The following is a 54,480-nucleotide window of genomic DNA, read 5'->3' on the forward strand; positions in this document are numbered from 1 at the left end:
AACCCGTCAAGCCTGATGACCATAGCGAGCTGGTCCCACCCCTTCCCATCCCGAACAGGACCGTGAAACAGCTCCACGCCGATGATAGTGCGGATTGCCCGTGTGAAAGTAGGTAATCGTCAGGCTCTTCTACAAGCGAGACCCCGGCCCTAAAAAGCCGGGGTTTTTGCTTTTCCGCTCTCCCTATAAGTGAGAGCGTTGTGGGTTCTGCTCCGAACAAAGTGCTTGACACTTATCGGATGTTCCCCCATAATCATCAGTTCTCTGCGGAGGGGTGCCCGAGTGGCTAAAGGGGGCAGACTGTAAATCTGTTGGCTTACGCCTACGTTGGTTCGAATCCAACCTCCTCCACCAGAATTCAGCTGTAGCAGTTAGTGTTGGGTCGGCAGTAGCCGGCGAACCTCGCGGGTGTAGCTCAATGGTAGAGCAGAAGCCTTCCAAGCTTACGACGAGGGTTCGATTCCCTTCACCCGCTCCAGCGAAGCATTAAAGCGGTTCAGAGCAGTTTTCGCCCATGTGGCTCAGTGGTAGAGCACTCCCTTGGTAAGGGAGAGGTCGGCAGTTCGATCCTGCCCATGGGCACCAGCCGGTATCTAGCGGGCCTCAGAAGCCTCGCATCGAGCAGGCAGCAGCAAGCCAGTGATTGTTTGCGCGCCCCGCGCAACGTACGGAAAAATCCTCTTAGGAGTCGAAAATGGCCAAGGGTAAGTTTGAGCGGACCAAGCCGCACGTGAACGTGGGCACGATCGGTCACGTTGACCACGGCAAGACCACGCTGACGGCAGCGATCACGACGGTTCTGACCGCCAAGTTCGGCGGCGAAGCGAAGGCGTACGACCAGATCGACGCAGCGCCGGAAGAAAAGGCGCGTGGCATTACCATCAACACCGCGCACGTCGAGTACGAAACGGCTAACCGCCACTACGCACACGTCGACTGCCCGGGCCACGCTGACTACGTGAAGAACATGATCACGGGCGCGGCACAGATGGACGGCGCGATCCTGGTGTGCTCGGCCGCTGACGGCCCGATGCCGCAAACGCGTGAGCACATCCTGCTCGCCCGTCAGGTTGGCGTGCCTTACATCATCGTGTTCCTGAACAAGTGCGACATGGTCGACGACGCCGAGCTGCTCGAGCTGGTCGAAATGGAAGTGCGCGAGCTCCTGTCGAAGTACGACTTCCCGGGCGACGACACGCCGATCATCAAGGGTTCGGCCAAGCTGGCGCTGGAAGGCGACAAGGGCGAACTGGGTGAAGTGGCGATCATGAACCTGGCCGACGCACTGGACACGTACATCCCGACGCCGGAGCGTGCCGTTGACGGCGCGTTCCTGATGCCGGTGGAAGACGTGTTCTCGATCTCGGGTCGCGGCACGGTGGTGACGGGTCGCGTCGAGCGCGGCATCGTCAAGGTCGGCGAGGAAATCGAAATCGTCGGTATCAAGCCGACGGTGAAGACGACCTGCACGGGCGTGGAAATGTTCCGCAAGCTGCTCGACCAGGGTCAGGCAGGCGACAACGTGGGTATCCTGCTGCGCGGCACGAAGCGTGAAGACGTGGAGCGTGGCCAGGTGCTGGCCAAGCCGGGCTCGATCACGCCGCACACGCACTTCACGGCTGAAGTGTACGTGCTGAGCAAGGACGAAGGCGGCCGTCACACGCCGTTCTTCAACAACTACCGTCCGCAGTTCTACTTCCGTACGACGGACGTGACGGGCTCGATCGAGCTGCCGAAGGACAAGGAAATGGTCATGCCGGGCGACAACGTGTCGATCACGGTGAAGCTGATCGCTCCGATCGCGATGGAAGAAGGTCTGCGCTTCGCAATCCGCGAAGGTGGCCGTACCGTCGGCGCCGGCGTGGTTGCAAAGATCATCGAGTAAGTTTTTGCCAGTCTCGTTGATCGACTAAGTGGTTTCGGGGTTGGCGATGCCGTCAACCCCAAAATGGTTTAGGGGTATAGCTCAACTGGCAGAGCGTCGGTCTCCAAAACCGAAGGTTGGGGGTTCGATTCCCTCTGCCCCTGCCAACTTCTCGCGCCTCGGCGTGTTGTTCTTTAAGGTGTTATGGCGAATCCTTCCGTCGAAACTGTTAATACTTCCAGCGACAAGCTGATGCTTGCGGCGGGCGTATTGTTGGTTGTGGCCGGGTTCGTAGGGTTCTACTGGCTCGGTAGCCAGGAGTGGTATGTCCGCGGTGCAGCGCTCGCAGTGGGCGTGATCGCGGGGGTGGTAGTCGGTCTTCTCTCGGCGCCCGGCAAGAGCTTCATCGCGTTTGCCAAAGACTCGTACAAGGAAGTTCGCAAGGTCGTCTGGCCGACTCGCAAAGAGGCCACGCAAACGACCCTGGTGGTCTTCGGTTTTGTGCTGGCCATGGCCATCATTCTGTGGGTTTGCGACAAATCCATCGAGTGGGTGATTTTCTCGGCGATTCTGGGTTGGAAATGATATGAGCGATACACCGGCATCCCCGAGCGGAAAACGTTGGTATGTGGTGCACGCCTACTCCGGCATGGAGAAGAGCGTGCAACGTGCGCTTCAAGAGCGTATCGAACGTGCTGGCATGCAGGACAAGTTTGGCCAGATCCTCGTTCCGACTGAAGAAGTCGTCGAGGTGAAGGGGGGTCACAAATCGGTGACCGAACGTCGTTTCTTCCCGGGCTACGTCCTGGTTGAGATGGAAATGACGGACGAAACGTGGCACCTCGTGAAGAACACGGCAAAGGTGACCGGTTTCGTCGGCGGGGCGCGTAATCGCCCGAGCCCGATTTCGCCGCGCGAAGTCGAAAAGATCATGTCGCAGATGCAGGAAGGCGTTGAGAAGCCGCGCCCCAAGACCCTGTTCGAAGTCGGCGAGATGGTCCGCGTGAAGGAAGGTCCGTTCACGGACTTCAACGGCAGCGTCGAAGAAGTCAACTACGAAAAGTCGCGCGTCCGGGTCTCCGTCACCATTTTCGGTCGCGCCACACCGGTCGAACTCGAATTCGGCCAGGTCGAAAAGCTGTAAATCGAATACTACGGATCGCGCCTCGAGTGCGATCCGTTTTTCCGCGCTTACGGTCCGCGTTATGGCCGTAGAGGAGCGCCAGTAGTCCAGTCGGCTGTAGATGTCGCCAAAGCAGTTGGCACAGCGAAGATTGTGGTGAACGCGCGCTACCACTCACCAGAACGCTCACGCGTTCCAAAGAGGTTTTCAACATGGCAAAGAAAATCATCGGCTTTATCAAGCTGCAGATTCCTGCAGGTAAAGCCAATCCGTCGCCGCCGGTCGGCCCGGCACTGGGTCAGCGCGGCCTGAACATCATGGAGTTCTGCAAGGCGTTCAACGCGCAGACTCAAGCCATGGAACCGGGTCTGCCGGTTCCGGTCGTGATCACGGCATTCGCGGACAAGAGCTTCACGTTCATCCTGAAGACGCCGCCGGCTACGGTTCTGATCAAGAAGGCAGCGAAGGTCGACAAGGGTTCGGCCAAGCCGCACACCGACAAGGTCGCTACGATCACCCGCGCGCAAGCCGAGGAAATCGCCAAGACCAAGATGCCGGACCTCACGGCAGCCGATATGGACGCAGCGGTCCGCACGATCGCTGGCAGCGCCCGCTCGATGGGCATTATCGTGGAGGGCGTGTAAATGGCTAAGGTTTCGAAGCGTCAAAAGGCACTGGCTGCCAAGATCGACCGCCAAAAACAGTACCCGATCGGCGATGCACTGTCGCTCGTGAAGGAATGCGCCACGGCGAAGTTCGACGAGTCGATCGACGTTGCAGTGCAGCTCGGCATCGATGCGAAGAAGTCGGACCAGGTCGTTCGCGGCTCGGTCGTTCTGCCCGCTGGTACCGGCAAGTCGGTCCGCGTCGCAGTGTTCGCGCAAGGTGAAAAGGCTGAACAAGCCAAGGCAGCAGGCGCAGAGATCGTCGGTATGGAAGACCTCGCCGAGCAGATCAAGGGCGGCAACCTGAACTTCGACATCGTGATCGCTTCGCCGGACACGATGCGCGTCGTCGGTACGCTCGGTCAGATCCTCGGCCCGCGCGGCCTCATGCCGAACCCGAAGGTCGGCACCGTGACGCCGGACGTGGCGACCGCGGTCAAGAACGCGAAGGCTGGTCAGGTGCAATTCCGTGTCGACAAGGCCGGTATCATCCATGCCACGATCGGCCGTGCATCGTTCGAGCCGACCGCGCTGCGCACCAACCTGGACGCGCTCCTCGACGCGCTGACCAAGGCGAAGCCGGCAACGAGCAAGGGCGTGTACCTGCGCAAGATCGCTGTCTCGAGCACGATGGGTGTTGGCGTTCGCGTCGACCAGACGTCGCTCGCAGCGTAATGGTTTTGCCGCGCTGAGGCTCGAAAGGGCGGCAGCGCGGATTTAAAGGGCTTTGGGCGGTTGTGCAGCGGCAGTAAGCGCGGTGCAACCGGTTGTCAAAGACCGTTGGCGGAAGTGCAGCAGTTGGGTGCTTCCTTAATGCAAAGCCAACGCAGATGGCGAACCCGAAAAGGTTTTGAAGTGCTGATGTGAGCGGATGCAGGCGGTAACGCCTGACGATGCAAACTGATTTACTCCGGACTGGTCGGTCGCCGTTGTTGAACGCGGCACATGATGCGAAAGCGAAGTGTGTCGAATCTGGAGGTTAACCGTGCCACTGAACAAAGAAGGTAAGCAGGCCGTCGTGGCTGAAGTCTCCGCGCAAGTCGCGAAGGCTCAGACCATGGTGCTGGCCGAGTATCGTGGAATCGCGGTTGGCGATCTGACCAAGCTGCGCGCGAAAGCGCGTGAGCAGCAGGTGTACCTCCGCGTGTTGAAGAACACGCTGGCGCGTCGCGCTGTCGAAGGTACCCCGTTTGCTCCGCTGGCAGAGCAGATGACTGGCCCCCTGATCTACGGCATCTCGGAAGATGCAATTGCTGCTGCGAAGGTCGTCAATGACTTCGCGAAGGGCAATGACAAGTTGGTCATCAAGGCTGGTTCCTACGAAGGCAAGGTGATGGACGTGGCAGGCGTGCAAGCGCTGGCCAACATCCCGAGCCGCGAAGAACTGCTCTCGAAGCTGCTGTTCGTTATGCAAGCTCCTGTTTCCGGCTTCGCGCGTGCTCTGGCCGCGCTGGCGGAGAAGAAGCAAGCAGAAGCTGCCTGATTTCAGGCAGACGAACGAGCAAGAGCAAGCGAGAAAGATCGCTAGCTGTTTCCGAATTCAAATCTGGAGTAATTTCAAATGGCAATCGCAAAAGAAGACATCCTCGAAGCCGTTGGCTCGATGTCGGTTCTTGAACTGAACGAACTGGTCAAGGCGTTCGAAGAGAAGTTTGGCGTGTCGGCAGCTGCTGTGGCAGTCGCTGGCCCGGCAGGCGGCGGCGCTGCTGCTGCTGCTGAAGAGCAGACCGAATTCACGGTCAACCTGCTCGAAGCCGGCGCAAACAAGGTTTCGGTCATTAAGGCCGTTCGTGAACTGACGGGTCTCGGCCTGAAGGAAGCGAAGGACCTGGTCGACGGTGCACCGAAGCCCGTGAAGGAAGCGGTGCCCAAGGCTGCTGCTGAAGAAGCGAAGAAGAAGCTGGAAGAAGCCGGCGCGAAGGCTGAAATCAAGTAAGTTTCAGCGCGCTGTGCGAAGGCTGGCGGTTTTTACACCGCCGGCCTTTTTGTGCTTTGTGGGTTCTGCGTTTTTGTGTTCGATTTTTTAGAAGTCGGAGGCGGGATGCGGGACCCAGAAGCCAAAGAAAAACGTCTTTCGCCGGGTGAGTGCCTCAAGGGCACGATCCTTGCGCACGATGCTTCTCTTTGTCTTCTGAAGCGACTGCAGAAGGCAAGTTTGGTCGGGCAGCGGGCACGTTATGACAAGCCGAAATCCGTTGCCGTCAGCCAGCGGTTGGTAGAGGCCAACCACCAAGCTTCCAGGGCTCGCGAAGCCATCGGGTCTCAGTCGGTGAACACTCGGGTCGTCCTACCCGCCGTGATTCGGAGATCGTATGCACTATTCCTTCACCGAGAAGAAGCGTATTCGCAAGAGTTTCGCGAAACGCCCCATCGTTCACCAGGTTCCTTTCCTGCTGGCTACCCAGCTTGAATCATTCAGCACATTCCTGCAAGCAGAAACGGCGACCGCACAACGCAAACCGGAAGGTCTGCAGGCAGCGTTTTCGTCCGTTTTTCCTATTGTTTCCCATAACGGCTTTGCTCGTCTAGAGTTCGTCAGCTACATGCTGTCGTCGCCGGCATTCAACATCAAGGAATGCCAGCAACGCGGCTTGACGTACTGCTCGGCGCTGCGCGCCAAGGTCCGTCTCGTCCTGCTCGACAAGGAATCGCCGAGCAAGCCGGTCGTGAAGGAAGTGAAGGAGCAGGAAGTGTACATGGGCGAAATTCCGCTCATGACGCCGACTGGTTCGTTCGTCATCAACGGCACCGAGCGTGTCATCGTCTCGCAGCTGCATCGCTCGCCTGGCGTGTTCTTCGAACACGACAAGGGCAAGACGCACAGCTCGGGCAAGCTGCTCTTCTCGGCCCGTATCATTCCTTACCGCGGTTCGTGGCTCGACTTCGAGTTCGACCCGAAGGACGTGCTGTACTTCCGCGTCGACCGTCGCCGCAAGATGCCGGTCACGATCCTGCTGAAGGCCATCGGCCTCACGCCGGAACAGATCCTCGCGAACTTCTTCGTGTTCGACAACTTCACGCTGATGCCGGAAGGCGCGCAGATGGAGTTCGTGCCGGAGCGTCTGCGCGGTGAAGTCGCGCGCTTCGACATCAGCGATCGCGAAGGCAAGGTCATTGTCCAGAAGGACAAGCGGATCAACGCGAAGCACATTCGCGATCTCGAAAGCGCGAAGACGACGTACATTTCGGTCCCCGAAGATTATCTGCTCGGCCGCGTTCTCGCGAAGAACGTCGTCGACGGCGACACGGGCGAAGTGATCGCGAACGCGAACGACGAGATCACCGAAAGCGTGCTCGAGAAGCTGCGCGAAGCGAAGATCAAGGACATCCAGACGCTCTACACGAACGATCTGGACCAGGGTCCGTACATCTCGTCGACGCTGCGTATCGACGAAACCGCCGACAAGATGGCCGCGCGCATCGCGATCTACCGCATGATGCGTCCGGGCGAGCCGCCGACCGAAGAAGCGGTCGAGGCGCTGTTCAACCGCCTGTTCTACAGCGAAGAAGCGTACGACCTCTCGAAGGTGGGTCGTATGAAGTTCAATCGCCGCGTCGGCCGTGACGAAATCGTCGGCCCGATGACGCTGCAGGACGACGACATCCTCGCGACCATCAAGATCCTCGTCGAGCTGCGCAACGGCAAGGGCGAAGTGGACGACATCGACCACCTCGGCAACCGTCGCGTGCGTTGCGTGGGCGAACTCGCGGAAAACCAGTTCCGCGCGGGTCTCGTGCGCGTCGAGCGTGCAGTGAAGGAACGCCTCGGCCAGGCCGAAAGCGAAAACCTGATGCCGCACGACCTGATCAACTCGAAGCCGATTTCGTCGGCGATTCGCGAGTTCTTCGGTTCGTCGCAGCTGTCGCAGTTCATGGACCAGACCAACCCCCTCTCGGAAATCACGCACAAGCGTCGTGTTTCCGCACTGGGCCCGGGCGGTCTGACGCGTGAGCGCGCAGGCTTCGAAGTCCGCGACGTGCACCCGACCCACTACGGCCGCGTGTGTCCGATCGAGACGCCGGAAGGTCCGAACATTGGTCTGATCAACTCGCTCGCACTGTACGCGCACCTGAACGAATACGGCTTCCTCGAAACGCCGTATCGCAAGGTTGCAGACGGCAAGGTGACCGACCAGATCGACTACCTGTCGGCGATCGAAGAAGGCCGTTACGTGATCGCTCAGGCGAACGCGGCAGTGGCGGAAGACGGCACGCTGACCGACGAACTGGTTTCGTCGCGTGAAGCGGGCGAAACGCTGATGGTCACGCCGGACCGCATCCAGTACATGGACGTGGCGCCGTCGCAGATCGTCTCGGTTGCAGCCTCGCTGATCCCGTTCCTCGAGCACGACGACGCGAACCGTGCACTGATGGGCTCGAACATGCAGCGTCAGGCCGTGCCTTGCCTGCGTCCGGAAAAGCCGGTCGTCGGTACGGGTATCGAGCGCACGGTTGCGGTCGACTCGGGTACGACGGTTCAGGCGCTGCGTGGCGGCGTGGTCGACTACGTCGACGCAGGCCGTATCGTGATTCGTGTGAACGACGACGAAGCGGTTGCCGGTGAAGTTGGCGTGGACATCTACAACCTCATCAAGTACACGCGTTCGAACCAGAACACGAACATCAACCAGCGTCCGATCGTGAAGATGGGCGACAAGGTTGCGCGCGGCGACGTGCTGGCTGACGGCGCATCGACCGATCTGGGCGAGCTCGCGCTCGGCCAGAACATGCTGATCGCGTTCATGCCGTGGAACGGCTACAACTTCGAAGACTCGATCCTGATCTCGGAGAAGGTGGTTGCGGACGACCGTTACACGTCGATCCACATCGAAGAACTGAATGTCGTTGCACGCGACACGAAGCTCGGGCCGGAAGAAATCACGCGCGACATTTCGAACCTCGCGGAAGTGCAGCTTGGCCGTCTCGACGAGTCGGGCATCGTGTACATCGGCGCGGAAGTCGAAGCGGGCGACGTGCTCGTGGGCAAGGTCACGCCGAAGGGCGAAACCCAGCTCACGCCGGAAGAAAAGCTGCTGCGCGCGATCTTCGGCGAGAAGGCTTCGGACGTGAAGGATACGTCGCTGCGCGTGCCCTCGGGCATGAGCGGTACGGTCATCGACGTGCAGGTGTTCACGCGTGAAGGCATCCAGCGCGACAAGCGCGCACAACAGATCATCGACGATGAACTGAAGCGCTATCGCCTCGACCTGAACGACCAGCTGCGCATCGTGGAAGGCGACGCGTTCCAGCGTCTCGCACGCATGCTCGAAGGCAAGGTCGCGAACGGCGGTCCGAAGAAGCTCGCGAAGGGCACGAAGATCGAGCGCGCGTACCTCGAAGATCTGGATCACTACCACTGGTTCGACATCCGCCTCGCGGACGAAGAAGCAGCGGCGCAGCTCGAAGCGATCAAGAACTCGATCGAAGAGAAGCGTCACCAGTTCGATCTGGCCTTCGAAGAGAAGCGCAAGAAGCTCACGCAAGGCGACGAACTGCCGCCGGGCGTGCTGAAGATGGTCAAGGTGTACCTCGCGGTGAAGCGCCGTCTGCAGCCTGGCGACAAGATGGCAGGCCGTCACGGTAACAAGGGTGTGGTGTCGAAGATCGTTCCGATCGAAGACATGCCGTACATGGCCGATGGCCGTCCGGCAGACGTCGTGCTGAACCCGCTCGGCGTGCCGTCACGGATGAACGTGGGTCAGGTTCTCGAAGTGCACCTGGGCTGGGCCGCGAAGGGTCTGGGCTGGCGTATCGGCGAGATGCTTGCGCGTCAGACGAAGGTTGCAGAGCTGCGTGAATTCCTCACGAAGATCTACAACGAATCGGGCCACAAGGAAGACCTCGACAGCTTCAGCGACGACGAGATCCTCGAACTCGCGAAGAACCTGCGCGAAGGCGTGCCGTTCGCAACGCCGGTGTTCGACGGTGCGACCGAAGAGGAAATGGGCAAGATGCTCGATCTGGCATTCCCGGACGACGTCGCCCAGAACCTCGGCATGACGCCGTCGAAGAACCAGGTGCGTCTGTACGACGGCCGCACGGGCGAGATGTTCGAACGTACGGTCACCGTGGGCTACATGCACTACCTGAAGCTGCATCACCTTGTCGACGACAAGATGCACGCGCGTTCGACGGGTCCGTACTCGCTCGTTACGCAGCAGCCGCTGGGTGGTAAGGCGCAATTCGGTGGTCAGCGCTTCGGTGAAATGGAAGTGTGGGCGCTCGAAGCGTATGGCGCTTCGTATGTGCTGCAGGAAATGTTGACGGTGAAGTCCGATGACGTGACGGGCCGGACGAAGGTGTACGAAAACCTCGTCAAGGGCGACCACGTGATCGACGCGGGCATGCCGGAATCCTTCAATGTGCTGGTGAAGGAAATCCGCTCGCTCGGCATCGACATCGACCTCGACCGCAACTAATCGGACTACGGAGAGAAGGCAATGAAAGCTCTGCTCGATCTATTCAAGCAAGTCCAACAAGAAGAAGTTTTTGACGCGATCAAGATCGGTCTGGCCTCGCCGGACAAGATCCGCTCGTGGTCGTTCGGCGAAGTGAAGAAGCCGGAGACGATCAACTACCGTACCTTCAAGCCGGAACGGGATGGTCTGTTCTGCGCGAAGATCTTCGGGCCGATCAAGGACTACGAGTGCCTGTGCGGCAAGTACAAGCGCCTGAAGCACCGTGGCGTGATCTGCGAGAAGTGCGGCGTTGAAGTCACGCTGGCGAAGGTGCGTCGCGAACGCATGGGCCACATCGAGCTGGCCTCGCCGGTCGCGCACATCTGGTTCCTGAAGTCGCTGCCGTCGCGTCTGGGCATGGTGCTCGACATGACGCTGCGCGACATCGAGCGCGTGCTGTACTTCGAGGCATACGTGGTGATCGAACCGGGCATGACGCCGCTGAAGGCGCGTCAGATCATGACCGAAGAGGATTACTACAACAAGGTCGAGGAATACGGCGACGAATTCCGTGCCGAAATGGGCGCGGAAGGCGTGCGTGAACTCCTGCGCGCGATCAACATCGACGAGCAGGTCGAAACGCTGCGCACCGAGCTGAAGAACACCGGCTCGGAAGCGAAGATCAAGAAGTACGCGAAGCGCCTGAAGGTGCTCGAGGCCTTCCAGCGTTCGGGCATCAAGCCCGAATGGATGGTGCTCGAAGTGCTGCCGGTGCTGCCGCCCGAACTGCGTCCGCTGGTGCCGCTGGACGGTGGCCGTTTCGCGACTTCGGACCTGAACGATCTGTATCGCCGCGTCATCAACCGTAACAACCGTCTGAAGCGTCTGCTCGAGCTCAAGGCGCCAGAGATCATCGTCCGCAACGAAAAGCGGATGCTCCAGGAAGCGGTTGACTCGCTGCTCGACAACGGTCGTCGCGGCAAGGCGATGACGGGCGCGAACAAGCGTCCGCTGAAGTCGCTCGCCGACATGATCAAGGGTAAGGGCGGCCGCTTCCGTCAGAACCTGCTGGGCAAGCGCGTGGACTACTCGGGCCGTTCGGTCATCGTGGTGGGTCCGACGCTCAAGCTGCACCAGTGCGGTCTGCCGAAGCTGATGGCGCTCGAACTCTTCAAGCCGTTTATCTTCAACAAGCTGGAAACGATGGGCGTTGCCACGACCATCAAGGCTGCGAAGAAGGAAGTCGAGAACCAGACGCCGGTGGTGTGGGACATCCTCGAAGAGGTGATCCGCGAGCACCCGGTGATGCTCAACCGTGCGCCGACGCTGCACCGTCTTGGCATTCAGGCTTTCGAGCCGGTGCTGATCGAAGGTAAGGCAATCCAGCTGCACCCGCTCGTTTGCGCGGCGTTCAACGCCGACTTCGACGGTGACCAGATGGCCGTTCACGTTCCGCTGTCGCTCGAAGCGCAGATGGAAGCGCGTACGCTCATGCTCGCGTCGAACAACGTCCTGTTCCCGGCCAACGGCGATCCGTCGATCGTGCCGTCGCAGGATATCGTGCTGGGCCTGTACTACGCCACGCGTGAAGCGATCAACGGCAAGGGCGAAGGCATGACGTTCACGGGCGTGTCGGAAGTGCTCCGCGCGTACGAGAACAAGGAAGTCGAACTGGCTTCGCGCGTGAACGTGCGTATTACCGAAATGGTCCACAACGAGGACAAGTCGGAAGGCGCACCGGCATTCGTGCCGAAGATCTCGCTGTACGCAACGACCGTTGGCCGCTCGATCCTGTCGGAAATTCTGCCGCCGGGTCTGCCGTTCTCGGTGCTGAACAAGCCGCTGAAGAAGAAGGAAATTTCGCGTCTGATCAACACCGCGTTCCGCAAGTGCGGTCTGCGCGAAACGGTGATCTTCGCTGACCAGCTGATGCAGTCGGGCTTCCGCCTGGCAACGCGCGCCGGTATTTCGATCTGCGTGGACGACATGCTCGTCCCGCCGCAGAAGGAAACCATCGTGGGCGAAGCCGCGAAGAAGGTGAAGGAGTACGACCGTCAGTACATGTCGGGTCTCGTCACCGCGCAGGAACGCTACAACAACGTGGTCGACATCTGGTCGAACACGTCGGAAGCGGTCGGCAAGGCGATGATGGAGCAGCTCGCGACGGAACCGGTCATCGACCGCGACGGCAAGGAAACGCGTCAGGAATCGTTCAACTCGATCTACATGATGGCCGACTCGGGCGCGCGGGGTTCCGCAACGCAGATTCGCCAGCTCGCGGGTATGCGCGGCCTGATGGCGAAGCCGGACGGCTCGATTATCGAAACGCCGATTACCGCGAACTTCCGCGAAGGTCTGAACGTGTTGCAGTACTTCATCTCGACCCACGGTGCACGTAAGGGTCTGGCTGATACGGCACTGAAGACCGCGAACTCGGGTTACCTGACGCGTCGTCTCGTCGACGTGACCCAGGATCTCGTGGTCGTCGAGGACGATTGCGGCACGTCGAACGGCGTGGCGATGAAGGCCCTCGTGGAAGGCGGTGAAGTCGTCGAAGCGCTGCGCGACCGCATTCTCGGCCGTGTTGCGGTGGCGGACGTCGTCAATCCGGAAACGCAGGAAACGATCTACGCTTCGGGCGACCTGCTCGACGAAGACGCGGTCGAAACGATCGAAAGCCTCGGCATCGACGAAGTGCGCGTGCGCACGCCGCTCACCTGCGAAACGCGTTATGGCCTGTGCGCAGCCTGCTATGGCCGCGACCTCGGCCGCGGCTCGCGCGTGAACGTCGGCGAAGCCGTCGGCGTGATCGCGGCACAGTCGATCGGCGAACCGGGCACGCAGCTCACGATGCGTACGTTCCACATCGGTGGTGCGGCGTCGCGTGCGGCGGTGGCCTCGTCGGTGGAAGCCAAGTCGAACGGTACCGTGCGCTTCACGGCGACGATGCGTTACGTCACGAATGCGAAGGGCGAGCAAGTCGTCATCTCGCGTTCGGGCGAAGCCATCATTGCCGACGATCACGGCCGCGAGCGCGAGCGTCACAAGGTGCCGTACGGCGCGACGCTGCTGCAGCTCGATGGCGCAGCGATCAAGGCCGGCACGCAGCTCGCAACGTGGGATCCGCTCACGCGTCCGATCATCACCGAGTACGGCGGTACGGTGAAGTTCGAGAACGTCGAGGAAGGCGTGACCGTGGCCAAGCAGATCGACGACGTCACGGGTCTGTCGACCCTCGTCGTGATCGACGTGAAGCGCCGCGGTTCGCAGGCGGCGAAGAGCGTGCGTCCGCAGGTCAAGCTGCTCGACGCGAACGGCGACGAAGTGAAGATCCCGGGCACGGAGCATTCGGTGCAGATCGGCTTCCAGGTCGGCGCACTGATCACCGTGAAGGACGGTCAGCAGGTGCAGGTCGGTGAAGTGCTCGCACGTATCCCGACCGAAGCCCAGAAGACGCGTGACATTACCGGTGGTCTGCCGCGTGTGGCGGAACTGTTCGAAGCACGTTCGCCGAAGGACGCAGGTATCCTGGCGGAAGTCACGGGTACGACGTCGTTCGGTAAGGACACGAAGGGCAAGCAGCGTCTCGTTATTACGGACCTCGAAGGCAATCAGCACGAGTTCCTGATCGCGAAGGAAAAGCAGGTGCTGGTCCACGACGGTCAGGTCGTCAACAAGGGCGAAATGATCGTGGACGGCCCGGCCGATCCGCACGACATCCTGCGTCTGCAGGGTATCGAAGCGCTGTCGCGTTACATCGTGGACGAAGTGCAGGACGTGTACCGTCTGCAGGGCGTGAAGATCAACGACAAGCACATCGAAGTGATCGTGCGTCAGATGCTGCGTCGTGTGCAGATCACCGACAACGGTGATACGCGCTTCATCCCGGGCGAGCAGGTCGAGCGTTCGGACATGCTGGACGAAAACGACAAGATGAACGCCGAGGACAAGCGCCCGGCAACGTACGAGAACGTGCTGCTCGGTATTACGAAGGCATCGCTCTCGACCGATTCGTTCATCTCGGCGGCATCGTTCCAGGAAACGACCCGCGTGCTGACCGAAGCGGCGATCATGGGCAAGCGCGACGATCTGCGTGGCCTGAAGGAAAATGTGATCGTCGGTCGTCTGATTCCGGCTGGTACGGGTCTCGCCTTCCACAAGGCGCGCCGTGCGAAGGAATCGTCGGATCGCGAGCGTTTCGACCAGATCGCAGCGGAAGAAGCGTTCGAGTTCGGTACGCCGGAAACCCCGGCCGCCGAGCCGCAGCCGCAACAGCCGCATACGACGGACGAGTAAGCGCGGGGCGGCGCAAGCCGCCTTTCGCTGCGGGCTCCCATGCCCTCGCAAAAGCCGCCTGGTTTTCACCGGGCGGCTTTTTTATTGGCGCGCGCGTTTCTCGCTTACGCCTGCGGCCTCGTGCCGCAGTGCCGGCCCGCTCGCTGCGCACATCGGTGAGGCGTGCTAACGTAGCGCGCCAAGTCCGCCTGTATGGGTCTTTTCTTACGACGCTGGCGGCGTTTATATGAATCTGGAGGCGGTAATCATGTGGGTGGTCGGGGTCGGTCTCATCCTGAATCTGGTGGCATGTGTCGCCAGCTTTTCGCAGCTGCTGCATCACGTCAGCAATCAGTCCGCGGCGAACTTCTTCGCGACCTTCCTCGTGATGTGGGCCTTCCTGATCATCGGTTTCATCATGCTGCTGGCGGGCAGGGTCAAGGGCGGCGCCGCGCTGCTCACGATCGGCTCACTCATGTTCGTCGGCGCCAACGTCGTGCTCTTCGGGGCGAGCGCATTCACGATCGCCGCCGCGGTCGTGGCCGTCGTGACGATCGTCGGTGCGTTTCGGTTCGTGCGCCGGCGCCTCGCTGCCTGACGAGCCCGCTTCATCCTGGTTGTTCGCGTTCGCAATCTGCGCGCGATTTCCGCGGTTTCTCCTGGCCGAATGGCCAATCTTCACGGTAGCGGCGGTCAAGGCGCGTCCGGGTTGGTAAAATCCGGCCCACCGCCTTTGCTCCGCACGCTCACCGCCTTCATGTCCCGTTCCCTCGAAATCCTCAACGAAGTCTTCGGCTATCCCGCGTTTAGAGGGCAGCAAGCCGAAATCGTCGAGCACGTCGCAGGGGGCGGCGATTCGCTGGTGCTCATGCCGACCGGCGGCGGCAAATCGCTCTGCTATCAGATTCCCGCACTCGTGCGGCACGAAGCCGGGCTCGGTGCCGGCATCGTCGTGTCGCCGCTCATCGCACTCATGCAGGACCAGGTGGCCGCACTCACGGAAGTGGGCGTGCGCGCCGCGTATCTCAACTCGACGCTGAGCGGCGCCGAAGCGGCGGCGACCGAGCGGGCGCTGCGCGAGGGCGATCTCGACCTGCTTTACGTCGCGCCCGAGCGCCTCATGACGTCGCGCTTCCTCGACCTGCTCGAGCGCACGCGCATCGGCCTCTTTGCCATCGACGAAGCGCACTGCGTCTCGCAATGGGGCCACGACTTCCGGCCCGAATACATCCAGCTCTCGGTGCTGCACGAGCGCTTTCCGAACGTGCCGCGCATCGCGCTCACGGCAACCGCGGACGCCATCACGCGCGACGAGATCGCGCACCGTCTCGCGCTCGACGACGCCCGTGTGTTCGTTTCGAGCTTCGACCGGCCGAATATCCGCTACCGCATCGTCGAGAAGGACAACGCGCGCTCGCAGCTGCTCGACTTCATCCGCGCGGAGCATACGCGCGCCGACGGCACCACGGATGCCGGCGTCGTGTATTGCCTCTCGCGCCGCAAGGTCGAGGAAACGGCCGAGTGGCTGAAAGGGCAGGGCTTGCGCGCGCTGCCGTACCACGCCGGCATGGAATTCGAGGTACGCCAGAAGCACCAGGAGCTGTTCCAGCGCGAAGAAGGCGTGGTGATGTGCGCCACCATCGCATTCGGCATGGGCATCGACAAGCCGGACGTGCGTTTCGTCGCGCATCTGGATTTGCCCAAGAGCGTGGAAGGCTACTACCAGGAAACCGGCCGCGCGGGGCGCGACGGGCTGGCGGCCAACGCATGGATGGCCTACGGTCTGGGCGACGTGGTACAGCAGCGCAAGATGATCGACGAGTCCGAAGCCGACGAGCAGCACAAGCGCGTGCAAACAGGCAAGCTCGACGCACTGCTCGGCCTGTGCGAAGCGGCCACATGCCGGCGCGTGCGCCTGCTCGCGTACTTTGGCGAAGAGAGCAAGCCGTGCGGCAACTGCGATACCTGTCTCGAGCCGCCCGCCACGTGGGACGCCACGCGTGAGGCGCAAATGGCGCTTTCGTGTGTGTTCCGTGCGCAGCGCGCGAGCGGCTTCAATTTCGGCGCCGGCCACCTGATCGACATCCTGCGCGGCAACCGCAACGAGAAGATCCTGCAGCGCGGGCACGAGAAAATCTCTACCTTCGGCATCGGCTCCGCGCTTTCCGAGCCGGAATGGCGCGCGATCTTCCGGCAACTGGTGGCATTCGGCTATCTCACCGTCGACCACGACGGCTACGGCTCGCTCGTGCTCACCGAGGCGAGCAAGGCGGTGCTCAAGGGCGAGCAGAGTGTCACGATGCGTCGTTACGTGAAACCCACGCGTACGCGGACTTCGTCAAGCCGCACCAGCGAGCGGGCCGATCCGACCCTTGGCATGAGCCCGCGTCAGCGCTCGCGCTGGGAGCGCCTGCGCCTGTGGCGCACCGAAACCGCGAAGAGCGAGGGCGTGCCGGCCTACGTCATCTTCCACGACGCTACGCTGGCGGAAATCGCGCGCAACGGCCCGGAGTCGGTGGACGAACTGCGTGATATCCCCGGCATCGGCGCGCGCAAGCTCGAGCGCTTCGGCGAGGAGCTCGTCGAGGTCGTCGGCGACGAATAAGGCGCGCTGTTCCCCCACCGGGTACTCCGGACGCCGCCGGATTGTCACGGCGCTGTCACTTCCTCCGTCGTCCGAAATGTCGCAAGCCATTGACTCGCTTGGTCTTTTCGGAATATCATGCTGGGTTCCGGACTTTGGGATGTCTGTGCTCGTCGATTGATTTGACGAAAACTAACGTCAAATACCCAGTCCGGAGTTCGATACGTATGGTTTTCCGCTTTGCCCGGAAAAAATGCGTCGATTTTGTTCAATTTCAGGAATAAACAATGCCAACCATCAATCAACTGGTTCGCAAAGGCCGCGCTTCGGAAGCTACGAAGAGCAAGTCGCCGGCCCTGCAGGACTGCCCGCAGCGTCGCGGCGTGTGCACCCGTGTGTACACGACGACGCCGAAGAAGCCGAACTCGGCACTCCGTAAAGTCGCCAAGGTGCGCCTGACGAACGGCTTCGAAGTCATTTCGTACATCGGTGGTGAAGGCCACAACCTGCAGGAACACTCGGTCGTGCTGATCCGCGGCGGCCGTGTGAAGGACTTGCCGGGTGTGCGTTACCACATGGTTCGTGGCTCGCTGGATACCCAGGGCGTCAAGGATCGTAAGCAGGCTCGTTCGAAGTACGGCGCAAAGCGCGCGAAGGCTGCGAAGTAAGAGTCAGGTGTCGTCGTGCTCGCAAGAGTGCCGGCGATAAAAGCGACAGGTGCCGGATTGGCCGGTGCTGTCGAGTAAGTGGTCACCCGACCAGGCTGGTAAGTCGTAATGGATGAATCGGGTTAGTTGGTGGCCGCGGAGCGCAAGGTGTGAACCCGCGCTTCAACTGAAAAGTTAAAGGAAGAAACATGCCGCGTCGTCGCGAAGTCCCCAAGCGGGAAGTGTTGCCGGATCCGAAGTTCGGCAACGTTGATGTAGCCAAGTTCATGAACGTGCTGATGCTCTCCGGCAAGAAGTCGGTTGCCGAGCGTATCGTGTACGGCGCTTTCGAACAGATCCAGACCAAGGGTGGCAAGGACCCGCTGGAAGTGTTCACTGTCGCGCTCAACAACGTGAAGCCGGTGGTGGAAGTGAAGAGCCGCCGCGTTGGTGGTGCGAACTATCAGGTTCCGGTCGAAGTGCGCCCCTCGCGTCGTATGGCATTGGCGATGCGTTGGCTGCGTGAAGCCGCGAAGAAGCGCAGCGAGAAGTCGATGGCCCTGCGTCTGGCAGGTGAACTCTCCGAAGCGGCCGAAGGCCGTGGCGGCGCGATGAAGAAGCGCGACGAAGTTCACCGGATGGCAGAAGCGAACAAGGCGTTCTCGCACTTCCGCTTCTAAGAGAAAGCCCCTACCGGGGTTTGCTCAAAAAACGGAAAAAATTCCGGGCGGGTGCGCTTATCGAGCGCCTCGCCCGTTTGTGTTCAGGCGCGTTGGGATCAACCCGGTCGGGATCGATCCGGCGCGCACCTCCCGATAGAGGATCAAAGTGGCTCGCAAGACTCCTATCGAGCGCTACCGTAACATCGGTATTAGCGCTCACATCGACGCCGGCAAGACGACGACGACCGAGCGCATTCTGTTTTACACCGGCGTGAACCACAAGATTGGTGAAGTTCACGACGGCGCCGCGACCATGGACTGGATGGAGCAGGAACAGGAGCGTGGCATCACGATCACGTCCGCTGCTACGACCGCGTTCTGGAAGGGCATGGGCGGCAACTACCCCGAGCACCGCATCAACATCATCGACACCCCGGGCCACGTCGACTTCACGATTGAAGTCGAGCGCTCGATGCGCGTGCTCGACGGCGCGTGCATGGTCTACTGCGCAGTGGGCGGCGTGCAGCCGCAGTCGGAAACGGTGTGGCGTCAGGCGAACAAGTACAAGGTTCCCCGTCTCGCGTTCGTCAACAAGATGGACCGTACCGGCGCGAACTTCTTCAAGGTCTACGACCAGCTGAAGAACCGCCTGAAGGCAAACCCGGTTCCGGTCGTGGTGCCGATCGGCGCTGAAGAAAACTTCAAGGGCGTCGTCGACCTCCTGAAGATGAAGGCGATCATTTGGGACGAGGCCTCGCAAGGCACGAAGTTCGACTACGTCGACATCCCGGCCGAACTCGTTGACACGTGCAATGAGTGGCGCGAAAAGATGATCGAGTCGGCTGCTGAAGCCAGCGAAGAGCTGATGGAAAAGTACCTCGGCGGCGAAGAGCTGACCGAAGCGGAAATCGTCAAGGCGATCCGCGACCGGACCATCGCTTGCGAAATCCAGCCGATGCTGTGCGGCACCGCGTTCAAGAACAAGGGCGTGCAGCGTATGCTCGACGCCGTGATCGACTTCCTGCCGTCGCCGGTGGACATTCCCCCGGTCACGGGCGAACTCGAAAACGGCGAGAAGGCAGAGCGCCGCGCATCCGACGACGAGAAGTTCTCGGCACTCGCGTTCAAGATCATGACCGACCCGTTCGTCGGCCAGCTGATCTTCTTCCGCGCGTACTCGGGCGTCGTCAACTCGGGTGACACCGTGCTGAACTCGACCAAGGGCAAGAAGGAACGCCTCGGCCGTATTCTGCAGATGCACGCGAACAACCGCGAAGAAATCAAGGAAGTTCGTGCAGGCGACATCGCTGCAGCCGTTGGCCTGAAGGAAGCAACCACGGGCGACACGCTGTGCGACCCGGCGAACCCGATCATCCTGGAGCGCATGGTGTTCCCGGAGCCGGTGATTTCGCAGGCCGTCGAGCCGAAGACCAAGGCTGACCAGGAAAAGATGGGCCTCGCCCTGAACCGCCTGGCGCAGGAAGACCCGTCGTTCCGCGTCCAGACGGACGAGGAATCGGGCCAGACCATCATTTCGGGTATGGGCGAGCTCCACCTCGAAATTCTGGTCGATCGCATGAAGCGCGAATTCAACGTGGAAGCGACCGTCGGCAAGCCGCAGGTTGCATACCGCGAAACGATCCGCGCTACGGCGAAGGACGTCGAAGGCAAGTTCGTCAAGCAGTCGGGCGGTCGCGGCCAGTTCGGTCACGCTGTCATCACGCTTGAGCCGAACGAGCAGGGCAAGGGCTACGAGTTCCTGGACGAGATCAAGGGCGGTGTGATTCCGCGCGAATTCATCCCGGCGGTGGACAAGGGTATCCAGGAAACGCTGAAGGCTGGCGTGCTGGCGGGCTTCCCGGTCGTCGACGTGAAGGTTCACCTGACGTTCGGTTCGTACCACGACGTTGACTCGAACGAAAACGCGTTCCGCATGGCCGGCTCGATGGCCTTCAAGGAAGCAATGCGCAAGGCAAGCCCGGTCATCCTCGAACCGATGATGGCTGTGGAAGTCGAAACGCCGGAAGACTACATGGGCAACGTGATGGGCGACCTGTCGAGCCGTCGCGGTATCGTCCAGGGCATGGAAGACATGGTTGGCGGCGGCAAGATCGTTCGCGCCGAAGTGCCGCTGTCGGAAATGTTCGGCTATTCGACGTCGCTGCGCTCGCTGTCGCAAGGCCGCGCAACGTACACGATGGAATTCAAGCACTACGCAGAAGCACCGCGTAACGTGGCCGACGCGATCATCAGCGCGAAGGCGAAGTAAGCATCGGCATTCAGTTGACCATGCGGCGAACCAGGCATGGGTCTGGTTCGCATCGCTCAGTCACCGATTCACCACTTTTTTGAAAGAAGAGAAACATGGCAAAAGGTAAATTCGAACGGACCAAGCCGCACGTGAACGTGGGCACGATCGGTCACGTTGACCACGGCAAGACCACGCTGACGGCAGCGATCACGACGGTTCTGACCGCCAAGTTCGGCGGCGAAGCGAAGGCGTACGACCAGATCGACGCAGCGCCGGAAGAAAAGGCGCGTGGTATTACCATCAACACCGCGCACGTCGAGTACGAAACGGCTAACCGCCACTACGCACACGTCGACTGCCCGGGCCACGCTGACTACGTGAAGAACATGATCACGGGCGCGGCACAGATGGACGGCGCGATCCTGGTGTGCTCGGCCGCTGACGGCCCGATGCCGCAAACGCGTGAGCACATCCTGCTCGCCCGTCAGGTTGGCGTGCCTTACATCATCGTGTTCCTGAACAAGTGCGACATGGTCGACGACGCCGAGCTGCTCGAGCTGGTCGAAATGGAAGTGCGCGAGCTCCTGTCGAAGTACGACTTCCCGGGCGACGACACGCCGATCATCAAGGGTTCGGCCAAGCTGGCGCTGGAAGGCGACAAGGGCGAACTGGGTGAAGTGGCGATCATGAACCTGGCCGACGCGCTGGACACGTACATCCCGACGCCGGAGCGTGCCGTTGACGGCGCGTTCCTGATGCCGGTGGAAGACGTGTTCTCGATCTCGGGTCGCGGCACGGTGGTGACGGGTCGCGTCGAGCGCGGCATCGTCAAGGTCGGCGAGGAAATCGAAATCGTCGGTATCAAGCCGACGGTGAAGACGACCTGCACGGGCGTGGAAATGTTCCGCAAGCTGCTCGACCAGGGTCAGGCAGGCGACAACGTGGGTATCCTGCTGCGCGGCACGAAGCGTGAAGACGTGGAGCGCGGCCAGGTGCTGGCCAAGCCGGGTTCGATCACGCCGCACACGCACTTCACGGCTGAAGTGTACGTGCTGAGCAAGGACGAAGGCGGCCGTCACACGCCGTTCTTCAACAACTACCGTCCGCAGTTCTACTTCCGTACGACGGACGTGACGGGCTCGATCGAGCTGCCGAAGGACAAGGAAATGGTCATGCCGGGCGACAACGTGTCGATCACGGTGAAGCTGATCGCTCCGATCGCGATGGAAGAAGGTCTGCGCTTCGCAATCCGCGAAGGTGGCCGTACCGTCGGCGCCGGCGTGGTTGCAAAGATCATCGAGTAAATCGGGTAGAATACCCGGCTTGCTGTAGAAGTTGATGTACCCAGGGACCACCTCGCGGCGCCTTGCCGCGGGGTGGTCCTGCGCTCTTTATATCGTCTGGCGGCGCAAGTCCGCCTCGCTCTTTTCAAGGAATCATCATGCAGAACCAAAAAATCCGTATCCGCCTGAAGGCTTTCGACTACCGCCTGATCGACCAGTCGGCTGCTGAAATCGTCGACACGGCGAAGCGTACGGGTGCAATCGTTCGTGGCCCGGTGCCGCTGCCCACGCGTATCCAGCGTTTCGACATCCTGCGTTCGCCGCACGTCAACAAGACGTCGCGCGATCAGCTCGAAATCCGCACGCACCTGCGCCTGATGGACATCGTCGACCCGACGGACAAGACCGTTGACGCGCTGATGAAGCTGGACCTCCCGGCTGGCGTGGACGTCGAAATCAAGCTGCAGTAAGAGCCTCCAGCGTCGCCAGAATCTTCGGGGGGCGCTAAGTCTTTGATTGCTTGCGGAAAACGAGAAAGGACGTTATACTTGACGTCTTTTCGCGCGTTTGCGCAAAAAATCGGTGTGTCCCCTTCGAGCCTTTACCTCGAAAACATGCCGGTACTTTGTAAATTAGCCCCGACCAATCGCAGTCGGGAATGGAGAAAACGATGAGCCTTGGACTCGTAGGTCGCAAGGTTGGCATGACCCGTATCTTCACGGCCGAAGGGGATTCGATTCCCGTGACCGTGCTGGACGTGTCCGACAACCGCGTGACGCAGATCAAGACTGTTGAAACCGACGGCTACACGGCCGTGCAGGTTGCTTTCGGTACTCGCCGCGCATCGCGCGTGACGAAGCCGCTCGCAGGTCATCTCGCCAAAGCTGGCGTTCAAGCCGGTGAAATCCTCAAGGAATTCCAGATCGACGCCGCTAAGGCCGCCGAACTGTCCGCTGGCGCCGTGATCGGTGTGGAACTCTTCGAAGAAGGCCAGAAGATCGACGTGCAAGGCACCTCGATCGGTAAGGGCTACGCCGGTACCATCAAGCGTTACAACTTCGCTTCGGGTCGTGCTTCGCACGGTAACTCGCGCTCGCACAATGTGCCGGGCTCGATCGGTATGGCGCAGGATCCGGGTCGCGTGTTCCCGGGTAAGCGCATGACCGGTCACATGGGTGACGAAACCGTGACGGTGCAAAACCTCGAAATCGCCCGTATCGACGCAGAGCGCAAGCTGCTGCTGGTCAAGGGTGCCGTGCCGGGTGCAAAGGGCGGCAAGGTTTTCGTGACGCCCGCCGTCAAGGCGCGCGCCAAGAAAGGAGCGCAATAATGGAACTGAAGCTCCTGAACGCTAATGGTCAGGAAGGCGCAGCTGTCAACGCGTCGGACGTCGTGTTCGGCCGTGACTACAACGAAGCGCTGATCCACCAGATCGTTATCGCCTACCAGGCGAACGCGCGCAGCGGCAACCGCGCGCAGAAGGACCGCGAACAGGTCAAGCACACCACCAAGAAGCCGTGGCGTCAGAAGGGTACGGGCCGCGCTCGTGCCGGTATGTCGTCGAGCCCGCTGTGGCGTGGCGGTGGTCGCATCTTCCCGAATTCGCCGGAAGAAAACTTCTCGCACAAGGTCAACAAGAAGATGCATCGCGCAGGCCTCTGCTCGATCTTCTCGCAGCTGGCCCGCGAAGGCCGCATCTCGGTCGTCGAAGAGCTCTCGCTCGAAGCGCCGAAGACGAAGCTGCTGGCCGAAAAGTTCAAGGCCATGGGTCTCGAATCCGTGCTGGTCATCACCGACACGGTCGACGAGAACCTGTATCTCGCGTCGCGCAACCTGCCCCACGTGGCAGTCGTTGAGCCGCGTTTTGCCGACCCGCTCTCGCTGATCTACTTCAAGAAGATCCTGATCACGAAGGCAGCGGTCGCCCAGATCGAGGAGTTGCTGTCATGAGCGAGATTCGCAAGAACGATCATCGTTTGATGCAGGTCCTGCTCGCACCGGTGATCTCCGAAAAGGCGACGCTGGTTGCGGAGAAGAACGAACAAGTCGTCTTCGAAGTCGCGCCGGACGCGAACAAGCAGGAAGTCAAGGCTGCTGTCGAGCTGCTGTTCAAGGTGGAAGTCGAGTCCGTCAACGTGCTGGTCCAGAAGGGCAAAGCCAAGCGCTTTGGCCGCTTCAACGGCAAGCGCAAGGACGTGAAGAAGGCGTATGTCTGCCTGAAGCCCGGCCAGGAAATCAACTTTGAAGCGGAGGCCAAGTAATCATGGCAATCGTGAAAGTTAAGCCGACCTCGCCGGGTCGCCGCGCGATGGTCAAGATCGTCAACAAGGACCTCCATAAGGGCGCGCCGTTCGCGGCACTGCTCGAAAAGAAGTCCTCGACGGCCGGCCGTAACAACAACGGTCGCATCACGACGCGTCACCAGGGTGGCGGTCACAAGCAGCACTACCGTGTGATCGATTTCCGTCGTACGAAGGATGGCATCCCCGCGAAGGTGGAGCGTCTCGAGTATGACCCGAACCGTAGCGCGAACATTGCGCTGGTTCTTTACGCAGACGGCGAGCGCCGCTACATCATCGCGCCGAAGGGCGTGACGGTTGGCACGCAGCTGATGTCGGGTTCGGAAGCGCCGATCCGCGCAGGCAACACGCTGCCGATCCGCAACATTCCGGTCGGTACGACGATCCACTGCATCGAAATGCTGCCGGGCAAGGGCGCGCAAATGGCGCGTTCGGCTGGCACGTCGGCAATGCTGCTGGCACGTGAAGGCGTCTACGCGCAGGTTCGTCTGCGTTCGGGCGAAATCCGTCGCGTGCACGTTGAATGCCGCGCAACGATCGGTGAAGTCGGCAACGAAGAGCACAGCCTCCGTCAAATCGGTAAGGCTGGCGCGAACCGCTGGCGCGGTATCCGCCCGACGGTCCGTGGCGTTGCAATGAACCCGGTCGACCACCCGCACGGTGGTGGCGAAGGCAAGACTGCGGCTGGTCGCGACCCGGTGAGCCCGTGGGGCACGCCGACGAAGGGCTATCGCACCCGCAGCAACAAGCGCACGACGAGCATGATCGTCCAGCGCCGTCACAAGCGTTAAGGAGTAGGCAATGGCACGTTCTATTAAGAAAGGTCCGTTCTGCGACGCCCATTTGCTGAAGAAGGTTGAGGCGGCTGCAGCTACGCGCGACAAGAAACCGATCAAGACCTGGTCGCGTCGTTCGACGATCCTGCCGGACTTCATCGGTCTGACGATTGCCGTGCACAACGGCCGTCAACACGTTCCGGTGTATGTCACGGAAAACATGGTCGGCCACAAGCTTGGCGAGTTCGCATTGACCCGTACGTTCAAGGGTCACGCGGCCGACAAGAAGGCCAAGAAATAAGGGGCAATCAAGATGGAAGTGAAGGCAATTCATCGCGGTGCCCGCATCTCGGCGCAGAAGACGCGCCTTGTGGCTGACCAGATCCGCGGTCTGCCGGTCGACAAGGCACTGAACGTTCTGACGTTCTCGCCGAAGAAAGCGGCTGGCATCGTGAAAAAGGTTGTGCTCTCGGCGATCGCAAACGCGGAACACAACGAAGGTGCTGACATCGACGAGCTCAAGATCAAGAGCATTTACGTCGACAAGGCAGCTTCGCTGAAGCGTTTCACCGCGCGCGCCAAGGGCCGCGGCAACCGCATCGAGAAGCAATCCTGTCACATCACTGTGACGGTCGGGAATTAAGGAGCCATACGATGGGACAGAAAATTCATCCGACTGGCTTCCGTTTGGCCGTCAGCCGCAATTGGGCTTCGCGTTGGTACGCGAACAACAACAATTTCGCGGCGATGTTGAAGGAAGACATCGGTGTTCGTGAATACCTGAAGAAGAAGCTGAAGAACGCTTCGGTGGGCCGTGTTGTGATCGAGCGTCCGGCAAAGAACGCTCGCATCACGATTTACAGCTCGCGTCCGGGTGTGGTGATCGGCAAGAAGGGCGAGGACATCGAACTCCTCAAGGCCGAACTCCAGAAGCGCATGGGCGTTCCGGTTCACGTGAACATCGAAGAAATCCGCAAGCCGGAAACCGATGCTCAACTGATCGCCGATTCGATCACGCAGCAGCTCGAGCGCCGCATCATGTTCCGTCGCGCAATGAAGCGCGCGATGCAGAACGCGATGCGTCTGGGTGCCCAGGGCATCAAGATCATGAGCGCCGGCCGTCTGAACGGTATCGAAATCGCACGTACCGAGTGGTACCGCGAAGGTCGAGTGCCGCTTCACACGCTGCGTGCTGACATCGACTACGCAACCTCGGAAGCGAAGACGACGTACGGCATCATCGGCGTGAAGGTTTGGGTCTACAAGGGCGACACGCTCGGCCGCAACGACGCACCGGTGGTGGAAGAAGTCGCCGAAGAAAAGCGTCCGCGCCGCAACGCGCGTCCGGGCGATCGTCGTCCGCGCCGTGATGGCGAAGGCGCACCGGGTGCCCGTCGTGGCGCACCGCGCCGTGGCGCCGGCGGTGACGGCAAGAGTGGAGAATAACGATGCTGCAACCGAAACGCAGGAAGTATCGCAAAGAGCAGAAGGGTCGTAACACCGGCGTCGCAACGCGCGGCAACGCAGTTTCGTTCGGTGAATACGGTCTGAAGGCTATCGGTCGTGGTCGCCTGACCGCGCGTCAGATTGAAGCAGCGCGTCGTGCAATGACGCGTCACATCAAGCGTGGCGGCCGCATCTGGATCCGTATCTTCCCGGACAAGCCGATCTCGCAAAAGCCGGCGGAAGTGCGTATGGGTAACGGTAAGGGTAACCCTGAGTACTACGTCGCCGAGATTCAGCCGGGCAAGATGCTGTATGAAATGGATGGTGTGTCCGAAGAACTGGCCCGTGAAGCCTTCCGTCTGGCTGCAGCCAAGCTGCCGCTGAAGACGGTCTTCATGGTTCGCCAGCTCGGCGCCTAAGGAGTGATTGATGAAGGCATCTGAACTTCTTCAGAAAGACAAGGCCGCGCTCGACAAAGAGCTGTCGGACCTCTTGAAGGCGCAATTCGGCCTGCGCATGCAACTCGCGACCCAGCAGCTCACCAACACGAGCCAGCTGAAGAAGGTTCGTCGCGACATCGCACGTGTGCGGACCGTCCTGACTCAGAAGGCGAACCAGAAATGAACGAAAGCGTGAAAACCTCGCTTAAGCGGACGCTGGTCGGCAAAGTCGTCAGCAACAAGATGGACAAGACGGTCACCGTCCTGGTCGAGCGCCGCGTCAAGCACCCGATCTACGGCAAGTACGTTGTGCAGTCGAAGAAGTACCACGCGCACGACGAAGCGAACACGTACAACGAGGGTGACCTCGTTGAAATCCAGGAGACCCGTCCTCTCTCGAAGACGAAGGCCTGGACCGTGTCGAAGCTGATCGAAGCAGCACGCGTCATCTAAAAGTGACGCAACACCCCGGGGAGCCATTTCCCGGGGTGTAGAAGTAATTGAAATCGCTGAAGATTTCGCTTGCTAGGCCAAGATTATCGAGTTATAGTCTTGGTCTTCCCTGCTTATGGGTTTGCTGTTGGCAAAGCAGCAGGCGGATGTAGGTGGGGAAGCAGATTCGGGCGCCAGTCCGGGTTAGCAAGATTCACCGGAATGCGATGGCCGGTTTCGTTTGCCGTCGCTGCTGTTCTTACCCAAGCAGCTGAGCGGTCGTTCTAGTGGCGGCGCGGCTGACGGGACCAAGACTGACCGGATGTGCCATGGTGGCGCGACCGGATTAAGTTGGGAAAGATAAACCATGATCCAGACCGAAACTCGGCTTGAAGTAGCCGACAACACGGGTGCACGCGAAGTTCTGTGCATCAAGGTGCTCGGCGGCTCGAAGCGTCGTTATGCCAGCATTGGCGACATCATCAAGGTGAGCGTCAAGGAAGCAACGCCGCGCGGGCGCGTGAAAAAGGGCGAAATCTACAACGCTGTTGTGGTTCGCACTGCGAAGGGCGTGCGCCGTCAAGACGGCTCGCTGATCAAGTTCGATGGCAACGCCGCCGTGCTTTTGAATACCAAGCTTGAGCCGATCGGCACCCGTATCTTCGGGCCGGTTACGCGTGAGCTGCGTAGCGAACGATTCATGAAGATCGTTTCGCTGGCGCCGGAAGTGCTGTAAGGAGCCGCGATGAACAAGATTCGCAAGGGTGACGAAGTTATCGTCGTTACCGGCAAAGACAAGGGCAAGCGCGGCGTCGTGCTGGCCATCGGCGAAGAGCGCGTCACTGTCGAAGGCATCAACATCGCGAAGAAGCATGTGAAGCCGAACCCCATGAAGGGTACGACGGGTGGCGTGGAAGCCAAGGCAATGCCGCTGGCTATCTCGAACGTCGCACTGGTCGACGCGAACGGTAAGCCGTCGCGCGTGGGCATCAAGGTCGAAGGGGACAAGAAGGTTCGTTTCCTGAAGACGACCGGTGCTGTTCTGAGCGCCTGACGCTGCGGAGTAAAAAATGGCACGTTTGCAAGAATTTTATAAAGAGAAGGTCGTTCCTGGCCTGATCGAGAAGTTCGGTTACAAGTCGGTCATGGAAGTGCCGCGCCTCACCAAGATCACCCTGAACATGGGTGTTGGTGAAGCCGTCGCTGACAAGAAGGTCCTCGAGCACGCCGTTGGCGACCTCACGAAGATCGCCGGCCAGAAGCCCGTCATCACGAAGTCGCGCAAGGCAATCGCCGGCTTCAAGATTCGCGAAGGCTACCCGATCGGCACGATGGTTACGCTGCGTGGCAATGCCATGTACGAATTCCTGGACCGTTTCGTGACGGTTGCGCTGCCCCGCGTGCGCGACTTCCGTGGCGTGTCGGGCAAGGCATTCGACGGCCGTGGTAACTACAACATCGGTGTGAAAGAGCAGATCATTTTCCCCGAAATCGACTACGACAAGATCGACGCGCTGCGTGGGCTGAACATCAGCATCACGACGACCGCGAAGACCGACGAAGAAGCAAAGGCACTGCTCGCCGGCTTCAAGTTCCCGTTCAGAAACTGAGGTTACCGTGGCTAAACTGGCACTGATCGAACGTGAAAAGAAGCGCGCTCGTCTGGCAGCGAAATTCGCGCCGAAGCGCGCAGCGCTGAAGGCGATCATCGACGACCAAAGCAAGTCGGAAGAAGAGCGCTATTCGGCTCGCCTGGAACTGCAACAACTGCCCCGCAACTCGAACCCGACTCGCAAGCGTAACCGCTGCGCACTCACGGGTCGTCCGCGTGGCACGTTCCGCAAATTCGGTCTCGCACGTAACAAGATTCGTGAAATCGCGTTCCGTGGTGAGATCCCTGGCATCACCAAGGCGAGCTGGTAATAGGAGAAACATAAATGAGCATGAGTGATCCTATCGCCGATATGCTGACTCGCATCCGCAATGCGCAGATGGTCGAGAAGGTTTCGGTTGCTATGCCCTCGTCGAAAGTGAAGATTGCGATTGCGCAGGTTCTGAAGGACGAAGGTTATATCGACGACTTCGCGGTGAAGACCGAAGGTGCGAAGTCGGAATTGAACATCGCGTTGAAGTACTACGCTGGCCGTCCCGTTATCGAGCGCATCGAACGCGTCTCGAAGCCGGGTCTGCGCGTGTACCGCGGCCGCAACGAAATCCCCCAGGTCATGAACGGCCTTGGTGTGGCGATCGTTTCGACGCCGAAGGGTGTGATGACGGACCGCAAGGCGCGCGCTACTGGCGTCGGCGGCGAAGTTATCTGCTACGTCGCTTAAGGCCTAAGGAGAAGAAACATGTCTCGAGTAGGTAAGAGCCCGATCGCGCTGCAAGGCGCAGAAGCGACGCTCAGCGACGAGAAGATTACCGTCAAGGGCCCGCTGGGTACGATTTCGCAAGCTGCGAACCGCCTCGTGAAGGTGGTGAACGACAACGGTACGCTCAAGTTCGAGCCGACCGACGAAAGCCGCGAAGCCAATGCGATGTCGGGCACGATGCGCGCGATTGTCGCGAACATGGTGCAAGGCGTGACGAAGGGTTTCGAGCGCAAGCTGACGCTGGTTGGCGTTGGTTATCGTGCTCAAGCGCAAGGCGACAAGCTGAACCTGTCGCTGGGTTTCTCGCACCCGGTGGTGCACCAGATGCCGCAAGGCGTGAAGGCTGAAACCCCGTCGCAAACGGAAATCGTGATCAAGGGGATCGACAAGCAACAAGTTGGCCAGGTCGCTGCGGAAGTCCGCGGCTACCGCCCGCCGGAGCCCTATAAGGGCAAGGGTGTGCGCTACGCCAACGAGGTTGTGATCCTCAAAGAAACGAAGAAGAAGTAAGGGTGCGCAATCATGGATAAGACTCAATCTCGCCTGCGCCGCGCTCGTCAGACGCGTCTCAAGATCGCTGAGCTGCAGGTCGCGCGTCTGGCCGTGCATCGCACGAACACGCACATCTATGCGCAAGTGTTCTCGCCCTGCGGCACCAAGGTGCTGGCCAGCGCGTCGACGCTTGAAGCTGAAGTGCGTGCGCAACTGGCTGACCAGTCGGGCAAGGGCGGCAACGTCGCTGCAGCCTCGCTGATCGGCAAGCGTATTGCAGAAAAGGCTAAGGCCGCCGGCATCGAATCCGTCGCCTTTGACCGCTCGGGTTTCCGCTATCACGGCCGCGTCAAGGCGCTGGCTGATGCTGCGCGCGAAGCCGGGCTCAAGTTCTAAGGAAGGAATTCGTCATGGCAAAGATGCAAGCGAAAGTTCAGGCTGACGAACGCGACGACGGCCTCCGCGAAAAAATGATTTCGGTCAATCGCGTGACCAAGGTTGTGAAGGGCGGCCGTATTCTCGGCTTCGCCGCTCTGACCGTGGTTGGCGATGGTGATGGCCGCGTCGGTATGGGCAAGGGCAAGTCGAAGGAAGTGCCCGTCGCTGTCCAGAAGGCGATGGAACAAGCTCGCCGCAACATGTTCAAGGTGCCCCTGAAGAACGGCACCCTGCAACACGAAGTGCACGGCAAGCATGGCGCATCGGTCGTCCTCCTCGCTCCGGCGAAGGCAGGTACGGGCGTGATCGCCGGCGGCCCGATGCGCGCAGTGTTCGACGTGATGGGCGTGCAGAACGTCGTGGCCAAGAGCCACGGTTCGACGAACCCGTACAACCTCGTTCGCGCCACGCTGGACGGTCTGCGCAAGCAGTCGACCCCGGCTGACATCGCGGCGAAGCGCGGCAAGTCCGTCGAAGACATTCTGGGCTAAGGGTGGGTACCATGTCTGAAAAAACTGTCAAGGTTCAGCTCGTCAAGAGCCTGATTGGGACCCGCGAAACGCACCGTGCCACTGTGCGCGGTCTCGGCCTGCGCCGCCTGAACTCGGTCTCCGAGCTGCAGGACACGCCGGCTGTGCGCGGCATGATCAACAAGGTCTCGTACCTCGTTAAGGTCATCGGCTAAGCGGTCGACCAAAGACTCCAGGAGTTGAAAATGGAATTGAATAACCTGAAGCCGGCAGAAGGCGCGAAGCACGCAAAGCGTCGCGTCGGCCGCGGCATCGGCTCCGGCCTCGGCAAGACCGCTGGCCGTGGTCACAAGGGTCAGAAATCGCGTTCGGGCGGCTTCCACAAGGTCGGCTTCGAAGGCGGTCAGATGCCTCTGCAGCGTCGTCTGCCCAAGCGTGGCTTCACCTCGCTGACGAAGGAATTCGTTGGTGAAGTGCGCCTCGCCGACATCGAGAAGCTGCCGGTCGACGAAATCGATCTGTTGGCTCTCAAGCAGGCAGGCCTCGTGGGCGAACTGACCAGGAGCGCGAAGATCATCGCTACCGGCGAGATCAAGCGTAAGGTCGTCGTGAAGGGTCTGGGTGCGACGAAGAATGCGCGTGCTGCGATTGAAGCAGCAGGCGGTTCTTTTGCCGAGTGATTGTGAGTGGTGCGTGCGGGCTTGCCCGCCGTCACTAGCATCTGCATCGGAGAAGCTACTTGGCTAACAGCCCGAGTCTCGCAAAAACCGGTCGCAGCGCTCCGAAGTTCGGCGACCTGCGCCGGCGTGCAGTGTTCCTGCTGCTGGCGTTGGTCGTTTATCGTATCGGCGCGCATATTCCGGTTCCGGGTATCGATCCGGACCAACTGGCGAAGCTCTTTCAGAGCCAGTCGGGCGGCATCCTTGGCATGTTCAACATGTTCTCGGGTGGCGCACTGTCTCGGTTCACGATCTTCGCGCTGGGTGTGATGCCGTATATTTCGGCGTCGATCATCCTGCAGCTGATGGCGATCGTCTCGCCGCAGCTGGAAGCGCTGAAGAAGGAAGGGCAGGCTGGACAACGCAAGATCACGCAGTACACGCGGATCTTCACGGTGGTGCTGGCGACGTTTCAGGCGTTCGGCATCGCGGTCGCGCTGGAAAACCAGCCTGGCCTCGTGATCGATCCGGGCATGGTGTTCCGCTTGACGACGGTCGTGACGCTCGTAACGGGCACGATGTTCCTGATGTGGCTTGGTGAGCAGATCACGGAACGCGGGCTTGGCAACGGTATCTCGATCATCATCTTCGGCGGGATCGCGGCAGGCTTCCCGAATGCGCTCGGTGGGCTTTTCGAACTGGTTCGCACCGGCTCGATGAGCATCATCTCGGCGATCATCGTGGTCGTTCTGATCGCAGCCGTGACTTACCTGGTGGTGTTCATCGAACGCGGCCAGCGCAAGATCCTCGTGAACTATGCGAAGCGCCAGGTCGGTAACAAGATTTACGGCGGGCAGTCGTCCCACCTGCCGCTCAAGCTGAACATGTCGGGTGTGATTCCGCCGATCTTCGCGTCGTCGATCATCCTGTTCCCGGCAACCATCCTGAACTGGTTCAGTTCGGGTTCGCGAACCGGCTGGTTTGCGGACACGCTGCACAACGTGGCCGAAGCCCTCAAGCCTGGCCAGCCCGTGTACGTGTTGCTGTACGCGTTGGCGATCGTGTTCTTCTGCTTCTTCTACACCGCACTGGTGTTCAACAGCAGGGAAACGGCCGACAACCTGAAAAAGAGTGGCGCGTTCGTACCTGGCATCCGTCCGGGCGATCAGACGGCACGCTATATCGACCGCATCCTCACGCGTCTGACGCTGGCCGGTGCGATCTATATCGTGTTTGTTTGCCTGCTGCCTGAGTTTCTGGTGCTGCGCTGGAATGTGCCGTTTTATTTTGGTGGAACGTCGCTGCTGATCATTGTCGTCGTCACAATGGACTTCATGGCGCAGGTGCAGTCGTACGTGATGTCGCAACAATATGAATCGCTGCTCAAGAAGGCTAACTTCAAGGGCGGCGGCGTCCCGATGCGTTAAAAGGACCTATGGCCAAAGACGATGTAATCCAGATGCAAGGCGAGGTTATCGAAAACCTCCCCAACGCAACCTTCCGGGTGAAGCTGGAAAACGGCCATGTCGTTCTGGGACATATTTCCGGAAAAATGCGGATGCACTACATCCGCATTCTCCCGGGCGACAAGGTGACGGTTGAGTTGACGCCTTACGATCTGTCGCGTGCGCGGATCGTGTTCCGGGCGAAGTGATTTAGGAAAAAGGGTAATATCATGAAAGTGATGGCATCGGTAAAGCGCATTTGCCGCAACTGCAAAATCATCAAGCGCAACGGCGTCGTTCGCGTGATCTGCAGCTCGGACCCGCGCCACAAGCAGCGCCAAGGCTGATTAGCGCGCTTGCGCTTTTTGTTTGAGGAAAAACAATGGCTCGTATTGCAGGGGTTAACATCCCGAACCACCAGCACACCGAAATCGGCCTGACGGCAATTTTTGGTGTTGGCCGCACGCGTTCGCGCAACATCTGCGTGGCCGCCGGTGTGCCGTTCAACAAGAAGGTCAAGGACCTGAACGACGCGGATCTGGAAAAGCTGCGTGAGGAAGTGGGCAAGTTTGTCGTCGAAGGCGATCTCCGCCGTGAAGTGACGATGAACATCAAGCGCCTGATGGACCTCGGCTGCTACCGCGGCGTGCGCCATCGCAAGGGCCTGCCCCTGCGTGGCCAGCGTACGCGTACCAACGCACGTACGCGTAAGGGTCCGCGCCGCGCAGCACAGTCGCTGAAGAAGTAAGCGGAACTGAAAGTTACAGGAAAACGTAATGGCTAAGGCTTCGAACAACTCCGCGGCGCAACGCGTTCGCAAGAAGGTTAAGAAGAACGTCGCCGAGGGCGTGGTTCACGTTCACGCGTCGTTCAACAACACGATCATCACGATCACCGACCGTCAAGGCAACGCGCTTGCCTGGGCAACGTCGGGCGGTCAGGGCTTCAAGGGCTCGCGTAAGTCGACGCCCTTCGCAGCTCAGGTCGCAGCTGAATCGGCTGGCCGTGTTGCAATGGAATACGGCGTCAAGAACCTCGAAGTGCGTATCAAGGGCCCCGGCCCGGGTCGCGAATCGGCGGTGCGCGCGCTGCATGGTCTTGGCATCAAGATCACCGCGATCTCCGACGTTACGCCGGTCCCGCACAACGGCTGCCGTCCGCCGAAGCGCCGCCGTATCTAAGGCGTCGCTTTAGCCGAACGCCTGAGCCGCCGGAAACGGCGACCCAGGCTCTCGGCGTTATTGAATTGACTAAGCCCACCGTTCGGTTCAAAGAGCCGGACTAGCGCGAAGGCCGGCGTTTAGCCCTCGCGTGATCAATTATCGAAGGAAAGCAACGTGGCACGTTATATCGGCCCGAAGGCCAAGCTGTCCCGCCGTGAAGGCACCGACCTCTTTCTGAAGAGCGCACGCCGCTCGCTCGCCGACAAGTGCAAGCTCGACAGCAAGCCGGGTCAGCACGGCCGCACCTCGGGCGCACGTACGTCCGACTACGGCACGCAGCTTCGCGAAAAGCAGAAAGTGAAGCGTATCTACGGCGTGCTCGAGCGCCAGTTCCGCCGCTACTTCGCGGAAGCTGACCGTATCAAGGGCAACACCGGCGAAAACCTGCTGCAACTGCTCGAATCGCGTCTCGACAACGTCGTGTACCGCATGGGCTTCGCTTCGACCCGCGCTGAAGCGCGTCAGCTCGTGAGCCACAAGGCTCTCACGGTGAACGGCGTCGTTTCGAACATCCCGTCGATGCAAGTGAAGGCAGGCGACGTCGTCGCGATTCGCGAAAAGGCGAAGAAGCAGGCGCGTATCGTCGAAGCCCTCTCGCTCGCAGAGCAAGGCGGCATGGCAGGTTGGGTGTCGGTCGACGCGAAGAAGTTCGAAGGCACGTTCAAGAGCATGCCTGAGCGCAGCGACATCGCTGGCGACATCAACGAAAGCCTGATCGTCGAATTGTATTCGCGGTAATCGGATTGACGGCCGGGGTAACCTCTGTGCTTCGCGCAGGAGGCGGCCTCGGCCGTTTTTTTCAGGTTGTTGCCATCTCAGCCTTATCGGTGTAACGAGCCGAGGGTATTGAAAAGGAAAACCTATGCAAACCAGTTTGTTGAAACCCAAGATCATCGCTGTGGAATCGCTCGGCGACAACCACGCGAAAGTGGTCATGGAGCCGTTCGAACGCGGTTATGGCCACACCTTGGGTAACGCGCTGCGGCGCGTGCTGCTGTCGTCGATGGTGGGCTACGCGCCGACCGAAGTGACGATCGCAGGCGTCGTGCACGAATACTCGACGCTCGATGGTGTGCAAGAGGATGTGGTCAACCTGCTGCTGAACCTGAAGGGTGTCGTTTTCAAGCTGCATAACCGTGACGAAGTGACGGTTACGCTGCGCAAGGAAGGCGAAGGCGTTGTCACCGCTGGCGACATCGAACTCTCGCACGACTGCGAAGTGATCAACCCCGATCACGTGGTTGCGCATCTGACGAAGGGCGGCAAGCTCGACGTGCAGATCAAGATCGAAAAGGGCCGTGGCTACGTGCCGGGCAACGTGCGCCGTTACGGCGAAGAGTCGGCCAAGATCATTGGCCGCATCGTGCTGGACGCGTCGTTCTCGCCGGTTCGCCGCGTGAGCTACGCCGTGGAAAGCGCGCGTGTCGAGCAGCGTACCGACCTCGACAAGCTCGTGATGAACATCGAAACCAACGGCGTGATCTCGCCTGAGGAAGCGATCCGCCAGTCGGCCCGCATCCTCGTGGATCAGCTGTCGGTGTTCGCGGCTCTGGAAGGCACGGAAACGGCCGCGGAAGCGCCTTCGCGCGCCCCGCAGATCGACCCGATCCTGCTGCGTCCGGTGGACGATCTCGAACTCACGGTTCGCTCGGCGAACTGCCTGAAGGCCGAGAACATCTACTACATCGGCGATCTGATCCAGCGCACCGAGAACGAGCTGCTCAAGACCCCGAACCTGGGTCGCAAGTCGCTCAACGAGATCAAGGAAGTGCTCGCTTCGCGCGGTCTCACGCTCGGCATGAAGCTCGAAAACTGGCCGCCGGCTGGTCTCGACAAGTAAGAAGTCTGGCACGGACGCGGATTTTCCTTTAAAATCCGCGTCTTGCCTTTTTCACGTACCGGCCCGTGCCTCGATAGTTGCGAGGCGATAGAAGAGCTGGACCAAAACTTTGTTTCAAGGAAATTGAAATGCGTCACCGTCATGGTCTGCGGAAACTGAACCGCACGAGCAGCCACCGTCTGGCAATGCTCCGTAACATGTCCAACTCGCTCATCGAGCACGAAGTCATCAAGACGACGCTGCCGAAGGCGAAGGAACTCCGTAAGGTTGTCGAGCCCCTCATCACGCTGGGCAAGAAGCCGTCGCTCGCAAACCGTCGTCTGGCGTTCAACCGCCTGCGCGATCGTGACTCGGTCACGAAGCTGTTCGACGTGCTCGGTCCGCGTTTCGCGAACCGTCCGGGCGGCTACCTGCGTATCCTGAAGTTCGGTTTCCGTGTTGGCGACAACGCACCGATGGCACTGGTCGAACTGCTCGACCGTCCGGAAGTCGCGGAAGAGAACGTCCAGGAAGCGGAATAAGCTTTCCGTCGCTCGATCCCGGGATTGAGCGGCATGCGAAAAAGCCAGGCCTAGCCTGGCTTTTTTGTTTTCCGGCGTGGATGAAATCGCGCCGTACCGTGTTTGCCGGTTGCAGTCCCCTTTTGCCACACGGTGCACGAGAGAAGCCGATCGGCGCCGATGGTACGATTACGTTCTGCCCCGAAGCCCGTTTGCCGTCGCACGCGGGCACCGCGCCGGAGTTCGTCGTGACCCTCAATGTGACCCTGATGCTGACTACGGTGCCCGATGAGGGCACCGCCGAAACGCTCGCCGCCGCAGCGCTCGCGCAGCGTCTCGCCGCGTGCGTGACGCGCCTGGGCGCCGTGCACTCGCAGTATCACTGGCAGGGCAACATCGAGTCGGGCAACGAGATCCAGCTGCTCTTCAAGACGAGTCTCGCCCGCGCGGCCGAGCTCGAACAGTTCATCCAGACCCAGCATCCCTACGAGACGCCCGAGATTCTCTCGTGGCAAGCCATGGCGTCGAACGCCTACGGGCAATGGGTCAATGCCGAGACTCAGCGCACCCTTCATGTCTAACCGCTTCGATCGGCGCTTGCGCGCCGCGCCGTACGCTACGCTGTCCGGCTTTCTCCTGCTCGTCTGCGCTCTGCTGCCGATGCTGCTCGGTGCGTCGCTCGCGCGTGCGGCCGACGACGACTTCCTGCCGCCCGACCAGGCCTTCACGTTCAGTGCGAGCGAAGCGCCGGGCATGGTCGACGTGCACTTCAAGATCGCCGACGGCTACTACATGTACCGCGAGCGCTTCGCCTTCGCAGTCCGCAACGGCACGGCGCAATTGGGCGAGGCGCAAATCCCGCCCGGCCACGTCAAGTTCGATCCGACCTTCCAGAAGAATGTCGAAACCTATCGCAGCGAGCTGACGATCCGCGTGCCGGTGCAGAAGGCGAGCGGTCCGTTCGATCTTGCGGTGACATCGCAGGGCTGCGCCGATGCTGGCATCTGTTATCCGCCCGCGGAACACGTGTTCCACGTGAGCGGCGCCGCTTTGCAGGCCGCGACGGCTGGCCAGAGCGCCGTGCCGGGCGCAGCGAACCCGACGCCCGCGCCTCAGCCGCAAACCACCGCGGTACCCGCAGCAGGTGACACCGAAGAACCCTGGTACGAGCGCGCCACGAGCGCCGATTACGCGCAATCGCTGTTGCAAGGCGGCGGCTTTTTCGCCGTGGTCGGCCTGTACTTCGTAGCCGGCATGGTGCTGAGCCTCTTGCCCTGCTCGTACCCGATGATCCCGATACTGTCGGCGATCATCGTCGGTGAGGGCGCTCGCGTCACGCGCTCGCGCGGCTTCGCGCTCTCGTTCGTCTACGTGCTCGGCATGGCGCTCGTCTACACGGTGCTGGGCATTGCCGCTGCGCTGGTCGGCCAGAGCCTTGGCGCTTGGCTGCAGAACCCGTGGGTGCTGGGCGTGTTCGCAGTGCTCCTCACCGCATTCGCCGTCATGCTGATCGCGGGCTACGACATCGCCCTGCCGCAGCGCTGGCAGGACGGCGCCTCGCGCGCCACCCAGGGCCGTTCCGGCGGCAAATTCGCCGCGGTCGCCGTGATGGGCGCGCTTTCCGCGCTCGTGGTGGGGGCCTGCATGACCGCGCCGCTCTTCGCGGTGCTGGCGTTCATCGCGCACACGGGCAACGCCGTACTCGGCGGCGCGGCGCTCTTTGCGATGGGCCTCGGTCTCGGCGTCCCGCTGATGGTCCTCGGCCTCGGCGCGGGCTCGCTGCTGCCGCGTGCGGGCACGTGGATGGATGGCGTGAAGGTGTTCTTCGGCGTCGTGCTGCTCGCGGCCGCGCTCTGGATCGTCTGGCCGGTGCTCGGCACCACCGCGCAGATGCTGCTCGCCGCCCTCTGGCTGCTGCTCGCGGCCGCCGCGCTTGGCCTCTTCACGCCGAACGCGGGTGCGGCCAATGTGTGGCGGCGCCTCGGGCGTGGCCTCGGCGCTGCGTTCGCGATCTGGGCGGCGACGCTGATCGTCGGTCTTGCGGCGGGTTCGACGGATCCATTGCGTCCGCTCGCGGTGCTGGCCGCGCGCGTGGGCGGCGCGAGCGATGTTGCCGCTGCAGGCGCGGCGCGGTCCGGCGGCGCCAACGAAGCGAACGCGCTGGTGTTCGCGCCCGTGCGCTCGCCCGCGCAACTCGATGCGGCGCTCAAGACCGCGGGCAAGCCGTCGATGCTCGACTTCTACGCCGACTGGTGCGTGAGCTGCAAGGAAATGGAGAAGTTCACCTTCAGCGACCCGCGCGTGCAGGCGCGCCTCGCGGAGCTGGGCCTGTTGCGCGCCGATGTGACCGCCAACAATTCGGACGACCAGGCACTGCTCAAGCGCTTCGGCCTCTTCGGACCGCCGGGCATCATCTTCTTCGATACGCAAGGGCGCGAAGTGCTGCGCGTGGTCGGCTACGAAAATGCCGACCGGTTCCTCGCGCGTCTCGATCGCGTGACGGCGCCGGCGCCGCAGACGCCGGCAGCGCCATCGGCCTGATCGGCGGCAAGGCGCGCGCGTGAGAACGCGCCTCGGCCCAAAAGCAAAAAGGCACGTCCATGGACGTGCCTTTTTTCATGCGACGCGTGCAGTGCTTACTTCTGTGCGCGCAGCAAACGCGCGGCGTCTAGCGCGAAATACGTGAGGATGCCGTCGGCGCCCGCGCGCTTGAACGCGAGCAGCGATTCCATCATCACCTTGTCGTGATCGAGCCAGCCGTTTTGCGCGGCGGCCTTGAGCATGGCGTACTCGCCGCTCACCTGGTACACGTAGGTCGGAAAGCGGAATTCGTCCTTCACGCGGCGCACGATGTCGAGATACGGCATGCCGGGCTTCACCATCACCATGTCGGCGCCTTCCTCGATGTCGAGGCGCACTTCGCGCAGCGCCTCGTCGGAGTTCGACGGGTCCATCTGGTAGGTCATCTTGTTGCCCTTGCCCAGATTCGACGCCGAGCCCACGGCATCGCGGAACGGACCATAGAACGCCGAGGCGTATTTGGCCGAGTACGCCATGATGCGCGTGTGGATGTGGTTCTCGCTTTCGAGCATCTCGCGGATCGCACCGATGCGCCCGTCCATCATGTCCGAAGGCGCGACGATATCGACACCGGCTTGCGTCTGCGCGCGCGCCTGCGCGACGAGGATTTCGATGGTCTCGTCGTTGATGACGTAGCCGTTCTCGTCGAGCACGCCGTCCTGGCCGTGGCTCGTGTACGGGTCGAGCGCGACGTCGCAAAGCACGCCGAGGTCGGGGAAACGCTTCTTCAGTTCTCGCACGGCGCGCGGAATCACGCCGTCGGGGTTCGTCGCCTCGATGCCATCGGGCGTCTTGAGCGCCGGATCGACAACGGGGAAGAGCGAAAGCACCGGAATGCCGAGTTCGACGCACTGCTCGGCGACGCCCATCAGCAGATCGATCGACACGCGTTCGACGCCGGGCATCGACGGCACGGCTTCGCGCACGTTGTTGCCCGCGATGACGAATACGGGGTAAATCAGGTCGTTCGTGGTGAGGAGGTTTTCGCGCATCAGACGGCGCGAGAAATCGTCACGTCGCATGCGGCGCGGACGATGATGCGGATAGAAGCTCATGTCGGCGGATATCTTGAAACGGGATGGGTCCCGGGGCGCAGGAAACTTTTCGGGACAATGGTATATCATACCGATCGAGCGAGGCGCCTGGCGCCGAGCTCCCCGCTTCTCCTCCCTGAGCGGGTGCCTGTCGTTTTTCGATAAGGCTGTTTAACCCGCCGGAAATCACGGCGGGTTTTTTTATGTGCGCCGAAAGGGCGCGTGGCAAGGCCCCGCGGCGCAAGCCGGAACGGGCGCCTGTGCCAGCGTTTGGCGTGGTCTGTATGCGGTAGCGCACATAGCGCGGAAAATGCCGCGCCGGCCTTGCGAAAAGATATGATGAAAGCGCATGAAAAGCCCGACACTGTCGGCTTTCAGACGACTGAGGGTCTGCCCGAAGCGACTGGCCCGAGGTGCGCTATTCCGCTTGCGTGTCGGTTTCGCCGACAGCTTCCCGCGGCACGATCCAGCTCTCGATTACGGCATGCGCCTCGTCGAGCCCCACGCGCTTGAGCGCCGAAAAAAGCTGGGCGCTCAGCTTCCCTTCGTAGCCTTGCTTGCTGTACTCGTCGAACGCCTTGTTCGTCGTGCGCAGCGCGAGCAGGCTTTCTTGGCGCGTCAATTTGTCGCACTTTGTGAGGAGTGCGTGGATCGGCTTGCCCGTCGGTGCAAACCACTCGATCATGCGGCGGTCAAGGTCGGTGAGCGGGCGGCGGGCATCCATCATCAGGATGAGGCCCGAGAGCTGCGCGCGCGTTTGCAGATACAGCGAGAGAAGTTGCTCCCAGTGCGCCTTCGCGGCGGCCGGCACCTCGGCATAGCCGTAGCCGGGCAGGTCGACGAGATAGCCCGCGGGTTCGTCGGCGGGGCCGACCGAGAAGTAGTTGATGTGCTGGGTGCGGCCCGGCGTCTTCGAGGCGAAGGCGAGCCGCTTCTGGTTGCACAGCAGATTGATGGCGGTGGACTTGCCGGCGTTCGAACGGCCGGCGAACGCGACCTCGGGCCGCGCCGTAGCGGGCAGGTCGCGCAGATGATTCACCGTCGTGAAGAAGCGGGCTTGGTGCAGCAGGAAGGCCATCGGAAAAGGACCACAATGTGAGATAACGCGGCGGGTGGCCCGCCGGGCCCGGACGCGCCCGGGATGGATTCTGGGATATCGGGGGCAGGCCCGACTGGCGCCGTGGCGCCTTGCGCGCTATTGTACAATGCGATGGTTTACTGAATACCAGCAAGGCCAGCGCGGGCCTTTCGAGGTAGATCGGTCGCTGTCGTACATTGCAGAACCTGATTCCCACAAGACGAAACAAGGTGCGCGAATGAATCGACTGGGCAAGTGCTTGAAGGTGTTCGAGAGTGCGATAGCGTCAGGTCTTACAGCAGGTTTATTCATGATGGCGGGGCAGGCAAGCGCGGCGGATCAGGGAACGCCGGCCAAGCCCGACGTCGCCCGGGGGCAAGCCATTGCGGCGCAGGTCTGCGCGGCCTGTCACGCGGCCGACGGCAACAGCTCCGGCGGCGCGTATCCCAAGCTCGCCGGCCAGCACGCCGACTATCTCGTCAAGCAACTCAAGGACTTCAAACCGCAGCCCGGCGGCAAGCCGGCGGCGCGCGCAAACCCCATCATGGCCGGCTTCGCTGCCGCGCTGTCAGACCAGGATATGATCAACGTCGCAGCCTGGTTCGCCTCCCAGACACCCAAGCCCGGCTACGCGCACGACGCGAAGACCGTGCCGTTTGGCCAGTCGATCTGGCGCGGCGGCATCGCCGACAAGGGCGTGCCAGCCTGTGCAGCGTGCCACGGACCCACGGGACAGGGGATTCCGATCCAGTTTCCGCGCCTTTCGGGCCAGTGGTCGGAATATGTCGTTGCACAACTCAATGCTTTCCAGCAGGGCACGCGTAACAATAACGATCCGATGCGAACCATCGCGCACCGGCTCTCGGACGACGAGATCAAGGCGGTCGCCGATTACGCCGCCGGCCTGCATTGAGCGCAGCAGGTTCGCCGCGCGTGTGATCAGCAGTCTCACGGCGCGGCTGGCCGGAAAACAAGAAAAGGGTGAGGGCGTCGTCACGCTGACGGCGCGCCTGCACCCTTTTTTGCTGTAGCGCCTCATCGGCAAGAAAGCAGCAAGAGCGAAAAAGCGGAGTTTGAATGAGCGTCACCACGCAGGGTTTGCAGTTGAATGTTCGCCAGAAGGCCGTGAAAAGCGCCGTCGAGCTGATCAGTTCGATGCGCTTCGCGATTGCGCTGCTCGTCGTGCTCGCCATCGCGAGCATCATCGGCACTGTGCTCACGCAGGACGACCCGTACCCGAACTACGTCAACCAGTTCGGCCCCTTCTGGGCCGACATCTTCCGCTCGCTGAGCCTCTACACGGTCTACAGCGCGTGGTGGTTCATGACGATCCTCGGCTTTCTCGTGGTGTCGGTTTCGCTGTGCGTGATCCGCAACGCGCCGAAGATGATCGCCGACATGAAGAGCTGGAAGGACAAGGTCCGCGAAGGCAGCCTGCGCGCGTTCCATCACAAGGGCGAGTTCGCGGTGGAGGGCGGCACGCGCGAGCAAACGGCCGCCACGCTCGAGAAGCTGGCGGGGCGCATGGGCTACCGGTTCGTCACGCGCGAGAGCGATGGGGCCACGCTCATCGCCGCCAAGCGCGGTGCGCTCACGAAGATCGGCTATATCTTCGCGCACCTCGCGATCGTGATCATCTGCCTCGGCGGCCTGCTCGACAGCAATCTGCCGATCAAATTCCAGATGTGGCTGTTCGACAAGACGCCCATCCGCAGCAACGCGGTCATCAACGACATTGCGCCCGAGCATCGGCTCTCGCAGTCGAACCCGACCTTCCGCGGCTACGCCTGGGTGCCCGAGGGCCAGTTCGTTTCCACGGCCATCCTCAACCAGCCCGACGGCTCGCTGATCCAGGACTTGCCGTTCTCCATCCAGCTCAACAAGTTCATCGTCGACTACTACTCGACCGGCATGCCCAAGCTCTTTGCGAGCGACATCGTCGTGATCGACCACAAGACGGGCCAGCGCGTTCCGGCGCGCATCGAGGTGAACGAGCCGTTCGAGTACGACGGCGTGTCGATCTATCAGTCGAGCTTCCAGGACGGCGGCTCGCAGATGTCGATGACGGCGTGGCCCATGTCGGGCGCGAGCGCGAAGCACTTCCCGTTCGGCGGCACGATCGGCAATTCGGCGCCGCTCGCGGTGCCCGCCGGCCAGACGGTGCCGGGCGTGGATGGGCAGACGATCGAATTCGCGGACTTCCGGGCGATCAACGTCGAGAACATCTCGAACGGCAGCGGCGCGAACGACGCGCGCGGTGTGGCCCACCAGTCGCTCAAGGAAGCGTTCGACGAGCGCCTCGGCTCCGGTGCGAAGAGCTCGAAGCCGCTCGATCTGCATAACGTCGGCCCCTCGGTGCAGTACAAGGTGCGCGACAAGAACGGCCAGGCGCGCGAGTACAACAACTACATGCTGCCCGTGGACGTGGGCGGCGGCGACCGCATGTTCCTCGCGGGCATGCGCGAGAATCCCGACGATCCGTTCCGCTACCTGCGTATTCCCGCCGACACCGGCGGCACGCCGAAGGAGTGGATGATGCTGCGCGCGGCTTTCGAGGACCCCGCCTTGCGCGCGCAGGCCGCGAAGCGTTTCGCCGCGCGCTCGGTCCCCGATTCGAACCGCGAGTTGCAACAGCATCTCGAAGACAGCGCCGAGCGCGTTTTGACCCTTTTCGCGGGCTCGGACGCCCCGCAGGCAGGCGCTGCTGGCGGCTTCCAGGCCGTGGCCGCGTTCATCGACAAGTCGGTGCCGAAGGAGCAGCAGGAAAAGGCCGCGAGCCTCCTGCTGCGCATGCTCGAGGGTGCGACATGGGATCTCTGGCAGCTCGCGCGCGAGCAGGCCGGCGAGCCCGATCTGAAGCCCGATGCCGACGCCGCGCGCTTCGTGCAGGACTCGATCAACGCGATATCCGATAGCTTCCTGTATGGATCTCCTGTCTATCTACAGCTCGATTCATTCAAGCAGGTGCAAGCTTCGGTATTTCAGTTGACGCGCGCGCCGGGCAAGAAAGTCGTGTATCTTGGCAGCCTGTTGCTCGTGCTCGGCATCTTCTCGATGTTCTACGTGCGTGAGCGGCGTCTGTGGTTCTGGCTGAAGGACCGGAAGGGGCAGGACGGTCAGGACCACGGCGTCGACGTCATCATGGCGATGTCGACCGCCCGCCGTACCCTCGACTTCGAGAAGGAGTTCGCCCGTACCCGCGATGCGGTCGGCCGTGCGCTAGGCGCGGCGCCGCAAACGGGCGCCGCGGACGATGCGGGCGACACGAACGGCAGCGGCACGGACCGTGCGCCCTGATTCACGCACGTGATTGCAGCCACTCACGATCAACACCGGTAAGCCCATGGACTTGTCTCAGGTTTCCTCCTCCGCGAAGGCTCGCCGCGCCGAACGTGCGCAGGTGGCCAATGCCGCTGTGGCGCACGGCGCCGCGACTGCCCGCGATCCGCTCGCCGACGTCCTGTTCGACGAACGCCCTTTCCTGCGCCGCCTGACGGCGGTGGACTGGCTGTTCGCGCTGGCGCTCGTGGCGGGCGCGGGCTTCGCGCTCTCGCGCTACCACGCGCATATGAACTACTACGACAAGCTGGTGCTGTGCGGCACGACGCCGGCGCTCGTCGTGCTGGGCTGGCGCTGGAAACCGGCGCGGCTGCTCATGGCCGGTATCGCGGTGCTCGCGCTGTTCGCGATCCAGATCTACCAGGGCGACCTCGCGCGCGCGGATCAGGCGTTCTTCCTCAAGTATTTCCTCTCCAGCCAGTCGGCCATTCTGTGGATGAGCGCGCTGTTCGTACTCGCCACGCTGTTCTACTGGATCGGCCTGCTCTCGCGCTCGCCCTCGGGCGGCTCGATCGGCTCGAAGCTCACATGGGCGGCGGTGCTCATGGGCTTCGTCGGCCTGATGGTGCGCTGGTACGAGTCCTATCTCATCGGCGCGGACGTCGGGCACATTCCCATCTCGAACCTCTACGAAGTGTTCGTGCTGTTCAGCCTCATCACCGCGCTCTTCTATCTGTATTACGAAAGGCACTACAACACGCGCGCGCTCGGCGCGTTCGTGCTGCTCGTGATCAGCGCGGCCGTGGGCTTCCTGATGTGGTACTCGATCTCGCGCGACGCGCAGCAGATCCAGCCGCTCGTGCCCGCGCTGCAGAGCTGGTGGATGAAGATCCACGTGCCGGCGAACTTCATCGGCTACGGCAGCTTCGCGCTTTCGGCCATGGTGGGCGTGGCGTACATCATGAAGGAGCGCGGCGTGCTGGCGGACCGTCTGCCCGCGCTCGAGGTGCTCGACGACGTCATGTACAAGTCGATCGCCGTGGGTTTCGCGTTCTTCACCATCGCGACCATTCTCGGCGCGCTGTGGGCGGCGCAGGCCTGGGGCGGCTACTGGAGCTGGGACCCGAAGGAAACCTGGGCGCTGATCGTGTGGCTCAACTACGCCGCCTGGCTGCATATGCGCCTCATGAAGGGCCTGCGAGGCGGCGTGGCGGCCTGGTGGGCACTTACCGGGCTGCTCGTCACGACCTTCGCATTCCTCGGCGTGAACATGTTCCTTTCGGGCCTGCACAGCTACGGCAAGCTGTAACCGAATCGGCCTGCAAGACGAACTAACCGTCGGATGCCTCGCGCTCCGACGGTTTTTTTTCGTCCGCCGGGAAGTTTTCTGCGAATTGCGCGTTTGCCCGCTTGAGGTCATCCCGTCGATCCACGTCGTGCACAGCACGGCAGGACGGGTCGAGATACGATCAATGTGCTGGCGGCGCACGCCACGCAAGAAGCAGGAGCAGCGATATGTGGATCAAGCGGAGCAGCAGGATCTTGCTCAACGGTGACGACATCCCCGCGAGCGAAATCACGCCGCAAAAGGTGTACGAACAGCGTCGGCGCATTCTGCGGGCCGCGGGCGCGCTTGCGCTCGGCAGCATTGCGGGGCCGTTCGGTGCAAGAGAGGCGTTTGCGGAATACGCCCCCGGCGACCCGAAGGCGCAGAAGCTCGCCGCGCAGACGAACACGAAGTTCGTCGCGCTCGACAAGGTCACGCCCTACAAGGACATCACGACCTATAACAACTTCTACGAGTTCGGCACCGACAAGGGCGATCCGGCTCAAAACGCGCACACGCTGCGGCCGCGTCCCTGGAAGCTGAGCGTCGAGGGCGAGGTGAAGAATCCGAAGGTCTATGACATCGACGAGATTCTCAAGCTCGCGCCGCTCGAAGAGCGCGTGTACCGGCATCGTTGCGTGGAGGGCTGGTCGATTGTCGTGCCGTGGATCGGTGTTTCGCTTTCCGAACTGATCCGCCGCGCGCAGCCCACGGGCAACGCGCGCTACGTGCAGTTCATCACGCTCGCCGACCCCTCGCAAATGCCGGGTCTCGCCGAGCCGATTCTCGACTGGCCGTATTCCGAAGGCCTGCGCATGGACGAAGCGATGAATCCGCTCACGCTGCTCACGGTCGGCCTTTACGGCCAGGCGCTGCCGAACCAGAACGGCGCGCCCGTGCGTGTGATGGTGCCGTGGAAGTACGGCTTCAAGAGCGCGAAGTCGCTGGTGAAGATCCGCTTCGTCGAGAACCAGCCGCCCACGAGCTGGAACAAGTACGCGCCGAACGAATACGGCTTTTATTCGAACGTGAATCCGAACGTCGATCACCCGCGCTGGAGCCAGGCCACGGAGCGGCGCATCGGCGAAGACGGCTTCTTCCAGCCCAAGCGCAAGACGCTCATGTACAACGGCTACGGCGACCTCGTCGCGTCGATGTATCAGGGCATGGATCTGCGCAAGAACTTCTGAGCAACGAGCTTGATGGAGCGAGAGATGGAATCGACGACGACACCACAGGCCGCCGCGCGCGTGGGGGCGGGCCAGGCGCGCCCTGCGCGAAAGGCGGGTGTGGCGAGCGTGACGGGCCCGCGCTGGCTGCCGTGGGCGAAGGTGGCGGTGTTCGTCACGGCGTTGTATCCGCTTGCGCGCCTCGTGCTGTTCGGCTTCACGGACGGGCTCGGTGCGAATCCAATCGAGTTCATCACGCGTTCCACGGGCCGGTGGACGCTGGTATTCCTCTGCATCACGCTCGCGGTCACGCCGCTGCGACGAATCACGGGCTGGAATACGCTGGTCCGCTTTCGACGCATGCTGGGCCTCTTCGCGTTTTTCTACGCGACGCTGCACTTCACGACCTACATCTGGTTCGACAAGTGGTTCGATGTCGCCGCGATGCTCAAGGACGTGGGCAAGCGGCCGTTCATCACGGTGGGTTTTGCCGCGTTCGTGCTGCTCATTCCGCTCGCCGTGACGTCCACGCGCGCGATGGCGCGCCGGCTCGGACGCCGCTGGCAGACGCTGCATCGGCTCATCTACGCGATCGGCGTGCTGGCGATCCTGCACTTCTGGTGGATGAAGGCGGGCAAGCACGACCTCGTGCTGCCCAAGCTCTACGGCGCGATCATGCTGGCGCTGCTCGGCTGGCGCGCGGCCGTGTGGCTGCTTGCGCGCTGGCGTGCCGCGCGCGCGGATGCGGGCGCCGCGTAGGTGCAGAGCACGCAGGCAGGCAAATAAAAAGCGACGCCGAGGCGTCGCTTTTTTCATGGGCGGTCGGACGAAAGACTCAGTCCGGCAGCACGCGCTCACTGGCGAACAACTCCGCCACGTTTTCGCGCTCGCGCGCGAGATGCACGCGCTTGCCGTCGACCATCACTTCGGCGGCGCGCGCACGCGTGTTGTAGTTCGAGCTCATCACGAAGCCGTAGGCGCCCGCGGAGCGGATCGCGAGCACGTCGCCCGGTTCGATCGCGAGCGAGCGTGCGCGGCCCAACCAGTCGCCGCTTTCGCACACCGGGCCGACCACGTCGTAGGTTTGCGGTGCCGACTGGCGCGCAACGACCGGCTCCATCGCGTGATACGCGTCGTACATGGCGGGACGGGCGAGGTCGTTCATCGCGGCGTCGACGATCGCGAAGTTCTTCTCCGAGCCTGGCTTCAGGAACTCGACCGTGGTGAGCAGGATGCCCGCATTGCCCACGAGCGAGCGGCCCGGCTCGAAGTACACCTCGCGCGCCTTGCCCGTTTTTGCGCCATACGCCTCGATGCGGTCGAGCACCGTGCGCACGAACTCGCCGATGTCGGGCGGCGTTTCGTCGTCGTAGGTGATGCCGAGGCCGCCGCCCACGTCGATGTGGCGGATGCTCACGCCGTCGGCTTCGATCTGGTCGACGAGTTCGAGCAGCTTGTCGATGGCGTCGAGATACGGCGCGATTTCGGTGATCTGCGAGCCGATGTGGCAGTCGATGCCGACCACGTCCAGGTGCGCCATGGCCGCGGCCGCGCGATAGGTCGCGCGCGCTTCGTCGAATGCCACGCCGAACTTGTTCGCCTTCAGGCCGGTGGAAATGTACGGATGCGTTTTCGGATCGACGTCCGGATTCACGCGCAGCGAAACCGGCGCCTTCTTGCCGAGCTTGCCCGCCACCTCGTTGAGGCGGTCGAGTTCGGGAATCGATTCGACGTTGAAGCACTTCACGCCCGCTTCGAGCGCCTCGCGCATTTCGCCGGCGGTCTTGCCGACGCCCGAGAACACCACGTCCTGCGCTTTGCCGCCTGCCGCGAGCACGCGGGCGAGCTCGCCCGCCGAAACGATGTCGAAGCCCGCGCCTTCGCGCGCGAACACGTTGAGCACGGCGAGGTTGCTGTTCGCCTTGACCGCGACGTGCACCTTGGCGCGGCGGCCGGCGCAGGCGTCGGCGTAGGCGTGCCATGCGGCGGTGAGCGCCGCGCGCGAATACACATAGAGCGGCGTGCCGTACTGTGCGGCGAGATCTGCGGCCGAGACGCCTTCTACGAAGAGCGTGCCGTTATCGCGGTGAAAAGCGGACTGGGTCATGCGAGCGTTTTTACTGGGTTGGCGTGGCGTCGGAAGCCGCCTGCGGGCTGCCGGTGGTCGCGGGTGGGGTGCCGAGTTCGGTGTCCGGGGACAACGACAGCGGCGTGCCGGAGGTGTCCGGAATCGTGCCGATGGGCGCCGATGCAGACTCGGGAGCGCTCGCGGGCGTCGCGCCGGTTTCCGGCTGCGTGGTTTCGAAATTGGGCTTGGGCGGAAGCGGCGGCACGGTGGGCATGTAGAGCGCGCCGCGCTGGCCACAGCCTGCGAGCGCGACGGCGCCGATCGCAAAAGCCGCTAGAATCGCGCGGGGCGTCCATGCGCTGGGGGCCGCTGCGCGCGTCCGGGAAATGACACGCATAATTGTCCCTGAATGAATAACCGGTGGAGTTTAGCATGCCAGACAATGACTACCTGAGCCGCGCGGAGGCCGTGCTGGCGGCCGTAGAGCGGGCCGTGGACGAGGCCGAAGCGGACATCGAACTCGAGCGCAGCGGCAACGTTCTGACGCTCGAATTCGAGAATCGCACGAAGATCATCGTGAACCTGCAGCCGCCGATGCGCGAAATCTGGATCGCGGCGAAGGCGGGCGGTTTCCACTATCGCTTCATCGACGACAAATGGCGCGACACGCGCACGGGCACCGAATTCTTCTCGGCGCTCACGGCCTATGCAACGGAGCAGGCGGGCGAGCCGGTACGGTTCGAGCCATAAGCGCGCAAGCGTGAGCTCATAAAAGAAACGGGCGCGAGTCGCAAGACTGTGAACTGAACCCCAGGAGTTGGACATAGATCCGACCCTTGGGGTTTTTTCATGGCCATTGCTGCGGTGTGCCTCAGTGCCCGCGGAACAGATTCATGATGTCTTCCTTCTCCTTCTCCTTCGCATTCACGTGCTCGGGCGTCGGATCTGCACCGGCATCGTCGGCGCCCGATGCGCCGCCAGCCGACGCCTCGAGCGCCGCCTGACTGATGCCCACTGTCGAGACGAAGCCGTGGCCCGGCGTGGCGTCGGCGTAGTAGAGCTCGTCGCCGAGCGTAACGATGCCGTCCGGCATCGCCATCTTGTACTCGGGCACGCCGCTGAGCGCCTTCTGCATGTAGTCGATCCAGACCGGCAGCGCGAGACCGCCGCCCGTTTCCTTGTCGCCGAGGCTGCGCGGGTTGTCGTAGCCGATCCAGGCGATCGCGGCCAGCGTGTGCTGATAGCCCGCGAACCACGCGTCGCGCGAGTCGTTGGTCGTGCCGGTCTTGCCGCCCAGGTCGGTGCGCTTGAGGACGTTCGACTTCGCGCCCGTGCCGCGCTGCGCGACGCTCTGCAAGAGGCTGTTCATGATGAACGCGTTGCGCGGGTCGATGGCGCGCGGCGCGTTCTGCTCGGCCACGAGTGGCTGCGCCTGGGCGACCACCATGCCGCGCTGGTCGGTGACTTCGGCGATCAGATACGGATTCACGCGATACCCGCCGTTGGCGAACACCGAGTAGCCGGCGGCCATCTGCAGGGGCGTGACGAGACCCGCGCCGAGCGCCATCGGCAGGTAGGCGGGATGCCGGCCGGCGTCGAAGCCGAAGTGCGTGATGTACTGCTGCGCGTACTTCGTGCCGATGTGGTTGAGGATACGGATCGACACGAGGTTCTTCGACTTCATGAGCGCCGTACGCATGCTCATGGGGCCGTCGAAGCCGCCGCCGTAGTTCTTCGGCTCCCACGGCTGGCCGCCCGTTTCGGCGGCGCTGAAGAAGAGCGGCGCGTCGTTGATGACCGTCGCCGGTCCGAGCCCCTTGTCGAGCGACGCCGAGTAGATGAACGGCTTGAAGCTCGAACCCGGCTGACGCCACGCCTGGGTGACGTGGTTGAACTTGTTCTTGTTGAAGTCGAAGCCGCCCACGAGCGCGCGGATCGCGCCGTCCTGCGGCACGATCGAGATGAATGCGCCTTCGATTTGCGGCAGCTGCGTGATCGACCAGTCGCCTGCGTTGTTGCGCGCGAGGCGGATGATCGCGCCCGGCCGGATCTTCTGCGACGGCTGCGCGCGCGTGGAGAGCGCGAACTGCGCGAAGCGCAGCCCGTCGCCAGTGACGCTCGTAGTGTTGCCGTCCATGAACGTGACCCGCACTTCCTTCGGGCTCGCCGCCGTGACGACCGCCGCCACGAGTTCGCCGTTGTCGGGGTGCTCGACGAGCGCGTCGTCGATGGCCTGCTCTCGCTCGTCGCTGTCCGTGGGCAGGTCGATGAACGCCTCGGGGCCGCGATAGCCGTGGCGCCGCTCGTAGTCCATCAGTCCCCTGCGCAGCGCGCGATAGGCGACATCCTGATCGGCGGAGTCGATGGTGGTGACGACGTTCAGTCCGCGCGTGTACGCCTCCTCGTGGTACTGCGCGTACATCATCTGGCGCACCATTTCCGCGACGTACTCGGCGTGGACGCTGAATTCCTTGCCCGCACCCTTGACGACGAGCGGCTGCGCGGCGGCCTCGTCGTACTGCTGCTGGGTGATGTAATGCAGCTCGAGCATGCGCTGGAGAATGTACTCCTGGCGCACCTTCGCCCGCTTCGGATTGACGACCGGGTTGTAGGCCGACGGCGCCTTGGGCAGGCCGGCCAGCATCGCGCACTCGGCGAGTGTGAGATCTTTCAGATCCTTTCCGAAGTACACGCGCGCGGCGCTCGCGAAGCCATATGCGCGCTGGCCCAGATAGATCTGATTCATGTACACCTCGAGAATCTGATCCTTCGAGAGCTTCGACTCGATCTTATAGGCGAGCAGCATCTCGTAAATCTTGCGCGTGTAGGTCTTTTCGCTCGAAAGGAAGAAGTTGCGCGCCACCTGCATGGTGATCGTGCTGGCGCCCTGTGTGGCATGGCCATTGGTGAGCGCGACGAAGCCCGCGCGCGCGATGCCGGCGAGGTCGACGCCGCCGTGATCGTAGAAGCGCGCGTCTTCGATGGCGAGAATGGCCTTCTTGAGGTTGTCCGGCACGTCCTTGAAATGGACGATGTCGCGCCGCTCCTCGCCGAATTCGCCGATCAGCACATGGTCGCGCGTGTAGATGCGCAGCGGCACCTTCGGGCGATAGTCGGTGAGCGCCTCGAGCGACGGCAGGTTCGGTGTCGCCACGACGAGCGCGTAGCCGAGTACGAGCGCCACACACACCACGCCGGCGAAAATGAGGCCGAAAAAGGCGATCAGCAGCGTGGCCCACCACGGGCGCTTGCGCCGCCGGGGCGGCTCGGGCGGCGTGGAAGGCGGTACGGACGAAGGAAGCTGATCTTGCATACGAACACCAGAAAAACAGTCCCGCGATTATAGCCGCCGCTCGCCCGCGGGCTTTCGAGATGCTTACATGGACGGCGCGGGCGAGCACGCGATCCGCTGTTTCTGTCGATGCGTCTGCTGACGCCTCTGCTGATATTCGCACTGTAGACGCGCCCCTGGCGCGTGGATAGCGCTGGCGGCGACCGTTGGCCGTTCGGCCGAGTATTCGTGCGCCACCGCGATTCGCACAATTTCTCCATCGACGCGCTGCGAACGGTTTGCGGCGCGCGGACGTACGGGAGGGATGCGATGGGTTTCGGGAATCCGCTGTTGTTGGGCGCTCGCCGGTTTGCCGCGGGTGTGGATTTAAGTGCGCGCGGGGTCACGCTGGTGGTGTTGAGCCAGCGCATTGTCGGGGCGGGGCCGGTCCGCCTCGAATGGCTGGCGAGCGCGCCGCTCGCGCGCGAGGCGCTCGCCGGCGCGGAGATCGTCGACCGGGCGGCCATCGTCGCGGCGCTTCGCTGCGTGTTTGGCGAGTTGCCGCGCGCCAGCGCGGCGGCGTCGCTGCGTTGCGCCATGGCGCTGCCCACGAGCGCGACGCTCGTCGCGACCGTGCCGCTTGCGCGTCTGGCGCCGGCGGGCGCGACGGACGAATCGGGTATTCACGCAGCGCTGGAGCCGCTCGTGCTGGCGGAGGCCGAGCGCACGGCGGGCGTGGAGCGCGGCGAGCTGGCGGTCGACTGGAGCGTGCTGCCGGCTACCCCGCGCAGCCGCGAAGCACAGGTGACCATCGCGGCGACGCCGCGGCAGCATCTCGAATCGCGCATCGAATGCGCGGCTATGGCGGGCATCACGCTGTGCGCCGTGGACGGCGAGGCGCACGCCGCGTTGCGCGCCATGCGGCACGCGGCGGTGTACGAGTTGCCGCCGCACGAACCCTGGGTGGCGATCTGGGTCGGCCCGGAAGGCGTGCACGGCTGGTTGCTCGTCGACGACTCGGTCATCCGGCACATGCGCTTTCCCGCGCTCGAACATGCCGATCTCGTGGAGGCGCTGCACGACCTCGTCGACGGCGAGCAGGCCGGCTGCGTGCAGGTCTCGGGCGAGCTTGCCATGCTTCGCGGCGCAAACTTCACGATGGCCGACATCGGCGACGCGCTGGGTGCGCCAGTGCTGCCGTTCGAATGCGCACCGCTGGCCGACGTCGAGTGGCCGCTCGCGGCGACGCTGTTGCACGATCCGGCGTGCGCGGTGGCCTTCGGGCTCGCGCTGCGCGGGGTGGCGGAATGACGCTCGCGCGCGCTGTGCGCGGCTTTCCGGGCCGGGCCGTCGGCGGTTTCAACTTGCTGCCGTGGCGGCGCCGCGCCATCCGCAGGAGGCTCCGCTGGCGCCTGCTCGAATGGGGCGCCGCGGCGCTTGGCGGATGCGCGTGTGCGCTGGGTGTCGTGCTTTGGCAGCGCATCGAATGCAGCACGCTCGAGGCTCGGCGCGAGGCGCTGGAGCGGCCACTGGCGCAGTGGCGCGCACCGCTCGCCGAGGCGCAGCGCCTCACGCGGGAGATCGAAGCGCGCCGCATCGGCGATCGACTCGCCCGACAGCACGCGCAGGCGACGGCGCGCTTTTTCGCCCTCGCGGACGCGTTGGCGAGTGAGCCTGCTCCAGGCGTCGGCTTGCAGCAGCTTGCGCAGTCCGCCGATGAAACCGATTTGCAGGCGAGCGCGGCCGACGAATCGGCGGCTGCGGCCTGGCTCGGACGCCTGCGCTCGCTGCCCGACGTCGAGGCCTTGAGCGTGCGCGAACTCAAGCGCGGCGTGCCGGCTGGCGCTGCACGTGAGCGTGTGCCCGATGGCGAACCGATTCGCGTGGCAGCTCATCTCGTCTGGCAAGGCGCGAGCACTGTGCCGCAGGGCGGCGCACCGCGAGTGCGCGAGGCGTCCCGAGCGTCGAGCGGCGCCGCCGCGAAGGAGGCGACATGAGCACGATGCCTGCGCACGCTGGACAGGAGCGGGGGCTTGTTTCGCCGCAGTCAGGCAGGGGCAGCGCATTGCGCGGATGGCCGCCGCTTCAC

General features: G+C 62.3%; 60 protein-coding genes, 4 tRNA genes and 1 rRNA gene (1 of these 65 only partly in view). 60 read left to right on the forward strand and 5 right to left on the reverse strand.

Annotated elements, in window-relative coordinates:
* Positions 1-11 precede the first annotated feature (11 nt).
* The 51 genes from rrf (at position 12) to dsbD (ending at position 39,126) form a co-directional block, all read left to right on the forward strand.
* Positions 12-125 (forward strand): 5S ribosomal RNA (gene rrf, locus AB4Y36_RS36565).
* 143 nt (positions 126-268) lie between these two features.
* A tRNA-Tyr gene (locus tag AB4Y36_RS36570) sits at positions 269-354 on the forward strand.
* A gap of 50 nt (positions 355-404) precedes the next feature.
* Positions 405-478 (forward strand) — tRNA-Gly (locus AB4Y36_RS36575).
* Between the two features lie 32 nt (positions 479-510).
* A tRNA-Thr gene (locus tag AB4Y36_RS36580) sits at positions 511-585 on the forward strand.
* 109 nt (positions 586-694) lie between these two features.
* Positions 695-1,885: an elongation factor Tu gene (tuf, locus tag AB4Y36_RS36585; RefSeq protein WP_028371383.1), complete on the forward strand. Its 1,191-nt coding sequence runs from the start codon at positions 695-697 to the stop codon at positions 1,883-1,885.
* Positions 1,886-1,955: 70 nt separating this feature from the next.
* A tRNA-Trp gene (locus AB4Y36_RS36590) sits at positions 1,956-2,031 on the forward strand.
* Positions 2,032-2,068: 37 nt separating this feature from the next.
* The gene (secE, locus tag AB4Y36_RS36595) at positions 2,069-2,449 is read left to right on the forward strand and encodes a preprotein translocase subunit SecE (RefSeq protein WP_028208940.1); all 381 of its coding nucleotides are present in this window, start codon (positions 2,069-2,071) and stop codon (positions 2,447-2,449) included.
* 1 nt (position 2,450) lies between these two features.
* On the forward strand, positions 2,451-3,008 hold the full coding sequence (nusG, locus tag AB4Y36_RS36600) for a transcription termination/antitermination protein NusG (RefSeq protein WP_028208939.1): 558 nt from the start codon (positions 2,451-2,453) through the stop codon (positions 3,006-3,008).
* Between the two features lie 191 nt (positions 3,009-3,199).
* The gene (rplK, locus tag AB4Y36_RS36605; protein WP_069269337.1) at positions 3,200-3,631 is read left to right on the forward strand and encodes a 50S ribosomal protein L11; all 432 of its coding nucleotides are present in this window, start codon (positions 3,200-3,202) and stop codon (positions 3,629-3,631) included.
* A complete protein-coding gene (gene rplA / locus AB4Y36_RS36610) occupies positions 3,632-4,327 on the forward strand; it encodes a 50S ribosomal protein L1 (protein ID WP_069269336.1) in 696 nt (231 codons plus the stop codon).
* 310 nt (positions 4,328-4,637) lie between these two features.
* Positions 4,638-5,135 (forward strand): 50S ribosomal protein L10, encoded by a 498-nt coding sequence (gene rplJ / locus AB4Y36_RS36615; RefSeq protein ID WP_069269335.1) that lies wholly within the window; start codon positions 4,638-4,640, stop codon positions 5,133-5,135.
* A gap of 78 nt (positions 5,136-5,213) precedes the next feature.
* The gene (rplL, locus tag AB4Y36_RS36620) at positions 5,214-5,588 is read left to right on the forward strand and encodes a 50S ribosomal protein L7/L12 (RefSeq protein WP_027821097.1); all 375 of its coding nucleotides are present in this window, start codon (positions 5,214-5,216) and stop codon (positions 5,586-5,588) included.
* A 376-nt stretch (positions 5,589-5,964) separates the two neighbouring features.
* The gene (gene rpoB / locus AB4Y36_RS36625; protein WP_069269333.1) at positions 5,965-10,071 is read left to right on the forward strand and encodes a DNA-directed RNA polymerase subunit beta; all 4,107 of its coding nucleotides are present in this window, start codon (positions 5,965-5,967) and stop codon (positions 10,069-10,071) included.
* Positions 10,072-10,092: 21 nt separating this feature from the next.
* Positions 10,093-14,346: a DNA-directed RNA polymerase subunit beta' gene (gene rpoC / locus AB4Y36_RS36630; protein ID WP_069269332.1), complete on the forward strand. Its 4,254-nt coding sequence runs from the start codon at positions 10,093-10,095 to the stop codon at positions 14,344-14,346.
* A gap of 247 nt (positions 14,347-14,593) precedes the next feature.
* On the forward strand, positions 14,594-14,923 hold the full coding sequence (locus AB4Y36_RS36635; protein WP_368685572.1) for a hypothetical protein: 330 nt from the start codon (positions 14,594-14,596) through the stop codon (positions 14,921-14,923).
* Between the two features lie 159 nt (positions 14,924-15,082).
* Positions 15,083-16,930, forward strand: a complete 1,848-nt coding sequence (gene recQ / locus AB4Y36_RS36640; protein WP_069269338.1) for a DNA helicase RecQ — start codon at positions 15,083-15,085, stop codon at positions 16,928-16,930.
* A gap of 266 nt (positions 16,931-17,196) precedes the next feature.
* Positions 17,197-17,577: a 30S ribosomal protein S12 gene (gene rpsL / locus AB4Y36_RS36645; protein WP_027797953.1), complete on the forward strand. Its 381-nt coding sequence runs from the start codon at positions 17,197-17,199 to the stop codon at positions 17,575-17,577.
* Positions 17,578-17,765: 188 nt separating this feature from the next.
* Entirely contained in the window at positions 17,766-18,236 is a 471-nt protein-coding gene (gene rpsG, locus AB4Y36_RS36650) for a 30S ribosomal protein S7 (RefSeq protein WP_006053291.1), read from the forward strand.
* 148 nt (positions 18,237-18,384) lie between these two features.
* Positions 18,385-20,487: an elongation factor G gene (gene fusA, locus AB4Y36_RS36655; protein WP_069269330.1), complete on the forward strand. Its 2,103-nt coding sequence runs from the start codon at positions 18,385-18,387 to the stop codon at positions 20,485-20,487.
* Positions 20,488-20,582: 95 nt separating this feature from the next.
* Positions 20,583-21,773: an elongation factor Tu gene (gene tuf, locus AB4Y36_RS36660; protein ID WP_028371383.1), complete on the forward strand. Its 1,191-nt coding sequence runs from the start codon at positions 20,583-20,585 to the stop codon at positions 21,771-21,773.
* Positions 21,774-21,910: 137 nt separating this feature from the next.
* Positions 21,911-22,222, forward strand: coding sequence for a 30S ribosomal protein S10 (gene rpsJ / locus AB4Y36_RS36665; protein ID WP_017777154.1), 312 nt, complete (start codon positions 21,911-21,913; stop codon positions 22,220-22,222).
* Between the two features lie 200 nt (positions 22,223-22,422).
* A complete protein-coding gene (rplC, locus tag AB4Y36_RS36670; protein ID WP_052406167.1) occupies positions 22,423-23,082 on the forward strand; it encodes a 50S ribosomal protein L3 in 660 nt (219 codons plus the stop codon).
* Positions 23,082-23,702, forward strand: coding sequence for a 50S ribosomal protein L4 (gene rplD, locus AB4Y36_RS36675; protein WP_028206512.1), 621 nt, complete (start codon positions 23,082-23,084; stop codon positions 23,700-23,702). Before rplC ends, rplD begins: the two co-directional genes overlap by 1 nt.
* Positions 23,699-24,013: a 50S ribosomal protein L23 gene (rplW, locus tag AB4Y36_RS36680; RefSeq protein WP_028206513.1), complete on the forward strand. Its 315-nt coding sequence runs from the start codon at positions 23,699-23,701 to the stop codon at positions 24,011-24,013. The genes rplD and rplW overlap by 4 nt, the downstream gene beginning before the upstream one ends.
* Before the next feature lie 2 nt (positions 24,014-24,015).
* Entirely contained in the window at positions 24,016-24,843 is an 828-nt protein-coding gene (gene rplB / locus AB4Y36_RS36685; RefSeq protein ID WP_069268211.1) for a 50S ribosomal protein L2, read from the forward strand.
* A 10-nt stretch (positions 24,844-24,853) separates the two neighbouring features.
* Entirely contained in the window at positions 24,854-25,129 is a 276-nt protein-coding gene (gene rpsS, locus AB4Y36_RS36690; RefSeq protein WP_027797286.1) for a 30S ribosomal protein S19, read from the forward strand.
* A gap of 12 nt (positions 25,130-25,141) precedes the next feature.
* Positions 25,142-25,471: a 50S ribosomal protein L22 gene (gene rplV, locus AB4Y36_RS36695; RefSeq protein WP_004199272.1), complete on the forward strand. Its 330-nt coding sequence runs from the start codon at positions 25,142-25,144 to the stop codon at positions 25,469-25,471.
* An 11-nt stretch (positions 25,472-25,482) separates the two neighbouring features.
* Positions 25,483-26,274: a 30S ribosomal protein S3 gene (gene rpsC, locus AB4Y36_RS36700; RefSeq protein ID WP_027797287.1), complete on the forward strand. Its 792-nt coding sequence runs from the start codon at positions 25,483-25,485 to the stop codon at positions 26,272-26,274.
* Between the two features lie 2 nt (positions 26,275-26,276).
* The gene (rplP, locus tag AB4Y36_RS36705) at positions 26,277-26,693 is read left to right on the forward strand and encodes a 50S ribosomal protein L16 (RefSeq protein ID WP_027797288.1); all 417 of its coding nucleotides are present in this window, start codon (positions 26,277-26,279) and stop codon (positions 26,691-26,693) included.
* Between the two features lie 10 nt (positions 26,694-26,703).
* Positions 26,704-26,898, forward strand: coding sequence for a 50S ribosomal protein L29 (gene rpmC / locus AB4Y36_RS36710; RefSeq protein WP_028206515.1), 195 nt, complete (start codon positions 26,704-26,706; stop codon positions 26,896-26,898).
* Complete coding sequence (gene rpsQ, locus AB4Y36_RS36715; protein WP_028206516.1) at positions 26,895-27,167, forward strand: 30S ribosomal protein S17; 273 nt, start codon at positions 26,895-26,897, stop codon at positions 27,165-27,167. Before rpmC ends, rpsQ begins: the two co-directional genes overlap by 4 nt.
* A gap of 346 nt (positions 27,168-27,513) precedes the next feature.
* Positions 27,514-27,882 carry a 50S ribosomal protein L14 gene (gene rplN, locus AB4Y36_RS36720; RefSeq protein WP_028206517.1) on the forward strand — a complete coding sequence of 123 codons (369 nt, stop codon included), beginning with the start codon at positions 27,514-27,516 and terminating at the stop codon, positions 27,880-27,882.
* 9 nt (positions 27,883-27,891) lie between these two features.
* A complete protein-coding gene (rplX, locus tag AB4Y36_RS36725; protein WP_069268212.1) occupies positions 27,892-28,200 on the forward strand; it encodes a 50S ribosomal protein L24 in 309 nt (102 codons plus the stop codon).
* Between the two features lie 16 nt (positions 28,201-28,216).
* The gene (gene rplE / locus AB4Y36_RS36730) at positions 28,217-28,756 is read left to right on the forward strand and encodes a 50S ribosomal protein L5 (protein WP_069268213.1); all 540 of its coding nucleotides are present in this window, start codon (positions 28,217-28,219) and stop codon (positions 28,754-28,756) included.
* 7 nt (positions 28,757-28,763) lie between these two features.
* Complete coding sequence (rpsN, locus tag AB4Y36_RS36735) at positions 28,764-29,069, forward strand: 30S ribosomal protein S14 (RefSeq protein WP_069268214.1); 306 nt, start codon at positions 28,764-28,766, stop codon at positions 29,067-29,069.
* Positions 29,070-29,083: 14 nt separating this feature from the next.
* The gene (gene rpsH / locus AB4Y36_RS36740) at positions 29,084-29,479 is read left to right on the forward strand and encodes a 30S ribosomal protein S8 (RefSeq protein ID WP_069268215.1); all 396 of its coding nucleotides are present in this window, start codon (positions 29,084-29,086) and stop codon (positions 29,477-29,479) included.
* Positions 29,480-29,497: 18 nt separating this feature from the next.
* Entirely contained in the window at positions 29,498-30,028 is a 531-nt protein-coding gene (gene rplF, locus AB4Y36_RS36745) for a 50S ribosomal protein L6 (protein ID WP_069268216.1), read from the forward strand.
* A 12-nt stretch (positions 30,029-30,040) separates the two neighbouring features.
* Complete coding sequence (gene rplR / locus AB4Y36_RS36750; RefSeq protein WP_027819343.1) at positions 30,041-30,406, forward strand: 50S ribosomal protein L18; 366 nt, start codon at positions 30,041-30,043, stop codon at positions 30,404-30,406.
* Positions 30,407-30,420: 14 nt separating this feature from the next.
* Positions 30,421-30,939, forward strand: coding sequence for a 30S ribosomal protein S5 (rpsE, locus tag AB4Y36_RS36755; RefSeq protein ID WP_028206522.1), 519 nt, complete (start codon positions 30,421-30,423; stop codon positions 30,937-30,939).
* 11 nt (positions 30,940-30,950) lie between these two features.
* Positions 30,951-31,133: a 50S ribosomal protein L30 gene (rpmD, locus tag AB4Y36_RS36760; RefSeq protein WP_010106952.1), complete on the forward strand. Its 183-nt coding sequence runs from the start codon at positions 30,951-30,953 to the stop codon at positions 31,131-31,133.
* 30 nt (positions 31,134-31,163) lie between these two features.
* Complete coding sequence (gene rplO, locus AB4Y36_RS36765; RefSeq protein WP_028206523.1) at positions 31,164-31,598, forward strand: 50S ribosomal protein L15; 435 nt, start codon at positions 31,164-31,166, stop codon at positions 31,596-31,598.
* Between the two features lie 59 nt (positions 31,599-31,657).
* The gene (gene secY, locus AB4Y36_RS36770; RefSeq protein WP_028206524.1) at positions 31,658-33,004 is read left to right on the forward strand and encodes a preprotein translocase subunit SecY; all 1,347 of its coding nucleotides are present in this window, start codon (positions 31,658-31,660) and stop codon (positions 33,002-33,004) included.
* Between the two features lie 8 nt (positions 33,005-33,012).
* Positions 33,013-33,231, forward strand: a complete 219-nt coding sequence (infA, locus tag AB4Y36_RS36775) for a translation initiation factor IF-1 (RefSeq protein ID WP_004521905.1) — start codon at positions 33,013-33,015, stop codon at positions 33,229-33,231.
* Positions 33,232-33,252: 21 nt separating this feature from the next.
* On the forward strand, positions 33,253-33,369 hold the full coding sequence (gene rpmJ / locus AB4Y36_RS36780) for a 50S ribosomal protein L36 (RefSeq protein ID WP_027819338.1): 117 nt from the start codon (positions 33,253-33,255) through the stop codon (positions 33,367-33,369).
* A gap of 35 nt (positions 33,370-33,404) precedes the next feature.
* Complete coding sequence (gene rpsM, locus AB4Y36_RS36785; RefSeq protein ID WP_028213337.1) at positions 33,405-33,770, forward strand: 30S ribosomal protein S13; 366 nt, start codon at positions 33,405-33,407, stop codon at positions 33,768-33,770.
* Between the two features lie 28 nt (positions 33,771-33,798).
* Positions 33,799-34,203, forward strand: a complete 405-nt coding sequence (gene rpsK, locus AB4Y36_RS36790) for a 30S ribosomal protein S11 (protein ID WP_006052224.1) — start codon at positions 33,799-33,801, stop codon at positions 34,201-34,203.
* Positions 34,204-34,359: 156 nt separating this feature from the next.
* Entirely contained in the window at positions 34,360-34,983 is a 624-nt protein-coding gene (gene rpsD, locus AB4Y36_RS36795; RefSeq protein WP_069268217.1) for a 30S ribosomal protein S4, read from the forward strand.
* Positions 34,984-35,107: 124 nt separating this feature from the next.
* Entirely contained in the window at positions 35,108-36,085 is a 978-nt protein-coding gene (gene rpoA / locus AB4Y36_RS36800; RefSeq protein WP_069268218.1) for a DNA-directed RNA polymerase subunit alpha, read from the forward strand.
* Positions 36,086-36,213: 128 nt separating this feature from the next.
* Positions 36,214-36,606: a 50S ribosomal protein L17 gene (gene rplQ / locus AB4Y36_RS36805; protein WP_027797304.1), complete on the forward strand. Its 393-nt coding sequence runs from the start codon at positions 36,214-36,216 to the stop codon at positions 36,604-36,606.
* Positions 36,607-36,854: 248 nt separating this feature from the next.
* Positions 36,855-37,166, forward strand: coding sequence for a divalent-cation tolerance protein CutA (gene cutA, locus AB4Y36_RS36810; RefSeq protein ID WP_368685584.1), 312 nt, complete (start codon positions 36,855-36,857; stop codon positions 37,164-37,166).
* Positions 37,159-39,126, forward strand: a complete 1,968-nt coding sequence (dsbD, locus tag AB4Y36_RS36815; RefSeq protein ID WP_368685573.1) for a protein-disulfide reductase DsbD — start codon at positions 37,159-37,161, stop codon at positions 39,124-39,126. The genes cutA and dsbD overlap by 8 nt, the downstream gene beginning before the upstream one ends.
* A 95-nt stretch (positions 39,127-39,221) precedes the next feature.
* On the opposite strand, the gene hemB is transcribed toward dsbD, so the two are convergent.
* Entirely contained in the window at positions 39,222-40,220 is a 999-nt protein-coding gene (gene hemB, locus AB4Y36_RS36820) for a porphobilinogen synthase (protein ID WP_368685574.1), read from the reverse strand.
* Between the two features lie 397 nt (positions 40,221-40,617).
* A complete protein-coding gene (gene yihA / locus AB4Y36_RS36825) occupies positions 40,618-41,277 on the reverse strand; it encodes a ribosome biogenesis GTP-binding protein YihA/YsxC (RefSeq protein WP_069268221.1) in 660 nt (219 codons plus the stop codon).
* A gap of 238 nt (positions 41,278-41,515) precedes the next feature.
* On the opposite strand from yihA, the gene AB4Y36_RS36830 reads away from it, so the two are divergent.
* The 5 genes from AB4Y36_RS36830 (at position 41,516) to msrQ (ending at position 47,811) form a co-directional block, all read left to right on the forward strand.
* Positions 41,516-42,190, forward strand: a complete 675-nt coding sequence (locus AB4Y36_RS36830; RefSeq protein WP_069268222.1) for a cytochrome c — start codon at positions 41,516-41,518, stop codon at positions 42,188-42,190.
* 164 nt (positions 42,191-42,354) lie between these two features.
* Entirely contained in the window at positions 42,355-44,574 is a 2,220-nt protein-coding gene (locus AB4Y36_RS36835) for a cytochrome c biogenesis protein ResB (RefSeq protein WP_368685575.1), read from the forward strand.
* Between the two features lie 46 nt (positions 44,575-44,620).
* Positions 44,621-45,865 (forward strand): c-type cytochrome biogenesis protein CcsB, encoded by a 1,245-nt coding sequence (gene ccsB, locus AB4Y36_RS36840; protein WP_342949808.1) that lies wholly within the window; start codon positions 44,621-44,623, stop codon positions 45,863-45,865.
* A 206-nt stretch (positions 45,866-46,071) separates the two neighbouring features.
* Positions 46,072-47,073 carry a protein-methionine-sulfoxide reductase catalytic subunit MsrP gene (gene msrP, locus AB4Y36_RS36845; protein WP_368685576.1) on the forward strand — a complete coding sequence of 334 codons (1,002 nt, stop codon included), beginning with the start codon at positions 46,072-46,074 and terminating at the stop codon, positions 47,071-47,073.
* 12 nt (positions 47,074-47,085) lie between these two features.
* Complete coding sequence (gene msrQ, locus AB4Y36_RS36850; RefSeq protein WP_368685577.1) at positions 47,086-47,811, forward strand: protein-methionine-sulfoxide reductase heme-binding subunit MsrQ; 726 nt, start codon at positions 47,086-47,088, stop codon at positions 47,809-47,811.
* 76 nt (positions 47,812-47,887) lie between these two features.
* On the opposite strand, the gene lysA is transcribed toward msrQ, so the two are convergent.
* Positions 47,888-49,159 carry a diaminopimelate decarboxylase gene (lysA, locus tag AB4Y36_RS36855; RefSeq protein WP_069268226.1) on the reverse strand — a complete coding sequence of 424 codons (1,272 nt, stop codon included), beginning with the start codon at positions 49,157-49,159 and terminating at the stop codon, positions 47,888-47,890.
* 10 nt (positions 49,160-49,169) lie between these two features.
* Positions 49,170-49,517 carry a lipoprotein gene (locus AB4Y36_RS36860; RefSeq protein ID WP_069268227.1) on the reverse strand — a complete coding sequence of 116 codons (348 nt, stop codon included), beginning with the start codon at positions 49,515-49,517 and terminating at the stop codon, positions 49,170-49,172.
* 35 nt (positions 49,518-49,552) lie between these two features.
* Between AB4Y36_RS36860 and cyaY the strand changes: the two genes are divergently transcribed.
* Positions 49,553-49,870, forward strand: a complete 318-nt coding sequence (cyaY, locus tag AB4Y36_RS36865; RefSeq protein ID WP_342949811.1) for an iron donor protein CyaY — start codon at positions 49,553-49,555, stop codon at positions 49,868-49,870.
* A gap of 121 nt (positions 49,871-49,991) precedes the next feature.
* Here the strand turns inward: cyaY and AB4Y36_RS36870 are convergent, their stop codons facing one another.
* Positions 49,992-52,433, reverse strand: a complete 2,442-nt coding sequence (locus AB4Y36_RS36870; protein WP_368685578.1) for a penicillin-binding protein 1A — start codon at positions 52,431-52,433, stop codon at positions 49,992-49,994.
* Positions 52,434-52,721: 288 nt separating this feature from the next.
* Here AB4Y36_RS36870 and pilM point away from each other — a divergent pair, with 288 nt between their 5' ends.
* The 3 genes in view from pilM to AB4Y36_RS36885 are tightly spaced (each overlapping or abutting the next) and all read left to right on the forward strand, a layout consistent with a single transcriptional unit that may run on beyond the window.
* On the forward strand, positions 52,722-53,702 hold the full coding sequence (gene pilM, locus AB4Y36_RS36875; protein ID WP_069268230.1) for a type IV pilus biogenesis protein PilM: 981 nt from the start codon (positions 52,722-52,724) through the stop codon (positions 53,700-53,702).
* Positions 53,699-54,388 (forward strand): fimbrial assembly protein, encoded by a 690-nt coding sequence (locus AB4Y36_RS36880; RefSeq protein WP_342949814.1) that lies wholly within the window; start codon positions 53,699-53,701, stop codon positions 54,386-54,388. Before pilM ends, AB4Y36_RS36880 begins: the two co-directional genes overlap by 4 nt.
* Positions 54,385-54,480, forward strand: partial view of a hypothetical protein gene (locus AB4Y36_RS36885; RefSeq protein ID WP_368685579.1) — the start only. The gene runs 777 nt beyond the window's last position; the window shows 96 of its 873 coding nt (coding positions 1-96); its start codon is at positions 54,385-54,387; its stop codon lies off the right edge, out of view. Before AB4Y36_RS36880 ends, AB4Y36_RS36885 begins: the two co-directional genes overlap by 4 nt.

This window comes from Paraburkholderia sp. BR10936 (assembly GCF_040965735.1).
In the GTDB taxonomy this organism is placed as follows: domain Bacteria; phylum Pseudomonadota; class Gammaproteobacteria; order Burkholderiales; family Burkholderiaceae; genus Paraburkholderia; species Paraburkholderia nodosa_A.

What these genes read in the sequence shown, in the direction of transcription:
- tuf (WP_028371383.1), top strand. Translation starts at nt 20,583, where the DNA reads ATGGCAAAAGGTAAATTCGAACGGACCAAGCCGCACGTGAACGTGGGC.
- recQ (WP_069269338.1), top strand. Translation starts at nt 15,083, where the DNA reads ATGTCCCGTTCCCTCGAAATCCTCAACGAAGTCTTCGGCTATCCCGCG.
- rplX (WP_069268212.1), top strand. Translation starts at nt 27,892, where the DNA reads ATGAACAAGATTCGCAAGGGTGACGAAGTTATCGTCGTTACCGGCAAA.
- rplC (WP_052406167.1), top strand. Translation starts at nt 22,423, where the DNA reads ATGAGCCTTGGACTCGTAGGTCGCAAGGTTGGCATGACCCGTATCTTC.
- rpoC (WP_069269332.1), top strand. Translation starts at nt 10,093, where the DNA reads ATGAAAGCTCTGCTCGATCTATTCAAGCAAGTCCAACAAGAAGAAGTT.
- rplF (WP_069268216.1), top strand. Translation starts at nt 29,498, where the DNA reads ATGTCTCGAGTAGGTAAGAGCCCGATCGCGCTGCAAGGCGCAGAAGCG.
- AB4Y36_RS36860 (WP_069268227.1), bottom strand. Translation starts at nt 49,517, where the DNA reads ATGCGTGTCATTTCCCGGACGCGCGCAGCGGCCCCCAGCGCATGGACG.
- msrQ (WP_368685577.1), top strand. Translation starts at nt 47,086, where the DNA reads ATGGAGCGAGAGATGGAATCGACGACGACACCACAGGCCGCCGCGCGC.
- cutA (WP_368685584.1), top strand. Translation starts at nt 36,855, where the DNA reads ATGCTGACTACGGTGCCCGATGAGGGCACCGCCGAAACGCTCGCCGCC.
- rpsJ (WP_017777154.1), top strand. Translation starts at nt 21,911, where the DNA reads ATGCAGAACCAAAAAATCCGTATCCGCCTGAAGGCTTTCGACTACCGC.
- rplK (WP_069269337.1), top strand. Translation starts at nt 3,200, where the DNA reads ATGGCAAAGAAAATCATCGGCTTTATCAAGCTGCAGATTCCTGCAGGT.
- AB4Y36_RS36870 (WP_368685578.1), bottom strand. Translation starts at nt 52,433, where the DNA reads ATGCAAGATCAGCTTCCTTCGTCCGTACCGCCTTCCACGCCGCCCGAG.
- rpmJ (WP_027819338.1), top strand. Translation starts at nt 33,253, where the DNA reads ATGAAAGTGATGGCATCGGTAAAGCGCATTTGCCGCAACTGCAAAATC.
- rpsL (WP_027797953.1), top strand. Translation starts at nt 17,197, where the DNA reads ATGCCAACCATCAATCAACTGGTTCGCAAAGGCCGCGCTTCGGAAGCT.
- rplW (WP_028206513.1), top strand. Translation starts at nt 23,699, where the DNA reads ATGAGCGAGATTCGCAAGAACGATCATCGTTTGATGCAGGTCCTGCTC.
- rplA (WP_069269336.1), top strand. Translation starts at nt 3,632, where the DNA reads ATGGCTAAGGTTTCGAAGCGTCAAAAGGCACTGGCTGCCAAGATCGAC.
- AB4Y36_RS36635 (WP_368685572.1), top strand. Translation starts at nt 14,594, where the DNA reads ATGTGGGTGGTCGGGGTCGGTCTCATCCTGAATCTGGTGGCATGTGTC.
- rplB (WP_069268211.1), top strand. Translation starts at nt 24,016, where the DNA reads ATGGCAATCGTGAAAGTTAAGCCGACCTCGCCGGGTCGCCGCGCGATG.
- rpsQ (WP_028206516.1), top strand. Translation starts at nt 26,895, where the DNA reads ATGAACGAAAGCGTGAAAACCTCGCTTAAGCGGACGCTGGTCGGCAAA.
- AB4Y36_RS36880 (WP_342949814.1), top strand. Translation starts at nt 53,699, where the DNA reads ATGACGCTCGCGCGCGCTGTGCGCGGCTTTCCGGGCCGGGCCGTCGGC.
- rplP (WP_027797288.1), top strand. Translation starts at nt 26,277, where the DNA reads ATGCTGCAACCGAAACGCAGGAAGTATCGCAAAGAGCAGAAGGGTCGT.
- rplO (WP_028206523.1), top strand. Translation starts at nt 31,164, where the DNA reads ATGGAATTGAATAACCTGAAGCCGGCAGAAGGCGCGAAGCACGCAAAG.
- tuf (WP_028371383.1), top strand. Translation starts at nt 695, where the DNA reads ATGGCCAAGGGTAAGTTTGAGCGGACCAAGCCGCACGTGAACGTGGGC.
- rplE (WP_069268213.1), top strand. Translation starts at nt 28,217, where the DNA reads ATGGCACGTTTGCAAGAATTTTATAAAGAGAAGGTCGTTCCTGGCCTG.
- dsbD (WP_368685573.1), top strand. Translation starts at nt 37,159, where the DNA reads ATGTCTAACCGCTTCGATCGGCGCTTGCGCGCCGCGCCGTACGCTACG.
- cyaY (WP_342949811.1), top strand. Translation starts at nt 49,553, where the DNA reads ATGCCAGACAATGACTACCTGAGCCGCGCGGAGGCCGTGCTGGCGGCC.
- lysA (WP_069268226.1), bottom strand. Translation starts at nt 49,159, where the DNA reads ATGACCCAGTCCGCTTTTCACCGCGATAACGGCACGCTCTTCGTAGAA.
- rpmD (WP_010106952.1), top strand. Translation starts at nt 30,951, where the DNA reads ATGTCTGAAAAAACTGTCAAGGTTCAGCTCGTCAAGAGCCTGATTGGG.
- rplN (WP_028206517.1), top strand. Translation starts at nt 27,514, where the DNA reads ATGATCCAGACCGAAACTCGGCTTGAAGTAGCCGACAACACGGGTGCA.
- infA (WP_004521905.1), top strand. Translation starts at nt 33,013, where the DNA reads ATGGCCAAAGACGATGTAATCCAGATGCAAGGCGAGGTTATCGAAAAC.
- yihA (WP_069268221.1), bottom strand. Translation starts at nt 41,277, where the DNA reads ATGGCCTTCCTGCTGCACCAAGCCCGCTTCTTCACGACGGTGAATCAT.
- rpsS (WP_027797286.1), top strand. Translation starts at nt 24,854, where the DNA reads ATGGCACGTTCTATTAAGAAAGGTCCGTTCTGCGACGCCCATTTGCTG.
- AB4Y36_RS36835 (WP_368685575.1), top strand. Translation starts at nt 42,355, where the DNA reads ATGAGCGTCACCACGCAGGGTTTGCAGTTGAATGTTCGCCAGAAGGCC.
- rpsH (WP_069268215.1), top strand. Translation starts at nt 29,084, where the DNA reads ATGAGCATGAGTGATCCTATCGCCGATATGCTGACTCGCATCCGCAAT.
- rplD (WP_028206512.1), top strand. Translation starts at nt 23,082, where the DNA reads ATGGAACTGAAGCTCCTGAACGCTAATGGTCAGGAAGGCGCAGCTGTC.
- rplQ (WP_027797304.1), top strand. Translation starts at nt 36,214, where the DNA reads ATGCGTCACCGTCATGGTCTGCGGAAACTGAACCGCACGAGCAGCCAC.
- pilM (WP_069268230.1), top strand. Translation starts at nt 52,722, where the DNA reads ATGGGTTTCGGGAATCCGCTGTTGTTGGGCGCTCGCCGGTTTGCCGCG.
- rpmC (WP_028206515.1), top strand. Translation starts at nt 26,704, where the DNA reads ATGAAGGCATCTGAACTTCTTCAGAAAGACAAGGCCGCGCTCGACAAA.
- rpsM (WP_028213337.1), top strand. Translation starts at nt 33,405, where the DNA reads ATGGCTCGTATTGCAGGGGTTAACATCCCGAACCACCAGCACACCGAA.
- hemB (WP_368685574.1), bottom strand. Translation starts at nt 40,220, where the DNA reads ATGAGCTTCTATCCGCATCATCGTCCGCGCCGCATGCGACGTGACGAT.
- secE (WP_028208940.1), top strand. Translation starts at nt 2,069, where the DNA reads ATGGCGAATCCTTCCGTCGAAACTGTTAATACTTCCAGCGACAAGCTG.
- rpsE (WP_028206522.1), top strand. Translation starts at nt 30,421, where the DNA reads ATGGCAAAGATGCAAGCGAAAGTTCAGGCTGACGAACGCGACGACGGC.
- rpsC (WP_027797287.1), top strand. Translation starts at nt 25,483, where the DNA reads ATGGGACAGAAAATTCATCCGACTGGCTTCCGTTTGGCCGTCAGCCGC.
- ccsB (WP_342949808.1), top strand. Translation starts at nt 44,621, where the DNA reads ATGGACTTGTCTCAGGTTTCCTCCTCCGCGAAGGCTCGCCGCGCCGAA.
- rpoB (WP_069269333.1), top strand. Translation starts at nt 5,965, where the DNA reads ATGCACTATTCCTTCACCGAGAAGAAGCGTATTCGCAAGAGTTTCGCG.
- msrP (WP_368685576.1), top strand. Translation starts at nt 46,072, where the DNA reads ATGTGGATCAAGCGGAGCAGCAGGATCTTGCTCAACGGTGACGACATC.
- AB4Y36_RS36830 (WP_069268222.1), top strand. Translation starts at nt 41,516, where the DNA reads ATGAATCGACTGGGCAAGTGCTTGAAGGTGTTCGAGAGTGCGATAGCG.
- rpsG (WP_006053291.1), top strand. Translation starts at nt 17,766, where the DNA reads ATGCCGCGTCGTCGCGAAGTCCCCAAGCGGGAAGTGTTGCCGGATCCG.
- rplV (WP_004199272.1), top strand. Translation starts at nt 25,142, where the DNA reads ATGGAAGTGAAGGCAATTCATCGCGGTGCCCGCATCTCGGCGCAGAAG.
- rplR (WP_027819343.1), top strand. Translation starts at nt 30,041, where the DNA reads ATGGATAAGACTCAATCTCGCCTGCGCCGCGCTCGTCAGACGCGTCTC.
- rpoA (WP_069268218.1), top strand. Translation starts at nt 35,108, where the DNA reads ATGCAAACCAGTTTGTTGAAACCCAAGATCATCGCTGTGGAATCGCTC.
- rplL (WP_027821097.1), top strand. Translation starts at nt 5,214, where the DNA reads ATGGCAATCGCAAAAGAAGACATCCTCGAAGCCGTTGGCTCGATGTCG.
- rpsK (WP_006052224.1), top strand. Translation starts at nt 33,799, where the DNA reads ATGGCTAAGGCTTCGAACAACTCCGCGGCGCAACGCGTTCGCAAGAAG.
- nusG (WP_028208939.1), top strand. Translation starts at nt 2,451, where the DNA reads ATGAGCGATACACCGGCATCCCCGAGCGGAAAACGTTGGTATGTGGTG.